Genomic DNA, 57018 nt, shown 5'->3' with positions numbered 1-57018 from the left:
TCCGCCGCAAGGGCGGATGGTCGAGCATGCGGCCGATCGTGGCGCCGGCGACGACCGAGAGCGGGTTGAAGGAAATGTTGCCGAACAATTTGCGCCAGACCGCATCGCGGATCGCATCGCTTGCCTGCGCCTCGAATCCCGCGCGGCTCAGCACGGCGACGACTTTTGTCAGCCGTTCGCTGATGCCGCCCGACGGCTCGCCCAAGACTAATGTCTTGCGGCCGTTCCATGTCACATGGGCCGCATCGACGCGCTCGGCTCCCACATAAACGACGCCGCCCAGGATCTGAGCCGGCGGCACCGTCTTGACGAGCCGTTCGTCGGGGTCGACCGACCGGACGGTGCGGCAATCATGCGCGCCACCGTATCCTTGAAAAAACCACCACGGAATGCCGTTGAGCAGCGGCACGACGATCGTGTCCGGTCCGATCAACGGCAACACCGAGGGAAGGCCGCCGGGCCAATCGTGCGCCTTGAAGCCGACGAGCACCAGATCCTGCGGCCCAAGGCTTGCCGGCGCGTCGGTGACGGCCATGCGCACCGTTTCGTCATTGCCGGCGCCGCCGAGCGTCAAGCCGTCGCGCTGCAATAGTGCGGCGCTGGCGCTACGCGCGACGATGCTGGGATTGAACCCGGCGCGGGCGAGATGCCACGCGACGACGGCGCCGACCGAGCCGGCGCCGACAACGGCAATTTTGCGTATCTCCATCAGCCGAACCTCAATCTTTGCCCGATGCCCAACGCCTCGCCCTTCTTCAGCATGGCATGGCCGAGCGCGATATCCGACAGCGACAGGCCGCGATGCCAGAACAAAATCGTCTCGTCATCGCTCTCACGCCCCGGTTTCAACCCCGCGACGACCTGGCCGATCTCGGCATGATAGCGTCCCTCGTGCAAGATCCCGGCATCGAAATGCGGGCGCAGCGCGCCGAAACGTCCAGCCCGCGCCTGGCCGAAATCGTCCATGAGGAACTTATCGGCAAGATCGGCCAGCGACAATTCGACCGCGCTCATCGTGCCGTAGGGCATCACAAGCGCGCCTTTCTTGATCCATTCGGTTTTCAGCAGAGGCTCCGGCTTGGTCAGGCGCGAGGCCTCCACCACAATGTCGGCGCCGCGCACGCAACTCTCCCAGTCGTCGGTGACGACGATGCGCTTGCCGAGGTCCTTTTCGAGCCGTGCCGCGAAAGCATCGCGGCTTTCGGGGCGACGCGAATGGACGCGGATCTCTTCGAAGTGGAAGAGCTTATCCAGCAGCCGCACGTTCCAATAGGCGGTGCCGCGCGCGCCGATATGGCCGAGCACCTTGGAATTCTTCCGCGCCAGATATTTGGCACCGATCGCCGTGACCGCGCCGGTGCGCATATCGGTAATGGCAGACGCGTCGATGATGGCGCGCGGCACACCCTTGAAGCGGTCGAACAGCATGAGGATCGCGAGTTCGGACGGCAGGTTGTATTTGTAATTGTCGTAAAAGTCCGAGACGACCTTGACGCCGGCCGCGTCGACCTCGCCGCCGAGCGAGCCGCGCAGCACGTTGAAATGGCCATGCACGACGCCGGGTTCGAGATGCATGCGCGGCTCGATGACCGCTTCGCCCCGCCCTTGCGTGGCGAGCTGATCCTCGATCGCCGCCAACACTTCGTCGTCGGTGATCCTCAGCGCCTCGACGTCGAAGCGGTTCATATAGGTCAGATAGAGTGGCGGCATGACGGCATATTCGTCCATGGCAAAGTCCTTCAATGGGCAGGGAAGATGATGCGAGCTTAGCCAGGGCGTTGCGGCGCGGAAGCCTAATTTATGGATGGCGCAGAGGGGCCTCGCCACCTATTCCCGCCTTTTCCGTGCTTTCGGGTGGCGCGCGACATCGCAAAGCACCACATTAGGCTTGAAAACGAATCGCGACCACGGCAATGTTCGCTTTGCGTTCTATCATGAGTTGATCCCTGGGGTATCCGGAAAGACCGCCATGAGCACCGATTATCACTACCGGCTTTTCGACACCGCTTTCGGTCCCTGCGGTCTGGCCTGGGGCGAAGATGGCATCGTCTCCTTGCGCATTCCTGGCGAGGATGCCGCGACGATCGAGCGCAGGCTGCGGCAATTGACCGGCAAGCATGCGCCGAGCACGCCGCCCAAGGTCATTCTGCATGCGATTGTGAAAATCCAGGCCTATCTCGACGGCCGCGACGTGTCGTTCGACGACGTGAAACTCGATGTCAGCGCCTGCGAACCGCTGCATCAAAAAGTCTATGCCGCCGCCCGGGCGCTCCCCTACGGCCGCACCATGACCTATGGCGAAATGGCGAAATCCATCGGCCAGCCCGAGGGCGCGCGCGATGTCGGCTATGCCCTGTCGCGCAATCCGATCGCGATCATCATTCCCTGCCACCGCATTCTGGCAGCCGGCAATCAGATCGGCGGGTTTTCCGCCTATGGCGGCACCAAAACCAAGGAACGGCTGCTCATTCTGGAAGGCGCGTCCTTTGCCGCGCCGCCGGCGAAAGAGAAGAAACCGGCGGGCGATCAGTTACAATTGCTGTTCTAACCCTGGGACCGCGAGCGTCCCGCTCGCCGGAAAAGGCGTGCCGATTTTGCAAAAGTGAGCGCTGACGTTCATCCAGGCCTTCAGCACGGCGCTTGCGCGCCGTTTGCGGGCGGGACGTTTGCGGTCCCTGGGGCCGGCAATCTTAAGAAGCGCATTGGCCCCGCCACCGCCCTTGGGTCGATGCAAAGCAAATCATTTGATTGCATTAACTTGTAATTGCACAAATCCCCATGTCCTCGACTCATTGCCGCCGTTGACCTCGCCTGAATGTGCAAACAACTTTTTCCACATGTTGGATTGGCGAAGAGCCAGAGCATCTTGCTTGGCCTGCTCTTTTGTCGGAATTGAAAGCAGGTTTGTTCGGAACGGCTCTCGCTCCTGACAATATTTGATAATGTCATCATACCGGAAGTTAAATGGCACGCCGGCAAGAACCCAGCCACTAGCGAGGAGGAAAAATGATGAGCCCGATTGAGCGTAGGGAAAATATGGCAGTTGAGCTAGATCGCCCATTGATCCAGGTAAAAATAAAGGTCCGCCCTCATGCTCGTGAGTGGCATAACAAAACGTGAATTTGTTCCCTGGCCATAGAATCGGTCCGAGTTCGAGATCCTTCTCATTTTCCGGTTTGCGCAATTCGGCGATGGCGGCCGTTTCGCCGATCGAGACGTAATGATTGACGCGCATTGCCAGCGAAGCAGGATCTTCGGCAAAGCTGGCCGTTGCAAAGCAGAGGCAGAGGAGAAGTGGTGCTAGAAGACTTTTCATGATGTTGCGATTGTTCCGCGCCGTAGGTCGCGAGCAGCTTATGGCGCGCTACGCTCGAAGGGAAGGGAACTGAATCTGTGCCGCCCTTGGACCGCGAGCGTCCCGCTCGCCGGGAAAGGGAAGCTGATTTTAGAGAGATGGGCGTCAACGTTGATCCAGGCCTTTAGCACGGCGATTGCGCGCCATTTGCGGGCGGGACGCCCGCGGTCCCAGGCAGCGCATTGACCGCGCCGCTCCCCTCGGCTTATGTGACGACCGCATGACCGACCGCCGCAAACTCCTCTTTCTCGTCAGCGAAGACTGGTTTTTCATTTCGCATTTTCTTGTCACCGCGCAAGCCGCAATCCATGCCGGCTTCGATGTGAGGGTGGCGCTGCGTGTGAAGGACGAGGCGCGCGTCAAAACCATTGAAGACGCAGGCGTCAAGCTCATTCGCATCAACCATGTGCGCGGTTTCGGCTCACCACTCGCCATGCTCGGCGATATCGGCAATTACGCCCGCGTCATTCGCGGCGTGGCACCGGACGTGCTGCATCTCGTGTCCCTGCGCATTGTGCTGTTCGGCGCAGTGGCCGGCATTCTCGCGGGGGCGCGCAAGCGGCTGCACGCGGTGACGGGCCTTGGTGTGATGGGCGCGAGCACCAGCGCGAAAGCGAAGATCGCGCGCCGGGTCATCGGCTTTTTGCTGCGCTACCCGCTCAACGGCCGGAACGTGCGCCTCGTGTTCGAAAATGCCGACGATCCGATCAGCCTGGGGCTCAACCCCAACGATCCGCGCCATGTGACCGTCGGCGGTGCCGGCGTCGATCCGGATGCCTGGGCGGTTGCGCCCTTGCCGCCGGGGCGGCCGCTCAAGCTCGCGCTGGTCGCGCGTATGGTGGAATCGAAAGGCGTGATCGAGGCGGTCGAGGCGGTCCAAGCCGCGCGGCGGCAGGGCGCCGACGTGACGCTCGATCTTTATGGCGATCCCGATCCGGAAAATCCGCGCAGCATTACCGAAGCGACCTTGCGGCAATGGTCGCAACATGACGGCATCGCGTGGCATGGCCGCACGTTGGATATTGCCCGGGTCTGGCGCGACCATCACATCGCACTGGTGCCGTCGCGCGGCGGCGAGGGGCTGCCGCGTTCGCTGCTGGAGGCTGCGGCGTCGGGACGCGCCATTCTCACGACCTCCACGCCGGGCTGCGATACATATGTGCGCGACGGCATCGAGGGATTGATCGTACCGCCAGCCGATGTGCCGGCGCTGACAAAGGCCATTTTGCGCTTTTGCGCCGATCCGACGCTGGTCACCGCCTGCGCGCAGGCGGCGCGGGCGCGCTTGAATGACGGCTTCACCACGGCGGCGGTGACGGCGAAGTTCGTCGCCGTCTATCAAGAGCTCGCGCGCAGCCGATGATCGCAGACGCCCGCGACTTCATTCTCACCCACACGCGCCCATTGTGTATGCCGCACGCGCCCGAGATCACGTTGCATCTTGCGGACGAGGCGACCGAACTGTGGCTGAAGACCGAAGAAGAACTCGGCGAAATGGGTCTGCCACCGCCGTTTTGGGCCTTCGCTTGGGCAGGCGGCCAGGCGTTGGCGCGCTACATTCTCGATTCGCCGCAAGTGGTTGCCGGCAAGCGCGTGCTCGATTTTGCCTCGGGCTCAGGCCTTGTCGGCATTGCTTGTGCGCTCAGCGGCGCGGCGAAAGTCGAGGCGAGCGAGATCGATTCCTTCGCGCTCGCTGCCATTCCGCTCAATGCGGAACTGAATGGCGTGACGCTTTTTCCACGCACCGGCGACATCATCGGCGAAAGCGGCGATTGGGATGTGGTGCTCGCGGGCGATGTATCCTACGAGCGGGACATGGCGAAGCGCGTGACGGATTGGCTGTTCGCCTTGCGGGCGCAAGGCAAGACCGTTCTGATCGGCGATCCGGGCCGCGCCTATCTCGATCGCGAACGGCTCACTGCCGTCGCCGAATATCAGGTGCCGGTGACGCGGGCGCTCGAAGACAGCGAAATCAAGCGCTCGTGTGTTTGGCAGTTTAAGTGAACGTGGGCGGCGAGTTCAGGCCGATGCTGCGGGCCTTCATCGACTTTGCCCGCGCCGAGCACCTGGCCGCTTTATCGACGCGCGCTCGCCGCTAAGCCTCGCAGCGCGGCGCCAGTGAGCTTGCACCCAGCCCAATCGTCCTTCATCTCGGCGCCGAGCTGTTTGTAAAAATCGATCGCCGGCGTGTTCCATGTCAGCACCGACCAATCGAGACGCACAAGGTCTTCGGCGACGCAGCGCGCGGCGAGATGCGCGAGCAGGGCACGGCCAAGGCCGAGGCCGCGGTGCGATTGCCCGACATAGAGATCTTCGAGATAGATGCCGTGCTGCCCGCCGAAGGTCGTGTAATTGTAATACCAGATCGCGATCCCCGCAGGTGCGCCGTTCCATTCGGCAAGATCGCAAAACACCTTCGGCTGCAGGCAGAACAACGCGTCAGCGAGCTTTTCTTCGCTCACCGTGAACGTGTCCAGGAGCTTCTCGTATTCCGCCAAATCATGCAGGAAACGCCAGATGTGCGGCGCGTCCGCGCGCGCCGCGGGGCGAATGTGCAGCGACATGAAAGCGCTTTACACGCGCATCGGCATGAGCACGTAAAGGGCCGCTGCGCCGTCGCGGTCCTGCACCAGGGTCGGCGAACCCGCATCGGCGAGCTTCAAAAGCGCCGTATCGCTATCAAGCTGCGCCGCAATGTCGAGCAGGTAGCGCGCGTTGAAGCCGATATCGATCGGCGCGGCGTCGTAATCGACTTCCAATTCTTCCGTCGCCGAACCGCTGTCCGGATTGGTGACGGACAAGGTCAGGCGGCCATCGGCGAGCGAGAGTTTCACCGCGCGGCCGCGCTCCGAGGAGATGGTGGACACACGGTCGACCGCCTGCGCGAATGTGTCGCGCTCGACGACCAAGCGCTTATCGTTGTTGGCCGGAATGACGCGGCCGTAATCCGGGAACGTGCCGTCGATCAGCTTGGAGGTCAGCACGACGCCGGCGAAGGTGAACCGCGCCTTGGTGGTGGACATTTCCACCGTGATGTCGTCGCCGCTGCTTTCGATCAATTTCAGCACTTCGGCCACGCATTTGCGCGGAATGATCACGCCGGCCATGCCGACCGAACCGGCTGGGGCCGGAATTTCCACGCGCGCCAGGCGGTGGCCGTCGGTCGCGACCGCGCGCAACATGGCGTGGCCGCCGACATCCGTCGTATGCATGTAAATGCCGTTGAGGTAATAACGCGTCTCTTCGGTGGAAATGGCGAACTGGGTCTTTTCGATCAGCTTTTTCAGATCGCCCGCCGCCAGGACGAATTTGTGGCTGAGGTCATCCGCCGACAGGTCGGGAAAATCGCTTTCGGGCAGGCTTTGCAATTGGAAGCGCGAGCGGCCCGAACGGAGGGTCAATTGGCCGGATTCGCCGGTCGTCTCCAACGAAACCTGCGCGCCGTCCGGCAATTTGCGCACGATGTCATAGAGCACATGAGCCGGCAAAGTGGTGCCGCCGGGCTGGGTCACATCGGCGCCGAGGGTTTCGGTCACTTCCAGATCGAGGTCGGTGGCCTTGAGCGTCAGCGACTGACCCTTGGCCTGCAACAGCACGTTGGACAGGATCGGGATCGTGTTGCGCCGCTCGACGACGCGGTGGACATGGCCGAGCGATTTGAGCAGGGCCGCGCGTTCGAGGGTCACGAGCATAGGCAAATCCAATTCAACTCAAGGAGATAGATACTTGGGGGCGGAGACTTTTGCCTGTCTTGCGCAAAATCGCAAGAGGAAGCATGTGGATCGGCAGGCATCTGCCGCAATTTCCCCAATTTTTGGGTGCTCAACCCTTTACGGCCCCTTAATGGGCCGTGGCCTAAAATAAGTGCTATTATTTTGGGCAGAATTTGTAACGGGCGGGCATGTTTGATTTTCTGAAGGATGGCGTCTCGGCGGACGACCGGATCGCCGGCGCGCCCAAGCGCAAACGCAGCCCCGACGACGATCCGCCAAAACGGCCGAAAAAGCCGAAAAAAACGGTGCGGATGGCCCGGACGAAGCGCTCGCTCGCCCGGCGGCTGGCCTATTGGTGCGTCGTGCTCGGCGTCTGGGGCATCATCGGCCTCGCCGGGCTCATCACCTATTATGCCGGCCAATTGCCGCCCATCGACCAGCTCGAAGTGCCCAAGCGCCCGCCCAATATCGCCATCGTGGCGGAGGACGGCAGCCTGCTCGCCAATCGCGGCGATACGGGCGGCGCCGCGATCCATATCGCCGATTTGCCGCCCTATCTGCCCAAAGCCTTCGTCGCGATCGAAGACCGGCGCTTTTACCACCATTTCGGTATCGACCCGCTCGGCATCGCCCGAGCCGTTCTCTCGGACGTCATCCTGCGCCGCCACGTGCAAGGGGGCTCGACCCTGACCCAGCAGCTCGCCAAGAACCTGTTCCTGACCCAGGAGCGCACCTTGTCGCGCAAGATCCAGGAGGCGATCCTCGCCGTCTGGTTGGAGCATAAATACACCAAGGATCAGATCCTCGAGCTCTATCTCAACCGTGTCTATTTCGGTTCCGGCGCTTACGGCGTCGAGGCGGCGGCGGAGAAATATTACGGCAAGCATGCGAGCCAGGTGACACTCTCGGAAGCCGCCGTGCTCGCCGGCCTGATGAAATCGCCCTCGAAACTCGCCCCCAACCACAACCAGGATGCGGCCAATGCGCGCGCCAGGGACGTGATCTATGCCATGGAAAAAGAGGGCTTCATCACCGACGCCATGGCGAAGCTTGCCACCGCCCATCCGGCGCAGGTGGCGAAGGAAAACAATTCTTCCTCGATGAATTATGTCGCCGATTACGTGATGGACGTGCTCGACGACACGGTTGGCGCGATCGACCAGGACATCGTCGTCACCACGACGATCGATCCGAATTTGCAGAATGTCGGTGAAAAGGCGCTGACCGACGTGCTCGACAAGAAGGGCGGCAAATTCAACGTGAGCCAAGGGGCGCTCGTCGCCATGAATCCGAGCGGCGCGATCAAGACGATGATCGGCGGGCGCAATTATGCCGACAGCCAATTCAACCGCGCCGTTTCGGCCAAGCGTCAGCCCGGCTCCTCCTTCAAGCCGTTCGTCTATCTGGCCGCGATCGAGCGCGGCCTGACGCCGGATACGGTGCGCGAGGATGCGCCGCTGAACGTGAAGGGCTGGCAGCCGGAAAATTACACCAAACGCTATGCCGGTCCTGTCACGCTCACCCGGGCGCTGTCGCAATCACTCAACACGGTGGCCGTGCGGCTCGGGCTCGAAGTCGGCGCCAAGGCGATCGCGGCGACGGCGCACAAGCTCGGCATCACCTCCGACCTCGACCTCAATGCGTCGCTCGCGCTGGGCACGTCGGAGGTCTCGCCGCTCGAAATGGTGACGGCCTATGCACCTTTCGCCAATGGCGGCATTGCGGTGCAGCCGCATATCATCCGACAAGTTCGCACGGCGGGCGGTCAGGTTCTCTATACGCGCAAAGGCTCGAGCTTCGGCCGCGTGATCGACCAGGACGCGCTGTCCATGATGAACCGCATGCTGACCGAGACGCTGATTTCCGGCACGGCGCGCGGCGCGCAATTGCCGGGCTGGCAGGCCGCCGGCAAGACCGGCACGAGCCAGGATTACCGCGATGCGTGGTTCATCGGCTATACGAGCCACATGATCACCGGCGTCTGGCTCGGCAACGACGATTCCTCGCCGACCGAGCGCACCTCCGGCGGTTCCTTGCCGGTCGAGATCTGGAGCCGCTACATGCGCGCGGCGCATCAGGGCGTGCCCGTGGCCAGCCTGCCCGGCGGCATCTGGCAAAGCCCGGCGCCGCCGCCCGAAGAGCAACCGGATGCGGTCGTCTCCGATATGCCGCAGCCCGATCAGGTGCCGGTCCGGCAGGCCGATGTGCCACCGGACCTCGTTCCGCCGGCGTCGATCCCGAATGCCGGCCGCGATCAACCGCCGCCGCGGCGGGGGGGCGGCCTGTTTGAGCAATTGTTCAATCAGTGAGGGCGCGAGCCATCTCGCCTTATGATAGGAGCCCTGCCGCGATATTGATCGTCAAACCCAGAATCGCCATGTTGAAGAAGAAGGCGACGACACAGTGCACCAGCGCGACGCGGCGGATCGTGCGGCTGGTGATGTTGATGTCGGCGGTGGCCGAGGCGACGCCGATCACGAAAGCGAAATAAAGAAAGTCCATATAATCCGGCACGTCATCGAGGCCGGGAATGCCAAGGCCGCGCTTCTTCGGGTCGGTATTCTTCTCCTTGCGCCATTCGTCGAAATATTCATGTGCGTAATGCAGTGCGAAGATCACATGAACGAACGCCCAGGAACTCAAAATCGTGCTGCAGGCGAGACCAAGGTGCATATATTTCACGAGGCCTGTCGCATCCTTGACGGCGCCCAATTGCACGATGATGGCGGCGATGCTGGCAGTTGCTGCGACGATCGCAGACGCGAGGATGACGCCCTTGCCCTCGTCCTGCAGGGCCGCGTTGCGGCGGATCGTCTCGGGACGGGCATGCGCCATCATGCTGCCGATGCTGATCAGAAACAAAATCGTCGCGAGATTCCATGCCAGCAAGACGCGCGTCGCCAGGTGCCAATGGCTTGGAAACAGGAAGCCGGCAACAAGGCCGATCAGCAGACAGACGAACAGCCGCGGCCGGGCGCGGACATAGCGGACGAGGACGAAGTGCCTGCGATGCTGCGCCAAAACTCCGCTGTCCATGGTTAGGGCCTGTTAACACAATTGGATGGGGTCTGGACGTGAGCGAATTTGACCGAGTGGCAGGAGCCATGAGGAAGCAAGGCGTCCGCCTTGCGACGATTGGCGACGCACCAATCGGTCAAATTCGCCACGCCCCCTTCGGGGGTGAGGTGAAAAATGGTCATCTGCCGCGTCGCAATGCTTGCCGGTGCGGACGTACCGGCTACGCAATGCTCCTTGCTTATGACCATTTTTGACCTCATCCAGACCCTATCCAATTGTGTTAACAGGCCCTACTTCCGTCGTTGTGCGGTGAAGCGCGCGGCCTCGATCAAAATATCCGTCTGCCCGCGCCATTGCGGCAATTGCAACGCGCTTTCCGCCTCTGCAGCAAGGCGGTCGCGCTCGCGCTTGGCCGCCTCCAAGCCCAAGCTCGCCACCAACGTCGCCTTGTTGCGGTCGGCGTCCTTGCCCGCCTGCTTGCCGAGCGTGGCCGTGTCGCTCTCGGCATCGAGAATATCGTCGGCGATCTGGAAGGCGGCGCCGAGCGCCGAGCCGTAGCGCGCCAGAGCCTGCCGCGTTCCCACATCGGCCTTGCCGATCAGGCCGCCGGCCTCGACCGCGAAGCGCAGCAGCGCCCCCGTCTTCATGGCCTGGAGCTGGCCGATTTCAGACTCGCTGAGCGGTGCTGTGGCTTGTTCCGCGGCCAGATCGAGCGCCTGTCCGCCGGCCATGCCGCCGAGGCCGGACGCGCGGGCGAGCCCCGCGACCAGCCTCGCACGCACGGCCGGATCCGCATGGGTCGCGTCGTCCGCCATCACGTCGAAGGCATAGGTGAGCAGCGCGTCGCCGGCGAGAATGGCGGTCGCCTCGTCAAAGGCGCGATGCACCGTCGGGCGGCCGCGGCGCAAATCGTCGTCGTCCATGGCCGGCAGATCGTCGTGGACGAGCGAATAGCAATGGACGAGTTCGAGCGCCGCCGCCGCACGCCGCACGCCCTCGCCCTCGGACCCGAGCATCCTTGCCGTCTCGATCAGCAGAAACGGCCGCAAGCGCTTGCCGCCGCCGAGCACCGCATAGCGCATCGCTTCGATGAGGCGGGAAGGCCTAGCGATTTCCCCCGGCAGGGGGGCGGCACTCAGCAAAGCATCGAGCGTCGCCTCCATCGCGGCGGCAACGGCGGCAAGGCGCTCGGAAAATGCGGTGGAGGGTGGGGTCATCGGCGAGGACTCTGAATGATTTAGGACGAGATGCCCTAGCCGCCCGGGAAGGTCAAGCTTTGCCAAATTAGGACCTGTCGACACTCATAGATAGGGTCTGGATGAGGTCAAAAATGGTCATATGCAAGGAGCATTGCGCGGCCGGTACGTCCGTACCGGCAAGCATTGCGACGCGGCAGATGATCATTTTTCACCTCACCCCGAAGGGGCGTGGCGAATTTGCCCGATTGATGCGTCGCCAATCGCCGCAAGGCGGACGCCTTGCTTCCTCATGGCTCCTGCCACTCGGTCAAATTCGCTCACGTCCAGACCCTATCTATGAGTGTCGACAGGTCCTAAGCTTGCCCTTAGATTGAATGCTTGGCCCGCCGGGTCCCGCGTCGCCACCACGATCCTGCTCATGGCCAAGTTCCTTCGATTTTTGCGCCTTTTGTTCCGTCTCCTGGTGCTTGCCGGCTTCGCCTACGGCATTGCCGTGGGGGTGATGTTGTTCGTGTGGCGCGAGGTGCCGCCGGTTTCCGTGCTCATGCTTGGCCGCTGGGCCCTGTTGGAGCCGGTGGACCGGGTTTGGGTGCCGCTCGACCGCATCTCCGGCCATCTGCCCGCTGCGGTGCTGATGTCGGAGGACGGCCAGTTCTGCTATCATCACGGCGTCGATTGGGATGCGCTGAACGAGGTGATCACCCAGGCCGGCGAGAGGGGGCCGAAGCGCGGCGCCTCGACCGTGCCGATGCAGACGGCGCGCAATCTCTTTCTCGGCACGTGGCGCTCCGCGATCCGCAAGGGCATCGAGATCCCCGAGGCTTTGGCGCTCGACGCCTTGTGGCCGAAGCGGCGGATCATCGAAGTCTATCTCAACATTGCCGAATGGGGCGACGGCATTTACGGCGCCGAGGCGGCGGCGCAGCATTATTTCGGCAAGAGCGCTAAATCGCTGACCTTGCGCGAAGCGGCGCTGATGGCGACCGCCCTGCCCAACCCGAAATTGCGCAACCCCGCCCATCCGACGCCGCATCAACGGGCGCTGGCCTCGATCATCGTCCGCCGCGCGGCGGTTGCCGATCAATGGCTCGATTGCATCAGGTAGCCGGTTCGAGCCAAACTTTCAGGAATTCCTTGATCCAACGCCCGACGATGGCGTCGTATTGATACCAGCCGGCGAAATGGGCTGCGGGCGGTTGCGCGCCCAAATTTGCGAGCCGTTCGGCGCCGCGCGTGGTCCAGCGGCAGATCATCGCATAGGTGACTTCCGGATGAAATTGCAGCGCATAGGCATTTCGGCCGCAGCGATAGGCCTGAATCGGGAATTCGTCGCCTTCGGCCAGCAAGGTGGCGCCACGCGGCAGGTCGAAGCCTTCGCTATGCCACTGATACACATAGGCAGGAAAGGGCGCACCCTCTTGCGCCGTCACGTGATGGGCGGCGGCATGCGGCGCGATGGGATAATAGCCGGCCTCGATCCGGCCGTCAGTATGCTTATATACCCGTGCCCCGAGATGCCGCGTCAGCATCTGCGCGCCGAGGCAAAGCCCTAAGAACGGTTTGTCCTCGCGCAAGGGCTTGGCGAGCCAATCGATCTCGTTGCGGATATAGCCGTCTTCGTCATTGGCGCTCATCGGCCCGCCAAACACCACCGCACCCGCGTGGTCCGCCATATCCGTCGGCAGCGTGTCGCCGAATCGGGGCCGGCGGATGTCGAGATCGAAACCCATCCGGCGCAGCAGGAAACCGACGCGGCCAGCCGTCGAATGTTCCTGATGCAGGACGATCAAAATTCGCCCGCCTGTTGCCATTATGGGCGGCCCCCAAGGGCAACGCCGCCACACCGCGGTTGCGCGTGATCGGGCTTTGGCTGTGTCGCAATCGTGATTTTCATCAATTTGCAGTCGGAATTGGAGAGCATGCAAATGATCCAGAAGCAAGAATTGTTCCATACTTGTTTAAGCGAGGCCGCTTAAGAAAGAAAGAGAACGCGGCGCGCTTAGCTCCGCGTTCTCTTCGTATCGGTCCTGCCGCTGGATCAGATCGGGAGGCCTATTTCTTGTGCCAATTCACCAGCACCACGCCGCAAATCGCCATGGCGCCGCCAATGATGCCGAGCAGGGTCGGCACTTCGCCGAGCCACGCAAAGCCCAACAAGGTCGCGGCCGGCGGCACGCAATACATGAAGTTCGCGGCGCGGGCGGCGGGCAGGCGCGATAAGGCGACGGCCCAGGTGGCATATCCGATCAGGCTCGGGAAGATGCCGAGATAAATGACGGCGAAGAGGCTTGCCGCCGGCGCAGTCTGCGCCTGCCCGATGGCGCCCGGCAGAAATGGGATGAGCGCGAGCGCGCCGATCACCATGTTCCAGGCCGCGACGGTCAGCGGCTTGTGCCGGCGGAACAGCGGCTTTTGCGCGATAGCGGCGACGGCGGTGCACAGTGCCGCGCCGGCGATCAATAAGGCGCCGGCATCGATGCGCAGCCCCTGCCCTTCGCCAAGTGCGATCGCGCCGATGCCCGCGAGCGAGATGAGCGTGCCGAGCCAGGCTTTGCGGCTGAAGGATTCGCCCAGGAAAATACCGGCGAGCGCGGCGATGACGACGGGGTTGATGTTGATGATGAAGCTCGCCGCCCCCGCCGAAACCGTCTGTTCACCGGTGTTCAGCAGGATCGTATAGAGCGCGACGAAGAGGATGCCGCCGGCGGCAAAGCGCCAAATTTCCTGCTGGTTCGGCCATGCCGGCCGCAGCACGATCAGCATCGCCGCCGCCGGGACGGCCGCGACCGCGAAGCGGAGGGCACCGAGTTCCGCCGGACCGAAGGCTGTGAGTCCGGCGCGGATGGCGGGAAAGGCCGAGGCCCAGCTCAGAACGGTCGTCGCGACCGCCGCAAGAGTGATTGTATCCAGGCCGCGCGGTGCGCTGCGGCTCATCTCGATGGTGCTCATGATCGGTGCCCTTTGGCAAAAGTCGGCGCATGAGACGCCGGCATGAGCTGATTGACAATCGAACAATTCGGCATTCATCTGTGCGTATGGATCACAGCTTGACCGCCCTGCCGCCGCTCGAAACCCTGCGCGCCTTCGAGGCGGCCGCGTGCGCCGGCAGCTTTTCCGGCGCGGCGGAGGTGTTGCACCTCACTCATGGCGCGGTCAGCCGTCAGGTGATGAAGCTGGAACATTGGCTCGGCCAAAGGCTGTTCGAGCGCCAGGCCCGCGGGGTGACGCTGACGCCGGAAGGTCAAAGGCTGCTGCTACGCACCCGCGAGGCGTTCGCGATGATCGCCGATACCAGCGACCGCTGGCAGGATCCGCGCGGCGCGGCGGTGGTCCGGATCAGCTCGCCGCCCTCGATCTGCGGCCTCTGGCTGCTGCCGCGGCTGACGCAACTCGAAGACGGCGCGCCGAAGCTGCGCGTCCTCCTGATGGTCGATCATCGGCAATTGGATTTGGGCAATGAAGGCATCGATCTCGCTATCCGCTGCGGGCGCGGGACGGTGCCGGACCGGCAATCCGTGCGGCTGTTCGAGGAGCATTGTTTCCCGATCGCCGCGCCGCATTTGGCCGCCGCAATAGGCACGGGCGATCCGGCCCGGTTGCTGAATTGGCCGCTCATCCACGATTCCGACGCCTCCGGCTGGCGCTCTTGGTTTGCCGCGCAGGGGCTCGATTACAAACCGCGCCCGCAGGACCGGCGGTTCGAGGATTACAATCTCGTGCTCGACGCGGCGGCTTGCGGGCTCGGATTGGCGCTCGCCCGCCCGCCATTGGCCGCGGCGCAGGTTGCGGCGGGGCGCGTGGTGCAAGTCGATCCGCGCACGGCTCTCAATCCAGTGTCATACTGGCTCGACCGGCCGGTCGGCGCCATGCGCGACGCGGCCGTGCAGCTTGCCAGGCGCATCGGCAGCGAAGCCGGCCTCGCTCCCGAAAGTCTCAGCACTTTTATGGCGTGAGGACCGCCGTATCAGCTTCACGTCACCGGCAACGACCGTGGCGCCGCGTCCAAGATCGATTTCGATCCGTTGCCGATCTGATAGACGGCGAGCGCGCGCTCCACCTGCCCGTTGGTGCGGAAGCGGAAGAAGCCGTCCACATTGGTGAAGCCCTTGGAATCGGTCAGCACAGCATCCGTATAGGGATTGGCGCTTTGGACGCGCGGCAAAGCGGCGGCGAGCGAGGTCGCGTCATAGGCAAGCGACGCCAGACGGTGCGGCTCACTATTATATTTGGCGCGGTAGCGTTGGGCGAAATTGCGGAAGCCGGCATCGTCCGGCGCGGCAAACCAGGCGCCCTGCAGGGCCGGCAGCGCCATCGTGCGCGGATCTTCCCAGGCGTCGGTGCCAAGCAGTTGGATCTTGCGCCCGTCGAGCCCATTGGCCGTCAAGGCTGTCGCCATCGCGCCCATACCGTTGGCATCGTCGGCGATGAAAATCCCGTCGATCTGCTGCGCCACCGTGGCGACGCGCTTGACCGCGTCACCCGGCTTGCCGGCCGGATAGCGCTCCACCGATTGCACGCGCACGCCGATGTCGCCGGCATGGGATTGGAATGCGGCAAAGGCCGCCAGACTTGCCGGCGACGCCCCCGCATCGGGCGCGAGGACAGCGAAGGATTTCTTGCCGCGGCTCGCGGCAAAATCGAGGACGCGGTTCACCTTGCCATCGATCGGGAAGGACAGGAGATAAGTGCCCGGCGCGGCGACTGTCGGATCGGTCGAAAACGCGATGACCGATTTGCCTGCCCCGTGCGCGACGCTCGAGACCTCACGCACATTGGCGGCGAACAGCGGGCCGATGAACAATTGCGCGCCGTCGTTCAGCGCCTCTTGCGCGGCCTGGCGGGCGCCGTCCGGGCTGGAGCGATCGTCCTTCACCAGGATGGTCAATTCGGAACTGCCCGAATCGCTCAACGCCAGTTCGGCGGCATTGCGCATGGAAACGCCGATCTGGCTGGCACCGGATTGCGAGGTCAGCGGCAGGATCAGCGCCACGTGGATGGGTCCGTTGCCGATATTGCCGCCTGAGGGCGCGTTCTGCGCGGGTGTTGCCGGCGCGGGCGGTTCGCTTTCGCCGAATGGCACTCCCAATTGGCCGCAGGCGCTGAGCGATGTCGTCACGAGGGCGAGGCCGCCCAGGCGCAAAAATTCCTTACGGGTGAGGATAGTCACTGAAACCCTCCGGTCCACAATCCGCGTTAACCACCTATTCACGCTGATCCTGACCCGAAAACCTTCACGAATGTTGAATCTGCGCCTGGCGGCGGAAAGGAGTCGGAACGCGCCTGACACATATCTTTGCCGATGCTCCGGCGATAAGATAGATGTAAGTTGACATGTTCTATAAAAAGAACATTAATACCTTTATAACGAACTTCAGGCCTGTGCCAATGACCGAGACCTATCCCGCCCATCCTGTGCCGAGCGCCAAAACCGGCGGCAGCTTCACCGCCTTCGGCCTGCGCGCGGAAGCCGAGCCGCTGGCCAAGGGCCTGCATGTGGTTGCGACGCCGATCGGCAATTTGGGCGATATCTCCTTCCGCGCGCTTGCGACTTTGGCGGCGGCCGAAGCGGTCATCGCCGAAGATACCCGCGTCACCAAGACCTTGCTCGCCCATTATGGCATCGCGACGCCGCTCGTCGCCTATCACGAACACAATGCGGCGACGATGCGTCCGCACCTCATCGCCCGGCTCAAGAGCGGCGCGACATTGGCGCTCGTCTCAGACGCGGGTACGCCGCTCGTCTCCGATCCCGGCTTCAAACTGGTGGCCGACGCGCTCGAGGAAGGGATCGCCGTGACCTCCGTGCCCGGCGCCTCCGCGGTGCTCGCGGCGCTGGTGGTCGCCGGCCTGCCGACCGATCGCTTCTTTTTCGAAGGCTTCCTGCCCGGAAAAAGCGCGGCGCGGCGGGCGCGGATCGCGCAATTGCAGCCGATTCCCGGCACTTTGGTATTTTTCGAATCGCCGCGCCGGCTGGCCGAAACCTTGGCCGATCTCGCGGCGGTGCTCGGCAATCGCGACGCGGCGATTGCGCGCGAACTGACCAAGCATTTCGAGCAGGTGCGGCGCGGCCCGCTGCAGCATCTCGCCGAGGCGCTGGCCGACGAGCCGCCGCCGAAGGGCGAGATCGTGCTGCTCGTCGGCCCGCCCGGCGCGGAACTGGCCTCGGCCGACACGCTGGACGAGCGGCTGCAGGACGCGCTCAAAGTGCATTCGGTGAAGGATGCCGCTTCGGTGGTTGCGGGCGAAACCGGCCTGCCGCGGCGCCAGGTCTATGCCCGCGCCATCGAGCTTGCCGCCCGGTCCGATTGACATGCGTGGCGCCGAGGATCGCACGGCCAAGAAAAGGCGGGCGCGCCATTTTGGCCTGGAGGCGGAATGGTTCGCGGCTTTGTGGCTGCGCGGCAAATTCTACCGCATTCTGGCGCGCAATGTCGTCGTTCCCGGCGGCGAGATCGATCTTGTCGCCAAGCGCGGCGCAACGGTGATCTTCGTCGAGGTCAAGGCGCGGCCGCAGCTCGAAGACGCACAAAGCGCGATCACGCCCACCAAACAAAGAGCGATGCGCCACGCCATCCGCCTCTGGCTGAGCCGCAATCCTTGGGCCTCGTCCTGCACCTTGCGGGCGGATGCGATCTATCTCGCCAAAGGCCGGCTGCCGCAGCATGTCGAGCACATATTCGAATTGCCTGATATTTGAACTTCGGCCGTGTGACTGGCCAGACGGCACTAAGCTCCCATATGATACCGCACCGAAGCTTGAGGATGACAAATGCCGTTAAAAGTCGCCGTCCAGATGGACCCGATTGAGAAAATCAATATTGCCGGGGATTCGACTTTCGCGCTGATGCTGGAGGCGCAAGCGCGCGGCCACCAATTGTTCTATTATACGCCCGACACATTGTCGCAGCGCGGCACCGATGTCAGCGCCCGCGTGCAGCCGGTAAAGGTGCGCGACATCAAGGGCGATCATTTCACGCTCGGCGAGGCAAAGCTGGCGAATCTTGCCGACATGGATGTGGTGCTGCTGCGGCAGGATCCGCCCTTCGACATGCATTACATCACGACGACCCATCTGCTCGAGCAGATTCATCCCAAAACGCTGGTGGTGAACGATCCGGCCTCGGTCCGCAACGCGCCGGAAAAGATCCTGGTGCTGAATTATCCGCAGCTCATGCCGCCGACGCTCGTCTCGCGCGACCGCGCGACGATCGAAGCGTTCCGCGAGGAGCATGGCGACGTGGTCATGAAGCCGCTGTACGGCAATGGCGGCGCGGCCGTGTTCAAGGTGGCGCGGCGAGATGTGAATTTCGGCTCGCTGTTCGATCTTTTCTCCGTCACCTTCCGCGAGCCGTGGATGATCCAGCGGTTTCTGCCCGAGGTGAAGCACGGCGACAAGCGCATCATTCTGGTCGATGGCGTCGCGCTGGGCGCGGTGAACCGCCTGCCCCAGGGCGACGACATTCGCTCCAATATGGTGCGCGGGGGCGCTGCCGCCTCGACGGACTTGAGCCCGCGCGAACAGGAAATTTGCGCGGCCATCGGGCCGGACTTGAAAAAGCGCGGCCTGATTTTCGTCGGCATCGATGTCATCGACGGCCTGCTGACCGAGATCAACGTCACCTCGCCGACCGGCATCCGCGCCATCAAGCGCCTCGGCGGTCCCGATCTCGCGGTGAGCATCTGGGAGGCGATCGAAGCGAGACGCGCCTGAGGTCGGTCCATTAACCGACGGCGCAGAGGGCGCTTGCCTCCTTATTCCTGTCCACTTTGTCATGCGCTATAAAGGCGCATGAGATTTTTGCTGCCGCTTCTTGGCGTCTTGAGCCTCGCCATACTCTTCCTGTGCTGGCCGCCGATGGCGCCGGTCCGGGCGGAGGGCGACAACGGCGGTGCGCGTAATTTCTGGTTTCAGGAACAGCAGCGCCAGAGCCAACAGCCCAAACCCCGCGTGCCGCAATCGAAACTCACCCGCCCGGCGGTGACGCAACCGCGATACGCGCCCGACACGCCGGCGCAACCGAAAGTCGAGCCGACGTTCTTCGTCGATGTGTTCGGCGACTCGCTCGCCTATTTCGCGCAGCAGGGACTGCAGGACTCGCTGAGCGACCGGCCGGAAGTCGCGGTACAAAACAAGGCGCGCGAATCCTCGGGCCTCGTGCGCGATGATTTTTACGACTGGCCGAAATCGATCCGCGATCTGCTCGCCGGATCCGACAAGATCACCTATGCGGTGATCATGATCGGCCTCAACGACCATCAGCCGCTCAAGGATGCGAGCGGCACCTATGATCCGCTGACGCCGCAATGGCGCGAGATCTATGTGAAACGTGCCGAAGACATTGCGCAGCAGTTTCACGACAAGAAAATTCCGCTGATCTGGGTTGGCCTGCCGATCATGAGCAGCGACAAATTATCAGCCGATGCGGTGGCGATGAACGAAATCTTCAAGGGCGCGGCGGAAAAGAATGGCGCGGCCTATGTCGATATCTGGAACGCCTTTGCCGATGATTCTGGCCATTACAGCGCCAATGGGCCGGATGTGAACGGCCAGCCGGCGAAATTGCGCACCAACGACGGGATCCATTTCACCAAGGCCGGGGCGTTGAAGCTCGCGAGCTTCATCGATCACGATATCCGCAACGCCGTCGACGAGGCGCGCAAGGCAGCTCAGCCCGATCTGGTGAGCGCGCCGGGCTTGCCGCAAAGCTCGACGCAGCAGCCGGTGGAGACGGTTTCGCAGCCCGCTCCCGCTCCGCTCGACAGCCAGCCGGCCGCCCCTGTGGGCACCGAAGTCAAACCTCTGTCGCCGGAAGAGATCTTGAAGACGCTGCCGCTGCCGCCCGCCGCCGATGTGGTGCTGCCGCAAAAGCCGGCAGCCGGTCCGGTGCTCGCGCTCACCGCCGCGCCGCTCGCCCTGGATGGGACGCTGGCCCAGCACCAGCGCGCATCCGCGCCCAATGGCGCCAACCGGTTGACCACCCGCGTGCTGGTGGACGGCCGGCCGCTCGACCCGAAGCCCGGCCGCGCCGACGATTTCGCTTGGCCACAGCCGTAAAGCTACAGGTGCGGGAAGCCCGGCTTATTCCAGTGGCGTCTCGACGAATTCCGGCAATTGCTCCACCCGACCCGCATAGGCCGCGAGCCCGGCATAGGAGGTGACCCGCACCAGATCCGGCACGATATATTGTACGAAGCGCCACGCCACCGCGACGGTAACGTCCGCTTGGCACATGTGCGGTGTCACGAGCCACGGATTGGCGTGGGATGCCGCCTTTTCCAGGAGCTCCATCGCGGCGTGCAACTGCCCGGTCACGCGGGCGACCCAGGGTTCGTAGTGGAACTCTTTCGGCCGCTTGCGCTCGTATTCGATCTGGATCGACTTTTCGCAAGCCGCGAGGCCAAGCCCGATCAAGGCAAGCGCCCGCCGCCGGGCGGCAAGGTCTTTTGGCATCAGGCTGCGCTCCGGGTCGGCGAGCGCCTCGAGATAATCGAGAATCAGCGCGGATTCCATGAGCGTGGTGCCGTCGTCGCACACGAGCGTCGGCGCCTTGATCACCGGATTGATGGCGCGGAACTCGTCCATCTGGCGAAACACCGATATTTGCTGGTGCTCATGTGCAATGCCCATCAGCCGCAGGGAAATCGCGACCCGCCGCACATAAGGCGAATCCATCATGCCAATGAGTTGCATCCCACTCTCCCGAAACTTTTGATAGCCCGATTTGTTTCCCTTTTACGGTGTCCGTCAAGGCGGGCGCGCGCGGAGGACCCCTGCAAACCATGCGGCGTCCCTTTACCGTTTACAGATTGACTTATTGGGCCAAATCCGCCATATGCTGCGCTGCAACGTCAGCCATTCCTTCCAAGACGTGCGTGAGCGGAGCTTTTTTGAGCCTCGTCCGTCTCCCGGCTGACACTTTCGGCTGCCTATGTCACGCGGGGCCGTCTTCACCTCAAGCCGGATCGACCGGACAGTGCCCCTATCCCGGCGCTGCATGCCCCGTTTGTCTCGCATACGTTTGAAAGATCATCACTTGTCGCATTTCCAAGACCTCGGTCTCGTCGCCCCCCTTCTCAAGGCGCTGAGTGCCGAAGGCTATACCAACCCCACCCCGATTCAGGCCCAGGCGATCCCCTTCGTCCTGGCCGGCCATGACCTGCTCGGCATCGCCCAGACCGGCACCGGCAAGACGGCCGCATTCGCCCTGCCGATCCTGAATCATCTCGCCAAGACCCCGAAGCAGCGCGCGCCGCGCACGGCCCGGGTGCTGGTGCTCTCGCCAACCCGCGAACTTGCGAGCCAGATCCTCGACTCGTTCCGCGCCTATGGCCGCAACCTGAAGCTCGACTCAACGGTGATTTTCGGCGGCGTGCCGATCAGCCGGCAGGTGCGCGCCGCGCAAAACGGCCATGACATCGTCGTCGCCACGCCGGGCCGCCTGGTCGATCTCGTCAGCCAGCGGGCACTGTCCTTGAGCAATGTCGAAATCCTGGTTCTCGACGAAGCTGACCAGATGCTCGACATGGGCTTTATTCGCGACATCAAGAGGCTTGTCGCACTATTGCCGAAGCAGCGGCAGAACCTGTTCTTCTCGGCGACCATGCCGAAGGAGATCGCCGAACTCGCCAACGAACTCCTGCGCAATCCGCAGCAGGTTGCGGTGACGCCCGTCGCGACGACCGCCGAGCGCGTCGACCAGCAGGTGATTTTCTGCGACCAGCCGAAAAAGCAGGCGCTGCTGCATAAGCTCTTGGAAGACAAATCCATCGCCCGGGCGCTAGTCTTTGCCCGCACCAAACATGGTGCCGACAAGATCGTCCGCCATCTCGGCGCCGCCGGTTTCATCGCCGACGCCATTCACGGCAACAAGTCGCAAGGCCAGCGCGAGCGCGCGCTCGCGGCTTTCCGCAACGGCAAATCGCGCCTTCTGGTCGCGACCGATATTGCGGCACGCGGCATCGATGTCGACGGCGTGACTCACGTGATCAATTACGACCTGCCCAACGTGCCGGAGAGCTATGTGCACCGGATCGGCCGCACCGCGCGCGCCGGCGCCGCGGGCATCGCGATCTCATTCTGCGGCCACGACGAGCGTGCCTATTTGCGCGATATCGAGCGCACGACCCGGCAGCGCGTGCCGGCGGTCGACAATCCGCTCGGTTCAGAGGCCGGCGCATCGCTCGGCCAGGAAACCGAGCAGGCTCCCCGTCCGCAAGGCCAGCGCCCGTTCGGCGGGCACAAGGCCGGCGGCAAGCCGGGCCAGCAGCAGCGGCGGCGCTTCCACGGCGGCAAGCCGCGCAACGCCGGCGAGCGCCGCGCGTCAAACGGACAATAAGCCGTTCTCCCTTCTCCCCGCTCACAAACCGGGTTTACCCGGTTTGTGCATTCTTGATGCTGAACTCGGCAACAGCCGAGTTCAGTTCGGGGAGAAGGAATCACCGTGCCTTAAGCTGCACCTTCACGCCGAATCTTTGCGCGATGAACAGGCCGCCGTGCACCAATCCGCCTTGATCGATGCCATGGCCGATGCCGAGCGATAGATGCCATTCGCACGGGATATCGGCCTTGCCCAGCGCGTCGGCGGAGAGAAACAGATTGTCGACGGTCAGCACCTCGTCCATGTCGCCATGCACTAGCAGCACTGGCGGCGGCGCGCCCTTGCTGTTGCGCGCCTTTGCCTCGCTCAGGTGCTCGGGGCCAACGAGCTGGCCGGAATAGCCGACGATCGCGGCGGGGGCGATGTTCCGGCGCAGGCCGGTGTGCAGCGCCATCATCGTGCCCTGGCTGAAGCCGACGAGGCACAGATCGGCGTCGGTGAGATTCTGCTTTGCAAGTTCGGCATTGAGAAACGCGTCCAGCGTCGGCCGGGCCTGCGTGACACCGCGCCAGCGCTCGTCCGCGTCGCGGAAGGTGAGCGCGAACCATTGCCGCCCGCCGCCGCCCATGCCGCAGGGCTCGGGCGCATGCGGCGCGACGAAGGCGGCATCCGGCAAAAGCCCCTGCCATTGCCGGCCGATATCGATGAGATCGTCGCCACTGGCGCCGTAGCCGTGCAGAAAAACCACGAGCTGTTTGGCCTTGCCCGATCTTGCGGGCAGCCTTGGGCCGGAGAGTGTGGGTGCCATGGGAAAAACTCCTTAACCGCGAAGATGCAGCGCCAGCCCGAGCGCGATGGAGAACATCACCAAGGCAATGATGAGATCTAATATGCGCCAGGCAAGCGGCGATTGAAACAAAGGCGTCAGCAGCCGCGCTCCATAGGCCAGGCCGAAGAACCACAGGAATGACGCACTCATCGCGCCAAGCGCGAAAGCGACGTGCTCATGAATCGGGAAGCGCGCCGAAATCGACCCGAGCAGCACGACCGTGTCGAGATAGACATGCGGATTGGCGAAGGTCAGCAGCAGCGTCATCAGGATGGTGGCGCCGAGCGGGCCGGACTCACCGCCCGCCGCCCGCAGCGATTCGGTGTGCCGGGCGCGCTGCAGCGCCTTGAACCCGTAGAAGGCGAGAAAGGCGATGCCGAACAGCGTGACATAGAACAGCACGTCCGGATTTTTCTCGACCAAAGTGCCAAGGCCGCCGACGCCGGCGGCGATCAGCACGGCATCCGAGAGCGAGCAAAGCAGCGCGACCGGAAACACATGCTGGCGCAGCAATCCTTGGCGCAGCACGAAGGCATTTTGCGCGCCGATAGCGACAATGAAGCTCGCCCCGAGCAGAAAGCCGGTGGACGCGGCGGAAAACGAGAAATTCATGGGAAAAGGCGGGCGGGACGAAGCATGGCCAGCCGAATAGCATTGATCGGGGGATTCGAACAGCTTGAAAGGAGCGCGAGCTTCCCAATACCCGCCTCGCTTTTTTCCGCCCATCGGCTATATAGGGACGCGAAATTTCTTGGAGTTTGCTTGTGAACCGTCCCTTTCGCGTTCTTCCCATTCTGGCGCTCGTTGCGCTCGTCGGTCTGTCCGGCTGCGGCCGCAAGGGGCCGCTCGCACCCCCGCCGCCGCCCGACGCGGAGCAGAAGGTCGACGCCAACGGCAAGCCGGTGAAACAGAAGCAGAGCCGCAAAAAAGTGCCAATCGTGCCGCCGAAAATCGATACGCCCGCCGACTGGCTGCTTTAAGGTCTAACAATGCATCATTTTTCTTACGTGAACGGCGTGCTCCACGCCGAGGATGTCGATGTGCGGGACATCGCCCGCGCCGTCGGCACGCCTTTCTATTGCTATTCCACCGCGACACTCGAGCGCCATTACCGCGTCTTCGCCGAGGCTTTCGCCGGCACCGATGCGCTGATCTGCTATGCGATGAAGGCCAATTCCAACCAGGCCGTGCTCGCCACCTATGCCCGCCTCGGCGCCGGCGTCGATGTGGTGTCGGAGGGCGAATTGCGCCGCGCCCGCGCGGCCGGCATTCCGGGCTCCCGCATCACGTTTTCGGGCGTCGGCAAGACGGCGCACGAAATCGCTTACGCGCTCGACGAGCGCATCCGCTGCTTCAATGTGGAATCCGAGCCCGAATTGCACGAACTGTCGCGCATCGCGAGCGAGAAGGGCGTGACCGCGCATATTGCCTTGCGCGTCAATCCGGATGTCGATGCCAAGACCCATGCCAAGATCTCGACCGGCAAGTCGGAGAACAAATTCGGCGTGCCGATCTCGACCGCACGCGCGGTCTATGCCGAGGCCGCGAAACTGCCCGGCATCAAGGTCAGCGGAATCGACATGCATATCGGCTCGCAGATCACCAATCTCGAGCCGTTCGACGCGGCCTTCGCACTGCTCGCCGATTTCGTCCGGCAATTGCGCGCCGACGGCCATACGATCGAGCATATCGATCTTGGCGGCGGCCTCGGCATTCCGTATCGGGCGGATCACGATCCCGACACCTATCACCCCGCTATTTACGCGCATATCGTCAAGCGCCATACCCATAATCTGGGTTGCTCGCTGGTGTTCGAGCCGGGCCGCTTGCTCGTCGGCAATGCCGGCATTCTGGTGACGCAGGTGATTTACGTGAAGCACGGCGACGGGCGCAATTTCGTCGTCGCCGACGCCGCGATGAACGATCTCATCCGCCCGACTCTGTACGAAGCGCATCACGAAATCCTGCCCGTTCTGCAGGCGCCGCAAAACGGCGCGACCCTGCATGCCGACGTGGTCGGCCCCGTGTGCGAGACCGGCGATTATCTTGCGCTCGACCGCGACCTGCCGCGGGTGAAGGCTGGCGATCTTCTCGCAATCATGTCGGCGGGCGCCTATGGCGCGGTGCAATCGGGCACCTATAATTCGCGCCTGCTCGTGCCGGAAGTTCTGGTCAAGGGCAGAAATTTTGCGGTTGTGCGGCCGCGCCCGACCTACGACGATCTGATCGGGCTCGATCGCCTGCCACCCTGGCTGAGCCAAGTAAGCCCGTGACCGATTACATCAAGAAAATCCTCGAGGCGCGTGTCTATGACGTTGCGGTGCAATCGCCGCTCGACAAGATGGTGCGGCTGAGCCAAAGGCTCGATTGCTCCGTCCTGCTGAAGCGCGAGGATTTGCAGCCGATCTTTTCGTTCAAGATTCGCGGCGCGTACAATCGCATCGCGCGCCTTTCGCTTGACGCGCGCAAGCGCGGCGTGATCTGCGCGTCGGCCGGCAATCACGCGCAGGGCGTTGCTTTGTCGGCGCATCGCTTGGGCATCGTCGCGACGATCGTGATGCCAGTCACGACGCCGCCCATCAAGATCGATGCGGTGCGCTATTGGGGCGGCAAGGTCGTACTGCACGGCGATACGTTCGACGAGGCCTATGCGCACGCGCGCGCGCTGGAATCGCAAGAAGACCTGACCTTCGTGCATCCTTATGACGATCCGGATGTGATTGCGGGACAGGGCACGGTGGGCATGGAAATCCTGCACCAGCATCCCGAGCCGATTGAGGCCGTCTTCGTACCGATCGGCGGCGGCGGTCTCGCTGCTGGCGTTTCAGCCTACATCAAATACCTGCGGCCCGAGACGAAGGTGATCGGCGTCGAGCCGGTCGATGCCGCCTCGATGACCGCGGCGCTGCACGCGCAGGAGCGCGTCATTCTCAACCGCGTCGGCCTGTTCGCCGATGGCGTTGCGGTGCGCCAGGCAGGCGCCGAGACGTATCGCCTCTGCAAAGATCTGCTCGACGGCACGATCACCGCCGACACCGACGAAATGTGCGCGGCGATCAAAGACATTTTCGAAGACATGCGCGTGATCGCGGAGCCTGCCGGAGCTTTGGCGCTCGCTGGCCTCAAGACCTATGCCGCGCAAAACCCCACGCGCGCAGGCGCTTTGATCGCGATCAATTCCGGCGCCAACATGAATTTCGACCGGCTGCGCCACGTGGCCGAGCGCGCCGAAGTCGGCGAGGAGCGCGAGATTCTGCTCGGCGTCACGATCCCGGAAGAGATCGGCTCCTACCGCCGCTTCATCCAGGTGCTCGGCAATCAGACAGTGACGGAATTCAATTACCGTTACGCCACGGGCCAGGAAGCCAATGTATTCGTCGGCATTCGCCTGCGCGATGCGCGCACCGAGAAGGCGCAGATTTTAGCGCAGCTCACGGCGCTCCGCTACAAAGTGGTCGACATGAGCGCGAACGAGTCGGCCAAGTTGCACGTGCGCTACATGGTCGGCGGCCGCGCGCCCGATCTGCAGGACGAAGTGCTCTTGCGTTTCGAGTTTCCCGAACGCCCCGGCGCGCTGATGAAATTCCTCGACGGCGTCGGCGGCGATTGGAGCATCACGCTCTTCCACTACCGCAACCACGGCGCGGACTACGGCCGCGTGCTCGCCGGTCTGCAAGTGCCGCTGGCCGAGCGGGAACGGTTCTTCGAAAAGCTTGCGCTGCTTGGCTATCCGTATGAGGATGAGACGGATAACCCTGCCTATCAGATGTTTTTGAGCAGGTGACGGGCGTCCCTTCTCCCATAGGGAGAAGGTGGCACGCGAAGCGTGACGGATGAGGGGTCACAAGCTTTAGTATGAAGCAAAATTCTTGCAAATTCTCCGATTTGCAAGAAACTCAGGTTGCATGACCTCCAAACACATCGAGATTGCTCGTAAACTCCGCGCCGAGCAAACGTCCACGGAGGAACTGCTGTGGCTCTGTCTACGCGCGCGTCGACTGGGCGGGTTAAAATTCCGGCGGCAATTTCCTATCGCCGGATTTGTTGCCGACTTTTGCTGTCCCGCACTACGGCTCACAATTGAACTTGATGGAAAGCATCACGCTGAAGAGATCGAGAAAGATCTTAAACGGCGAAGGGTGATCGAATCTCACGGTTATCTCGAATTGCGATTTACAAATGATGACATCAAGGAGCGGCTGGACTGGGTGACGCAGGAGATCCTTCGCGCGGCGGATACCGCGAGAAATCGAGATGCTGTATAGTTAGTGGCTAGGGACAAAACGTGCGCCCCCTCATCCGTCACGCTTCGCGTGCCACCTTCTCCCTCTGGGAGAAGGGACGCGCGGCAAGAGATGAGCACCCGGCCGGAGCAAGCCTACGAACTGACATGTTGAAAACCTTTGTCGCCGCCATCGAGGATCAGCCTGGGGCTGAATGGCTTTCCCGCTTTCAGGCGGGACGGCACGAAGCTGCGCATTGGTATACGGGCGGCCACGCGGCGCTGATCACGCCAAAAGAATGCCGCGATGCCTTGCGCGCCCATATGCCGGAACTTCTGCCGCGCTACGATCATGCCTGCGATCTCGTTGGCGATGACGATCTCGCCCATTGCATCATCAGCCATTACCGGCCGGCGCCGATGCGGCACGGCTGCAGCCAGGCGGTGTGGCTCGGGCGCGAGGGGCCGGCGCTGATCCGCAATTTCGATTATCCGCTGCCGGTGATTTCCGACCGGATCGAGATGACGCGCTGGTTCGGCAACGCGGTGATCTGCAAGGCGCAGCGGCCATGGGGCGGCTGTCTCGACGGTATGAACGCGCATGGGCTCGTCGGCAGCATCACCATGGGCGGCAACCTCACCCGCGGCCTCGGCTTTTCGGTTCTGCTCATGCTGCGCTACGTGCTGGAGACGTGCCGCAATGTGGAGGAGGCGACGAAAGCCCTAATCCGCATTCCCATCGCCCAGGCGCAGAACGTGACCTTGCTCGATCGCTCGGGCCTCTATTGCACCCTGTTCCTCGGCCCGCGCCGCGACCCCGCGATCACGCTCGACCGCGTCTGCACGAACCATCAGGAGGGGCCGGGGCGCGGCTCGTCCGCGCTGCGCAAGGATCGTTTGCTGCACGCCCTGGCCGCCCCGGCGCAAACGCTCGACGGTTTCTGCCAGGTGTTTTTGCAGCCGCCGCTCCACGCGCGCAAATCAAGCTTCACCACCGCCTACACGGCGGTCTATCGCCCTGGCGAAGGCCGGGTCGATTTCATCTGGCCGGAAAAGCGCTGGAGCCAGAGTTTCGCCGCGTTCACGCCGGGTGAATACCGGCACGATTACGGCGAGCTCGCAAAATAAAACCCCGGCAGCGTCTCCGCTCCGGGGTTTTGTCACTCATCTCGCAGCCAATCTCACTGCACCAGTTTCGGCCCCGTTCCGCGCGGCGGCTCGCCTTCTTGCATGATGCCGAGGCGGCGGGCGACTTCGGCGTAGGCCTCCACCAATCCGCCCATGTCGCGGCGGAAGCGGTCCTTGTCGAGCTTGTCGTTCGACTTGATGTCCCACAGCCGGCAGGAATCGGGCGAGATCTCGTCCGCCACGATGATGCGCATCATGTCGCCCTCGAATAGGCGGCCGCATTCCATCTTGAAATCGACGAGACGGATGCCGACGCCGAGGAACAGGCCGGAGAGGAAGTCGTTGACGCGGATGGCGAGCGCCATGATGTCGTCGATCTCCTGCGGGCTGGCCCAGCCGAAGGCGGTGATATGCTCTTCCGACACCATCGGGTCGTTGAGCGCATCGTTCTTGTAATAGAATTCGATGATCGAGCGGGGCAGTTGCGAGCCTTCCTCGATGCCGAGGCGGGTGGCGAGCGACCCGGCTGCGACGTTACGTACCACCACTTCGAGCGGGATGATCTCGACCTCGCGAATCAATTGCTCGCGCATGTTGATCCTGCGGATGAAATGGGTCGGTACGCCGATGGAATTCAACTGGTTGAAGATGAATTCCGAGATGCGGTTGTTCAAAACTCCTTTGCCGTCAATGACTTCATGCTTCTTGGCGTTGAACGCGGTGGCGTCGTCCTTGAAGTGCTGGATGAGGGTGCCTGGTTCGGGGCCCTCATAGAGGACTTTGGCCTTGCCTTCATAGATGCGGCGGCGGCGGGTCATTGTCGAATACCGTGGTTTGAGGAAGTCCATGGGGATGGCAAATCTCTGTTTCTGTTGGCGTTTCTGCCCGTGAAAGGTCAGGAGCCTTGAAAAGGCGCATTCCCGTGTTGTGCAACGGCGGGACCTTGGGGGCGCGACTGCGTCAAGGCCCCACACGTTGCGCCCGACCCTAGCGGATTGCGCCGCGCTGCACAATGCAAAGCGCGGATTTCTCCGCATTTTTGGGGAAGGCCGGTCGGAATTTTGCCCGGTTTGCCAGGAAATTTAGGGCTGCTCCGGTTCAGAATCCACAGCGCAAACGTATCTTTGCTGCTATGATGGGCTGGCTCGCAGGGTTTAGGAGGGAAAGCGGTTATGACCACGTTCGATCAGCGTGAAAAAGCCTTCGAAGACAAGTTCGTTCACGATGACCATATGCTTTTCATGGCCAAGGCGCGCAGTCTGAGAGCCTTGGGTCTTTGGGCCGCCAAGAAGCTCGGCAAGGACCCCGAAGAGGCGGTGACCTATGCCGAGGCTCTCGTGCAGCTCGACATCGATAAGCCTGGCCAGAATGCGGTTTTTTCGCGGATCCGGCAGGATTTCGACGCGGCAAGATTGACCGACACGGACGCATCGATCCATAAGCAAATGGAAGATCTCCTGGCGCAAAGCGTTGAAAACTTGCGCAAAAACGGATGATGCCGGCCGGCTTGCCGAAGGTTTGACGCCCGACTGGGCAGGTTTGCGGCGCGCTGCCTACAAATTGCCACGACTTTAAGACATAGAGCCCGGTCGGCTTTTCACGCCGGCCGGGCATTTTTACATCAAAGATGCCTCTTGAACGAGAGCTGGACGCCTTTGGCGCGTCGGCCTTGACCTGTTCCCGATGGGAACGGCGGCACAGCTCGGACCTCTGAAGGTCCAAGATTTGAAAGGTTGATTTGATGAAATTCCGGCTCGTTCTTGCCGGGCTTCTGGCGATCGGTACCGGCGATTTGGCTGCCGCCGCCACCAAGGAAGTCAAGGCGAAACATCTGCGTCATACCGCCAAGGCGAAACCGGCGGTCAAGAAGGGAAAACCGGAACAGCAACCCGCGCCGGGCGAGGCAACCGGCGAGGCCGCAAATACCGACGCCCGCCAGGCGACGACCAGCGACACGCAGGCCCCGGCTCCGGCCGGCTCCGGCCGGCATGACGGGGAACGCTTGACAGAGCCCGTTCAAGACACATCCGCCGCACCGGCCGATGGCGCGCAGCAGGCGGCTGCGGATCAGCCCGACGAGCAAGCCGCCCCCGCCCCGGCCGTCAAAGCCAAGCAGCATCGCCTTGACCGACATCATCGCATCGCCAACGATGGGCAAGACACGAGCGTCGCGACCGAGGCATCCGCTGCCGATCTGGACAACGCGGATCTCAAGAAAGTCGTGCATGAGACCGACGCCAATCTCGATGCCGTGATCGCGCGCTATGCCGCCCGCTACGAAGTGCCGGAGAGCCTGGTGCGCCGGGTGGTGCGGCGCGAAAGCCAGTTTCACCCGAATTTGCGTCATGGGCCCTATTGGGGCCTGATGCAGATCCGCCCCGATACGGCGCGCGGCATGGGCTATCGCGGCAACCCGACTGGCCTGCTCAATGCGTCGACCAATCTGAACTACGCCGTGCCCTATCTCGCCAATGCGTGGCGGCTATCCAACGGCAGCGAAGCCCGCGCCGTCCAGCTTTATGCCGGCGGCTATTATTACGTCGCCAAGCGCCGCGGCATGCTCGATCAGATGATCAAGAGTGCGTCGGCGCCGAGCGAGTGAGATTTGTCTTATCCGATCGAGCCACCCTCGTCGGACACGCTGCGCACGCCAGCCTCCGCCCATGATTGGGCGGACGACAGCGCTTCCGCCTTCACCACCAATTCGTTCACCGCAAAGCGGATGCCCTGCGCCGTGAAGGCATCATAGAGGCGTTTGATCGCCTCGCGCTGGCAATAGGAAGCCCGCAGCGGCAGGCAGGTGAATTTGAACCGCACCAGCAGCGCATTTTCCAAGACGTCGGCGACGCCCTGCAATTTCAGCGGCCCGAGAAACTCGCGGCCAAGCTCGGGATCTTCCTGCAGGAGCAGGCCGACGCGCTTGGCCGCCTTGCGCACTTTTTCGATATCGCTGTCGCGGGCGAGGCGCAGGTTGAATTTGATCGTGGTCCAGTCGCGGCTGAAATTGGTGACCGTGCTCAATTGGCCATAGGGCACCGTATGCACCTGGCCGTTCTGATGCCGCAAGCGCATGGAGCGCAGCGAGATCCGCTCGACGGTTCCCTTCTGTTTGCCGGTATCGATATATTCGCCGACACGGAACGCATCGTCGAAAATGTAGAAGAGGCCCGAAACGATATCGCGCACCAAGGCCTGCGAGCCGAAACTGATCGCAAGGCCGAAGATGCCGGCGCCCGCCAGAATAGGGCCGATATTGACGCCGTAGTCGGAGAGGCCGGCCAGCACCGCGAGGCCGAAGAAAAGCGTCAGCAGGATACGCGACATCAGCGGCAAAAGCGTTGCGAGGCGCGAGCCGGTGGCGATTTCGTTGTCGGTGTCATTGAGGCCGGGGATGGCAACGACTCGTTCGGGTCCAAATGTGATGCGCGACCACATGCGCAAGAAGACGAACAAAAAATATCCCGCGAGCGCAATGACGAGTGCCATCACGATCGCGCGGCGTGCGCTCGGCCATTGTTCGGCCGTCGTCAGATGCATCACATCGACGAGCCACAGACGATCGATGAGCGTAATGCCGATCGCCACATAGACCGCAAACAGACAATGCTGCACGGCATTCAGCACGATCTGCGAAACCGGCGTGTCCATCCGTGCGATGGCGCCTTGATTGGGCTCCGCCGCAAGCCGATCCGGCGGAATGGCCCGCGCGGCGAATACGCCCAAGCGGTGCAGCACGAGGCAGATCCAGATCAGCGCGATCGTGTCGCTCACGGCGTCATAGGTGGAAAAATCGAGCTCGACGAGTGAGAAGGTCCACAACAGCCAATAGGCGATGCCCGCCAAGATGCCGCCGGCCAGAAGCCACCGGCGGCCAGCCCCGACATGGGCGGTCAGATTGGCGAGCGCCCATATCCCGAGGCCGGAGGCGATGCCGGAATCGAGAAAGGCGAGGCCGCGCGCCGGGTCGAGCGGCAAGTCATTGTCGAGCAGCACCGGCACGATCGTTACAAAGGTCAGGATGAGGGCGAAGGCCAGAGCCGCAGGACGCAGCACGCGGCGCGCATCGCCGATGTTCAGCGCCGCGCCCGGATACGCGGGCAGCAGGAATATTTCGAGACCGAAGATGGCGGCACGCAAACGGACGACGAGCCACAGGACGGCAATGCAGAAATGCTCGAAGGCCCCCTCCTCGCGAAAGAGGACGGCGGCGGCGAGCGTCGCGATCAGCGCCGCGCCGCCAAGATCGATGCCGGCGTTCAACAGCATGTAGCCGAGCGTTTGCGGTTGCGCCTTTCCGCCGATCGGCCGCCACCGCACCCAAAGGCCGGGCGCAATCATCAAGATCGTGCATAAGGCCAGCAGGCCGAAGAGTTCAGCGCTATTCGCCTGCGCGGACCACATTTTCGCGAAAGTCTGGGCGATATCTGCGGGGCTGCGGGGCGCCGCCATGATGATCGTCCAGAGCGTGCGGAAGAAGGCTTCCAGGCCTTGCACGAAATGCGCGAAACCGGCGCCGGTCGGGTCGTCAAGCACGGTTGGACTCCGAAGACCTAGGGTCGAAACTCAATCATGGATGGTGTCTGGACGCGGCCAAATTGACCGAATGCCAGGAGATGGGCTGACGCGGGACGTCCGTCCCGCTAGGACCATCGACGCCGCAGTCGGTCAATTTGGCCGCGCCTCCGGTGAGGTGAAAAATGGTCATCTGCCACGTCGCAATGCTTGCCGGTACGGACGTACCGGCCGCGCAATGCTCCTCGCATTTGACCATTTTTGACCTCATCCAGACACCTTCCATGATTGAGTTTCGACCCTAGAGCCCTTCTCCCCGGTCACAAACCCGATATATCCGGTTTTGAATGGAGCGAGAAGGGTTCCGCGGCCGCCTTGCGAGCTCATCGGATATGAACGTGCTTCCTTCGCGGTCAGGTGATCACGGTCGGCGCATCGCGTTTCGTATAGGCTTTGATTTGCGCCAGTTCGTCCGCAAGCGCGATGAGATCGCTGAGCGCGCCCTGCGTTTCCAAATCGTGCTTGGCCGCATCGCCCTCATACCGTTCGATATAGACGCGCAAGGTCGCGCCCGCCGTGCCAGTGCCGGAGAGGCGATAGACGATGCGCGAGCCATCCGTGAAGAGGATGCGGATGCCTTGATGCGCCGAGTCGGATCCGTCGACCGGATCGTGATAGGCAAAATCGTCCGCATCGGCGACGGTAAGCGCACCGAAGCTCTTGCCCTTCAAGGAGACGAGCGAATCGCGCAAATGCTGCACCAGCGCATTGGCGCCCTCAGACTCGACCTCTTCGTAATCGTGGCGCGAATAATAATTGCGCCCGTAGGTCGCCCAATGTTCGCGTACGATATCGGCGACGCTCTGCTTGCGTACGGCGAGAATGTTCAGCCACAGCAGCACCGCCCACAGGCCGTCCTTCTCGCGTACGTGATTGGAGCCGGTGCCGGCGCTCTCCTCGCCGCAAATGGTGGCAAGGCCTGCATCGAGCAGGTTGCCGAAGAACTTCCACCCCGTCGGCGTCTCGTAACTGTTGATGCCCATCTTCGCGGCCACGCGGTCGGCCGCGGCGGATGTCGGCATCGAACGAGCGATGCCGGCAATGCCGTTGGCATACCCGGGCGCGAGATGTGCATTGGCGGCAAGCAGGGCTACCGAGTCGGACGGCGTGACGAACAGGCCGCGCCCGATGATGAGGTTGCGGTCGCCGTCACCGTCGGAGGCGGCGCAGAAGTCGGGGGCATTGGCACCCATGGCGAGATCGTAAATGTGCTTGGCATGCACAAGATTCGGGTCGGGATGGTGGCCGCCGAAATCGGGCAGCGGCGTGCCGTTCAGCACCGTGCCGGCTTCCGCGCCGAGCGCCCCTTCGAGAATCTGGTGGGCGTAAGGGCCGGTCACCGCCGACATGGCGTCGAATTTCATCTTGAAGCCGGAGGCGAAGAGCGCGCGGATCTTGTCGAAATCGAACAGCTTCTCCATCAGGGCCTGGTAGTCCTTCACCGCATCGATCACTTCGATCGTGCAGTCGAGCACCTTGCTCGTGCCGATCGTCTCGAGATCGACGTCCGGCGCATCGGCGATGCGGAACTCATTGATCGTCTTGGTGCGGGCATAGATCGCGTCGGTGATTTTTTCCGGCGCCGGACCGCCGTTGCCTGCATTGTATTTGATGCCGAAGTCGCCATGCGGGCCGCCGGGATTATGGCTGGCGGACAGCACGATGCCGCCGAAGGCGCCATTCTGCCGGATGAGATTGGAAACGGCGGGGGTTGAGACGACGCCGCCCTTGCCGACGAGAATACGGCCGAATCCGTTCGCGGCGGCAATCTTGATGACCTTCTGGATCGTCTCGCGGTTGTAGTACCGGCCGTCGCCGCCAATCACCAGGGTTTTGCCCTGAAAGCCTTCGAGCGCGTCGAAAATCGATTGCACGAAATTCTCGACGTAATGCTCGGCCTGAAACACCGGGACCTTCTTGCGCAAGCCGGACGTTCCCGGCTTTTGGCCCTCTATCGGCTTCGTGGCGATGGTACGGATCATCAAGGCCTCCCAAAGTTGATTGACAGCACTTTGGCGAATTTTGGCACATGCGCAAGAGGCGGCACGCGCGGCTTTCGGCTGCACCTGGGCCTGGGGTAAAGGCATTGCGTGTCGCGACAAAAGGCCATTGAAAATGCCACAAACCGTGCCCATCTTGGTGCTACGCTTGGCGGCAGTCCGAGTAACCCGGAGCAATGGACGCCCCCAAAAAAAATCTGGGAACAAACTAATAGAAATAATTATCAATATATTTCAAATAGTTAACCCCTCTCCCCGCCAGAGCTTGGGTCAATCCCAACAAATCTGCGGCGCCAATCGCAAATCTGTTGACTTAAGGCCCTGTTGTGACAATGTTCGCGCGGGTTTGGTCCCTATTTGTCTCAAGGTGCCAAATCCGACTGATTTACAGAAGGAAATTCGACCATTCGCCGTCCTATGAAAGCCCCGCCGAGTCCAGTGAAGGATGGACCGCGCATCAACCGTGAAATTCGTGCCCGTGAAGTGATGCTGATCGACGCCGAAGGGCAAAACCGCGGTGTGACCGAGATTTTTACCGCCCAGCAGATCGCCGAAGAGGCCGGACTCGACCTTGTCGAAATCGTGCCCAACGCCACGCCGCCGGTGTGCAAGATCCTGGATTACGGCAAGTTCCGCTTCCTCGAGCAGAAGAAGGCGGCCGAGGCGCGCAAGAAGCAGAAAATCGTCGAGATCAAGGAAATCAAGCTGCGGCCGGGCATCGACGACCACGATTACGAGGTGAAGATGAGGGCCGTGAAGCGCTTCTTCGAGGAAGGCGACAAGGTCAAGATCACCTTGCGTTTCCGCGGCCGCGAAATGGCCCACCAGGACCTCGGCTACAAGCTCCTGAACCGTGTTCGTGACGAAACCCAGACCTTCGCCAAGGTCGAGGCCGAGCCGTCGATGGAAGGCCGGCAGATGATCATGGTGCTGGCGCCGAAGTAAGGAGCTGCCGGCTTTCAGGTTGTGACCGCGCATTTTTCGGTAAATCGGCTCTAGCCAAGGCCGGACTTTCCGTGTATGAGCCCGACTTCCAATTTCTGCCGACGCTCCCGGCGCGGCACCCGGATGCTTGGCCTTCGAGCCAAATCCGCTTCAGGAGAGTAAAATGGCAGTTCCGAAGAAAAAGACCTCGCCGTCGCGGCGCGGCATGCGTCGCTCGGCCGATGCGCTGAAGTCCTCCGCCTATGTGGAAGACAAGAACTCGGGCGAATTGCGCCGCCCGCACCACATCGACCTCAAGACCGGCATGTATCGCGGCCGCCAGGTCCTGACCCAGAAGTCGGCTGAGGATTAATCCTCGGTTCTGGTGCGATTGATGTGAAAAGGCCGGTTTGTCCGGCCTTTTTCTATTGAGCGGGCTGTTCATGTTCGATCTCGATTTGATCCGCGGGCTGGAGGAGCGTTGTTTCAACGCCTGGCCCACTTTGCGCACCCTACATATGGGCGGCTGGGTCCTGCGCCTCGCCGACGGCCATACCCGCCGGGCCAATTCGGCCAGCCCGTTGCACGACTCGACCCTCTCGGCCGACGAGATCATCGCCAGCGTCGTGCGCCTGTTCCGCGAGGCGGAGCTGACGCCGATCTTCCGCACCACACCGCTGGCGCCGGAAGGCTTCGACGAGAAGCTCGCTGCCGAAGGCTGGCGCGAGGACGATCTAGCCTGGGGCATGCTGTGCGACGACATTTCCGCCGGCGGCCCGTCGTCCGATGTCGCGATCGAGCCCAAGCCGTCCGAGGCATGGCTGCGTGATGCGATGGTGGCCTATGGCCATGGCGAGGCGGGGGAGCGGGCACTGCGCCGCACATTGGCCCAGCTCGCGATGCCCGGAGCTTTCGCCACCGTGCATGCGGACGGCAAGCCGCTAGCCTGGGGCCTCGGCGTCTATGAGCGCGGCTATGTGGGGCTCTACGATCTTGTCGTTGCGCCCGAGGCCCGGGGCAAGGGCGTTGGGCGGCGGCTGGTATCGAGCCTCATCACCTGGGGCCGCGATCAAGGCGCACATGCGGCCTATCTGCAAGTGCGTGACAGCAATCATGCCGCCCGCCATCTCTACCGTAGTTTCGGCTTCCGCGACGTCTATCGCTACAGCAACCGGGCGCTCGATTAAGCCCGCTTGTAGCTCGCAACCATCGCCCCGCCGACGATGAGCGCGCAGGCGAGCGCCAGCGCCCAGCTCGCGTTGGCAAATCCTGTCACGACCAGGATGAGGGTCGAGAGCACCGGCGCGGCATAGGACGCGACGCCGAGCAGCTTGATGTCGCCGCGCTTCACCCCATGGTCCCAGACATAGAACGCCAGCCCCACAGGGCCAAGGCCGAGGGCGAGCACGGCCAGCCATTGGCCTGCATTCGCCGGCCAGGTGGTGGTTTCGAACAGCATGTGGCTGATTGCCGCGAACAAGGCGGTCGCAAGACAGAAGCCGGCGACCGCGCTGGTCGGAACCTCTTTGACGCGGCGCGAGAGTACCGAATAGGTCGACCACACGAAGGCGCAGGCGAGCGCCAGGCCGTAGCCGGTGAAACTATGCGGATCGAGCGCGAAACTGCCGCTGGACTTACCGTAGAACAGCACGATCACGCCGGCAAAGCCGAGGATGCCGCCGATGACTTGCCGCAACACCAGATGCTCGCCCGGCAGCAGCGACGAGAACAGCACGATCAGCAGCGGCCAGAGATAGGCAATCAGCCCCGCTTCCGCCGGCGGCGCGAGGCGTAGCGCAGCGAAATAGAGAGCATGATAACCGAAGAGCCCGCCGACGCCGAGCAGCCACACCGGCCAAGGCTGACGGAAGGCGGAGAGTTCGCCGCGCGCGACCGCATAGATCAGGCCGCATGTACCGCCGATAGCGAAGGTCATGGCGGCGAGTTGAAACGGCGGCACCGTGCCGGACGCTGCCGTCATCAGGGCGAGGCAGGACCAGAGCACAATGGCGATGAAGCCGATGAACGTGGCGGAAGAGATCATAGAAGAGTGCGTCAAGCGTTGTCTCTAATCGGCGAGCTGAGACCAAGAGCCGTTATCATATTTATATAAATGACGACTCAGCGGATAGGGGGCTGGTGACATGCGCGCGATGCGGCGTAGCGCGTCAACTTGATCGGATTGATCCGCGGAGCCGAACACAACATCTGCTCGGGTCGGCGCGGCGACCACAATGGCGTCGCCTCCGCGCTGCTGCTGAAGTTTCCACCAAAATGAATCGACAGCCAAGACGCTGGAATTGAACGTCTCATCATCAAGGAGGACGCGGGTTAGACCGCCTCCCATGGATTCAAACCGGGCACGGCGCGCACGTTCTCGCATATTTGCCAAAGCGATTCGAAAGAGCTCCTCATCGCCGAATATGAGGGCCATGGGCTCATTGCCATCCAATGGCGATAGCGTCGTCGGGCGGTCCAACATCAAGATAATCACAAGGTCGCCAGGGAGCTTGCGTGAGACGAACCGGGTCGGATGCCACCAGAGTGGCGCAGGACCTTCAGGCGGGTTGTTGTCGACGTTGGCAAGCATTTCGTCGAGATAGGATTGATTCCTCACGATTGCGACGGTGGACCGGCCAACCTCTTCGGCGCTCAACAGGTGCACCTCGCTTGCTTGCTCATAACCCGAAGCCGCCAGGGTGAGGAAACTATCCAGATCTTCTTGTCGCGCGGCTGGTTCGGCGTTCAGGAGCTCAAGCAGATTGGTCAATTCCAGCGTCACCGAAGCGCCGTCCGGCCAGCGAACCTCGATCTTGTCCCCCGCCACATCCTTAATATCGCTCGTCGCAAAGCGCTTTTTCAAAGCGGAAAAGAGATAATCGTGCACCATCTGCATGGACACGTGGGGCGCCGTGAGTATCGGATCGGCATCCTGCGCTTGCGCGTTTATCGCGCTGCAGGTGAAGCCGCATAGAAAGAAAAATGAAGCGAATATCGTTCTCACGACGCGTCCGCGAAATAGGCCCGAATAGGGGCTTTAGATGCAGGAAAGGGCCTTGCGGCCCTTTCTGAACTCATCCCAATATTGCGTTACGACATATATTGCCCGCCGTTGGCCGACAGCGTCGAGCCGGTGATGAAGCCGGCCGCGTCGGAGGCGAGGAACACCACCGCACGGGCGATTTCTTCCGGCTCGCCGAGACGGCGCACCGGGATCTGCGGGATGATCGCTTTTTCCAGCACGTCCTTCGGCACCGCCTGCACCATTTCGGTGTTGATGTAGCCGGGGCAGATCACGTTGACCGTCACGCCCTTGGCGGCGTTTTCCTGCGCCAGTGCTTTGGTGAAGCCGATGTCGCCGGCCTTGGCGGCGGAATAATTGGTCTGGCCCATCTGGCCCTTTTGGCCGTTGATGGAGGAAATATTGACGATGCGGCCGAAGCTGCGCTCGCGCATGCCCTCGATCACCGGGCGGCACATGTTGAACAACGAGTTGAGATTGGTGTTGATCACCGCATACCATTGCTCGGGGGTCATCTTGTGCAGCATGCCGTCGCGCGTGATGCCGGCATTGTTCACGAGCACTTCCACCGGACCGAGATCGGCGACGACCTGGGCGATGCCGGTGACGCAGGCATCATAGCTCGACACGTCCCATTTATAGACATTGACGCCGGTTTCGGCCTTGAACTTGGCAGCGGCCTCGTCGTTGCCCGCATAGGTCGCCGCGACCTTGTAGCCTTCGGCCTTCAGGGCCTTCGAAATCGCCGCGCCAATGCCGCGCGTGCCACCGGTGACAATCGCTACTCGAGACATATGTTTCCTCCTCATGAATTATATGCGGTCGACAATTGGGCTTGGGCGGTCGGCCGAAGTTGCCGACTGCCCAGCGTCTTAAAGTCCAACTGGCGGGAATGCTTAACGCTCGACGGTCATCGCAACGCCCATGCCGCCGCCGATGCACAGCGTGGCCAAGCCCTTCTTGGCATCGCGGCGCAGCATCTCATGCAGCAGCGTCACGAAAACGCGGGCGCCCGACGCACCGATCGGGTGGCCGATGGCGATGGCGCCGCCGTTGACGTTCACGATCGCCGGATCCCAGCCCATATCCTTGTTCACTGCGAGCGCTTGCGCCGCAAAGGCTTCGTTGGCCTCGACGAGATCGAGATCGCCGACCTTCCATCCGGCCTTTTCCAGCGCCTTGCGCGAAGCGGGGATCGGGCCGGTGCCCATGATCGCCGGATCGACGCCCGCGGTCGCCCAGGAGGCGATGCGGGCGATCGGCGTGAGCCCGCGCTTGCTGGCTTCCGCGGCGGTCATCAGCACGACCGCGGCCGCGCCGTCATTGAGACCCGAGGCATTGGCGGCCGTCACGGTGCCTTCCTTCGAGAAGGCGGGGCGCAGTTTCGCCATCGCGTCCAGGGTCGCGCCATGGCGGATATATTCGTCGGCATCGACGATGATGTCGCCCTTGCGGCTCGACACGGTGACGGCGATGATCTCGTCCTTGAACTTGCCGGCCTTCTGCGCCGCTTCGGCCTTATTCTGCGAGCCGACAGCGAACCTGTCCTGGTCGTCGCGGCTGAGCTGCCACTTGGTGGCGATATTTTCCGCCGTGACGCCCATATGATAGCCCTGGAAGGCATCGATCAGGCCGTCCTTCAGCATGGTGTCGACCAGTTTCAGGTCGCCCATCTTGGTGCCCGCGCGCATGTGAGCGGCATGGGGCGACAACGACATGGATTCCATGCCGCCGGCAACGATCACATTCGCGTCGCCATTGGCGATCTGCTGCAGGCCGAGGCCCACGGCGCGCAGGCCGCTGCCGCAGACTTGATTGATGGCAAAAGCGGTCTTGTCCTGCGGCACGCCGGCCATTATCGCCGCCTGGCGGGCGGTGTTCTGGCCGAGGCCGGCGGTGAGCACATGGCCCAGAATGACCTCATCAACATCGGCCGCATCGACCTTGGCGCGCTCCAGCACGCCCTTCACGACAATCGCACCCAGTTCCTGGGCGGGGGTATTGGCGAAAGCGCCGTTGAAAGATCCGACCGCCGTGCGGCCAGCGCTTACCACTACAATATCAGTCGACATGTAAGCCTCCTTGGCAGATTCCCTTTTTGCGACCGCAAACGGTGCGCGTCACGTCGTTGGTATCGCACTTTCACGATGTGTGTGCGGAGGGTCAAGACGACAAACCGAAAAATCGCTGCGGCATTTAGGACGATTTCACGATATGGCGCGGCGGGACGGGATGAGGACGGGGAAAATCTCCGCGGCGTCGGGGCAGGGCTGCGGGAAACACCTCTTAAAGGGTAGATTTAACAGCGAAAAATAGCGGAATAAGTTAAAAAAACCTTTGCGGCGACGCACAAAAAGCCTATCGTTTGAGCATTCTAGGGTGGGTGTTGAACATCATGAGCAGTGAGAAGTCACCAATCGTCATCAAGAAATACGCCAACCGGCGTCTCTACAACACGGGCACCAGCACCTATGTGACCCTTGAGGATCTGTCGCTGATGGTGAAAGCGGGCGAGGATTTCCTCGTTTATGACGCCAAGACCAACGAAGACATCACGCGCTCGGTTCTCACCCAGATCATTTTCGAGCAGGAGAGCAAGGACGGGCAAAGCCTGCTGCCGATCACCTTCCTGCGGCAATTGATCCGCTTCTATGGCGACCAGATGCAGGCTCTGGTGCCGAGCTATCTGCAATTTTCGATCGAGCGCCTGGTGAGCGAACAGCAGAAGTTCCGCGATCAGGTGACCTCGACCTTCGGGACGCCGATGTTCGGCCCGATCGAGGAACAGGCCCGCAAGAATATGGCGATGTTCAACCAGGCGCTCGCCATGTTCAATCCGTTCAACCCGGCGGCCAAGGGCGCAAGCACACCGACGACCACGCCGGCGGCGAACGGACCCGACGCGGCCAAGCCGGGCGACGAACTCGACGAGCTGAAGAAGCAGATGAGCGCGATGCAGAAGCGGCTGGATTCCCTGTCCGGGTCCGGCGGCAAGCGCTGAGGAGACCGAGGGCCGCTCGTCCTTACAGTCTCGACAACGAACGCTTTATCTTCGACGGTTCAGATTGTCGCCAGGCCGTTAAGCCACGGCAGCAGCGGGAATGTATTCGGGCGGTTCGGCGAGCTCGCTGACGCCCATCCATGTCCCGATCTGATAGGCTGCGCCCCAAGCCCGGACCAATTGTGCGGCATCGTCATTATCAATGCCGGCGACGGCCGGCACGAAGCCGAGGGCCGCGATCTCCTGGATCAAGCTGCGCAGGACAAAACGCGCATCGGCGTCACGACCGATGGTCTGCGCAAAGGCGGCGTCGATCACGATGAGGTCCGGCGCAAGCTGCATCAGCCGTTCGGGCGCGGCGAAGGCGGCGCCGAAATGCATGAGGGCGCATTTCAGCCCAAGATGCTTGAGCCCGGTGATCACCCGACGCAATCCCGCCGTGTTGCTGGCGAGCGCAAATTCATCGATGGCGATCATCAGCCGCGCGGCGACATCCGGATAACGTGCCACGAGTTCGACGAGATTGGCCACGAAGCCGCGATGCCGCAAGGTCGCGCCGTTGAGCGGCACACATAGATGCATCGCCGGATGACGGCCGAGATGGTCGACCGCGAGATCGAGCAGACGCTGATCCAACGCGCGCAGCCACGTGTCGCGATCGATCTGCGGCAACGGCGGCATGGGAAGGCGTCCATGCATTCCGGTTCGGCCGATCGAGGCAAGTCGAAAGTTTGCCGTGCCCGCGCCGCTCTCGGCAATCGGCTGCAGAAACAAATGCAGATGATGGTTCTGCAGCGCGTGGGCGATGGCCGCCGCTTTCGTTTGCTCGACGATCTCGTTGTAATGGCGCGTCAGCATATCGCCGTAGGGGATGAACCTCTTGGTGCGGCTCGCCCGTGCGATGGCGAGCGCCGCTTCCGCCTCGTGCTGCAGCGTGTCGATGCAATCCTTCGTCATGCTGCCGCCGATGCGAAAATTCACCGGCACGTCGCCGAAGGATGTTTCGAACATCGTCTCGCGTGCGAGGCGCAGCAATTGATGGGCGCGAACCAGCATCTGATCGTAATCGCCGCCGCGCAGGGCGAGGGCGAACGTCCCCTTGGCGTAGAGCCCCAGAATGTCGCCCATCCGCATTTGGCCGCGTATTTGAGCAGCAACCGCGCCAAGCACCTCGTCGATGATCGTCTCGTCGTAATTGCGATCGAGCACCGCAAGATTCTCGATCTCGATCAGCAACAGCGCGCAGCGGCGTTTGAGCCCGTTCTGCGGCGCAACGATATCATGTAATTGGGTCAGCAACGTCTCGCGCTCGAGCACACAGGTGTGCTTATGGAAGCGTGGCCGCATCAAGCGCAATTTCGGTGTGGCGTAATCGGCGGAGGCAATGCGCATCAAGCCTTGCGCATACAACGGGCGACCGTCCGGGCCGGCGAACCAACGCCCGACCTCCTCGATATGGCGGCCGTCCTTGAGCTCGCATTGAATCTGATAGGCAACGCCGGCTCCTTCGTCGACGCAGTCCGAATGGCGGATCACGTCGCGCCGACGTCGTGCCGATTGCGGCGCGAGCAGATCGTCGAATGCGCGAGCCGTAGCCGGTATGGATGCGCCGAGGAGTTCCGCGGCTGTCGCGCCCCAAAACATCGCATCGCTAGTCAGATCCCAACGATAAAGACTCTGGCGCATGTTGTGCAGCAGGGCTTGCGGGTCGCAGGGAGCCGAAGGAACAACTGGTGCAGCGGGCGAGTACAAGCGCCTAACCTCGAATGTGTCAATCAACGCCATGGGGCTTCAAGATTCGATTTTCCGCCGTAAGCGTTAACAACTGGTTTAAATCACACGATGCGGTCGCAGCGCGGCCGCGATTGGCCGACGCGCTCCATCGCGACGTCAATGAAATTGGGCCTTTCACGCCAAGCTTTTTTGCTGATCAAATGCGCTCGCTGTGCCCAACAATCTGGGCTTCATGCTGATGCCGCCGCGAAACTATAAGCGCGCTCCACTTTCGCGATCCGCACTTCAAACCCCGCGTAAAAATCGCGGCGGCCGCGCCGTTGCGCTTCAAGATGTTCGAGATTGGCCTTCCAGGCGCGAATCGCTTCTTCGCTCTGCCAGTAGGAGACGGTGATGCCGACGCCCAACGAATCGCGTACCGATTCGTGCCCGAGATAACCCGGCTGCTGCTTTGCAAGTTCGACCATGCGCTCGGCCAGGACAGCATAATCCTCGCCATCATCCGCATTGCGCAGACTGGTGAAGATCACCGCGTAATAGGGCGGCGTAGGCGTTTTTTCGAGATGGAGAGTCATGGGCGATTCGCGCAAGAGGAACGCCCATGCATAACGAAAGATCGACGCACTGCAAGTGACGACGAGCAGATCCATCACGGCATGAATGAACCGCGGCTTGCAGCGCCGCGGTTCATGCGCAAACCTCAGCGCGGCAGCGTCGTCGTGCCCATCAGGAATTTGTCGACCGAATGGGCCGCCTGACGGCCTTCGCGGATCGCCCAGACGACGAGCGATTGGCCGCGCCGCATGTCGCCGCAGGCGAAGACCTTGTCGACGCTCGACGCATAGGATTTCACATCCGCTGCCACATTGCCGCGCGGATCGAATTGCACGCCGAGATTCTGCAGCAGCCCTTCTTGCACCGGCGAGACGAAGCCCATGGCGAGCAACACCAACTCCGCCGGCAGCTCGAATTCGGTGCCGGGAATCGGCTGCATCTTCGCATCGACGCGCTGGCAATGCAGCGCCTTCACCGCGCCGTTCTCGCCGACGAACTTGGCAGTGGTCACGGCAAAGTCGCGCTCGGCGCCTTCCTCGTGGCTCGACGACGTGCGCAATTTCAGCGGCCAATCCGGCCAGGTCATCTGCTTGTTTTCTTTTTCCGGCGGCTTCGGCATGATTTCGAGCTGCGTCACGGAGAGCGCGCCTTGGCGGCGCGAAGTGCCGATGCAGTCGGAGCCCGTGTCGCCACCGCCGATCACCACCACGTGCTTGCCGCCGGCCAGGATCGGTTCGTTGGCCGTGATCTGCTCGTTGCTGACGCGGCGGTTTTGCTGCGGCAGAAAATCCATGGCGAAATGCACACCGCTCAAGTCGCGGCCTGGAATCGGCAGATCGCGCGGCTTTTCCGCGCCGCCGGCCAGAACCACCGCGTCATGCTGGGCTGTGATGTCCTCGACGCTCACATGCACGCCGACATTGGCATTGTAATGGAAGACGACACCTTCGGCCTCCATCTGTTTAACGCGCCGATCGATCAGGCGCTTTTCCATTTTGAAGTCCGGAATGCCATAGCGCAGCAGGCCGCCGGCTTTCGCGTTCTTCTCGTATAGATGCACCTCATGACCGGCCCGCGCGAGTTGCTGCGCCGCCGCAAGGCCGGCTGGGCCGGAGCCGATGACGGCCACTTTCTTGCCGCTCTTCTGCTTCGGCGGCAGCGGCACGATCCAGCCTTCGTCCCAGCCGCGATCGACGATCGAACATTCGATCGTCTTGATCGTCACGGGCGTGTCCTGCAGGTTGAGCGTGCACGAAGCTTCGCATGGCGCGGGGCACACGCGGCCGGTGAATTCGGGGAAATTGTTGGTGGAGTGCAGGTTGTCGCAGGCCGTTTCCCAATCGCCCTTGTAGACGAGGTCGTTCCAGTCCGGGATCTGATTGTTCACCGGGCAGCCGTTGTGGCAATAGGGAATGCCGCAATTCATGCAGCGCGCGGCCTGGTCGCGCGTCGCTTCTTCCGACAACGGAATCAGAAATTCCTTGTAGTGGCGGATACGATCGCTCGCCGGCGCATAACGCCGGTCGCGGCGGTCGATTTCGAGGAAGCCTGTTACCTTGCCCATCTTATTCCCCCGCCACGGCCAATTGCCGGTCATCGTTTGCTGCTGCCAATTCCGCGAGTGCCCGGCGATATTCGACCGGCATCACTTTGCGGAATTTCGGCAAATACTCGTTCCAATGATTGAGGATCGTCTTCGCGCGCTCCGAACCCGTGTAATGAGCATGGTTTGTGATGAGCTGATGCAGGCGCTCCGCATCGTGCCGGCTCATGTCGCCACCCACATCCACGCGGCCATGGCCCTCAAGATCGCCGCCATGGTGATGGATGCGCAGGTTGAGCTCTTCCTCGGCCTCGACCGGTTCGAGATCGACCATCGACAGGTTGCAGCGCTTGGCGAAGGTATTGTCCTCGTCGAGCACATAAGCGATGCCGCCCGACATGCCGGCCGCGAAATTGCGCCCGGTCTGACCGATCACCACCACGATACCGCCAGTCATGTATTCGCAGCCGTGATCGCCCGTGCCTTCGACGACGGCGATCGCGCCCGAATTGCGCACCGCGAAGCGCTCGCCCGCAACGCCGCGGAAGTAGGCTTCGCCGGCGATCGCACCATACATCACCGTATTGCCGACGATGATGGAGGCTTCCGGTGTAATCTGGGTCGCATCCTTCGACGGATAGACGACGATGCGGCCGCCCGACAGGCCTTTGCCGACATAGTCGTTGGCCTCGCCTTCGAGCTCCAACGTCACGCCACGCGCGAGCCAGGCGCCGAAGCTCTGGCCGGCGGTGCCGGTCAGCTTCACATGCACGGTGTCATCGGGCAGGCCCTTGTGACCATATTTGCGCGCAACCTCGCCCGACAGCATCGCGCCGGTCGTGCGGTCGACATTGCGCACCGGCGTCTCGATGCGGACCTTGGCGCCGGTTTCCAGTGCCGGAGCGCTGGCTGCGATCAACTTCCGGTCGAGCACCGCATCGAGATTGTGATTCTGGCTTTCCGAATGGAAGATGCCAACGCCTTCCGCCGCTTCCGGCTTGTGGAAGAGCTTCGAGAAGTCGAGGCCCTTCGCCTTCCAATGGTCGATCACTTTGGCCTTGTCGAGCATCTGCATCTGGCCGACCATCTCGTCGAACTTGCGATAGCCGAGCGATGCCATGATCTCGCGCACTTCTTCGGCGACGAAGAAGAAGAAGTTGATCACGTGTTCGGGCTGGCCGAGGAAACGCTTGCGCAGCACCGGGTCCTGCGTCGCAACGCCGACCGGGCAGGTGTTGAGATGGCACTTGCGCATCATGATGCAGCCCGCCGCGATCAACGGCGCGGTGGCGAAGCCGAATTCGTCGGCGCCGAGCAGCGCACCGATCACGACGTCGCGCCCGGTACGAATGCCGCCATCGACCTGCACCGCGATGCGTGTGCGCAGGCGGTTGAGCACCAGGGTCTGATGGGTTTCGGCAAGGCCGATTTCCCATGGGCTACCGGCGTGCTTGATCGAGGTGAGGGGCGAGGCACCGGTGCCGCCCTCATAGCCCGAAATCGTCACGTGGTCGGCGCGCCCCTTCGACACGCCGGCGGCAACCGTGCCGACGCCGACTTCTGAGACGAGCTTCACCGAGACATCCGCACGCGGATTGACGTTCTTGAGATCATAAATGAGCTGCGCCAGATCCTCGATCGAATAGATGTCGTGGTGCGGCGGCGGCGAGATGAGGCCGACGCCCTGGGTCGAGTGGCGGACCTTGGCGATCACCGCATCGACCTTATGACCGGGCAATTGGCCGCCTTCGCCGGGCTTGGCGCCCTGCGCCATCTTGATCTGCATCATGTCGGAATTGACGAGATATTCCGTCGTCACGCCGAACCGGCCAGACGCGACCTGCTTGATCGCCGAGCGCATCGAATCGCCGTTCGCCATCGGCGTATAGCGGTCGGATTCTTCGCCGCCCTCGCCGGTGTTCGACTTGCCGCCGATGCGGTTCATCGCAATCGCCAGCGTGGTGTGCGCCTCGCGCGAGATCGAGCCATAGGACATGGCGCCGGTGGCAAAGCGCTTCACGATGCTCGCGGCCGGCTCCACCTCGTTGAGCGGCACGGGGCGACGGCCTTCTTCCTCTGCGCTTCTGACGCGGAACAGGCCGCGGATGGTGAGCAGGCGCTCGTCCTGCTCGTTGAGCTGCTTCGCATAGGCGCGGTACTTGTCCAAGGCATTGCCGCGCACGGCGTGCTGCAGCAGCGACACGGACTGCGCCGACCAGGCATGCGCTTCGCCGCGGATGCGGTAGGCATAATCGCCGCCGACGTCGAGCGACGAGCGCAGCACCGGCGAGTCGCCGAATGCTTCGGTGTGGCGCCGCACGGTTTCCTCGGCGATCTCAATGAGGCCGGCGCCTTCGATCGTCGTCGCCGTGCCGAAGAAATACGTGTCGATGAAGGACCTCTGCAATCCGATCGCGTCGAAGATCTGCGCGCCGCAATAGGATTGGTAGGTCGAAATGCCCATCTTGGACATGACCTTCAAAATGCCCTTGTCGACCGACTTTATGAAGCGCTTGACGACTTCATAGGCGTCGACTTCCTCAGGCAATTCGTCCTTCATCGCGGTCAGCGTCTCGAAGGCGAGATAGGGATTGATCGCCTCGGCGCCATAGCCGGCGAGGCAGGCGAAATGATGCACCTCGCGCGCTTCGCCGGTCTCGATGACGAGGCCGACCGAGGTGCGCAGACCCTTGCGGATCAGATGGTGATGCACCGCGGCGGTCGCGAGCAGCGCCGGGATCGGAATGCGGTCCGGCCCGACGAGACGATCCGACAGGATGATGATGTTGTAGCGACCATGCACGGCCGCTTCCGCGCGGTCGCACAGGCGCAGGAGCGCATCCTCCATACCGGCGGCGCCGCGCGTCGCCGGATAGGTGATGTCGAGGGTCTTGGTGTCGAAGGAATCCTCGAAATGGCCGATGCAGCGGATCTTCTCCAGATCCTCGTTGGTCAGGATCGGCTGGCGCACTTCGAGCCGCTTACGGCGCGCATTGCCTTCAAGATCGAACAGATTCGGGCGCGGGCCGATGAAGGAGACGAGGCTCATCACCAGCTCCTCGCGGATCGGGTCGATCGGCGGGTTCGTCACCTGCGCGAAATTCTGCTTGAAGTAATTGTACAGCAGCTTCGACTTGTCCGACATCGCGGCGATCGGCGTATCGGTACCCATCGAGCCGACCGCTTCCTGGCCCGTCACCGCCATGGGCGCGAGCAGCATCGCAACGTCTTCCTGGGTGTAGCCGAAGGTCTGCTGACGGTCGAGCAGCGAAACGTCGGTGCGCGCGGCACGCGGCTCCACGGGCTTCAAATCCTCCAGCACGATCTGGGTCTGCTTCACCCATTCGCGATAGGGATTGGACGTCGAGAGTTCCTGCTTGATCTCCTGGTCGGAGACGATGCAGCCCTTTTCCAGATCGACGAGCAGCATCTTGCCGGGCTGCAGGCGCCACTTCGCCACGATCTTGTCTTGCGGGATCGGCAGCACGCCCATTTCGGACGCCATCACCACGAGGCCATCGTCGGTCACGAGATAGCGGGCGGGCCGGAGACCGTTGCGGTCGAGCGTCGCGCCGATCTGTCGGCCGTCGGTGAAGGCAACGGCGGCCGGGCCGTCCCACGGCTCCATCATCGAGGCGTGATATTCGTAGAAGGCGCGGCGCTCTTCGTCCATCAGCGGATTGCCGGCCCACGCTTCGGGGATCAGCATCATCATCGCGTGGCTCAGCGAATAGCCGCCCTGCACGAGAAATTCGAGCGCGTTGTCGAAGCAAGCTGTGTCCGACTGGCCCTCATAGGAGATCGGCCAGAGCTTCGAGATATTGTTCTCGAAGAGCTTGGAATCGACCGACGCCTGGCGCGCCGCCATCCAGTTGACGTTGCCCCGGAGCGTGTTGATTTCGCCATTGTGCGCCACCATCCGATAGGGATGGGCGAGGCGCCAGGAGGGGAACGTGTTGGTGGCGAAACGCTGGTGGACGAGCGCGAGGGCGGAGACGAACCGCGGATCGGTGAGATCGCGGTAATAGGCGCCAAGCTGGCTCACCAGCACCATGCCCTTATAGACAATGGTGCGGGCCGACATGGAGACCGGATAATATTCGGCCATCTCGCGCGGCGACACCGCGGCATAGACCGCGTTGGAGGCGGCCTTGCGCGCGACATAGAGCCGGCGCTCGAAATCGTCCTCACTGGTCACGTCGACGCCCCAGCCGGCGAAAACCTGGCGATGCACCGGCTCGACCACCTTCACGGCATCGCCAAGATCCGTGTTGTCGACCGGCACGTCGCGCCAGCCAAGCAGGGTGAGGCCCTCCTCCTCCAGCATCTTGGCTACGATTGCCTCGACCTGAACACGGCTCTCCGCATCGCGCGGCATGAAGAACTGGCCGATGCCGTAATGGCCGGCCTCGGGCAGGGTGAAGCCGAGCTTGGCGCATTCCTCGGCAAAGAATTGGTGCGGAATTTGGGTGAGGATGCCGCAGCCGTCGCCCAGCTTCGGGTCGGCCCCGACCGCGCCGCGGTGGTCGAGATTGAGCAGAATCTTCAGGCCCATGTCGACGATGTCATGGGTCTTGCGGTTGTGCATGTCAGCGACGAAGCCGACGCCGCAGGAATCATGCTCGTTGCGCGGGTGGTAGAGCCCCTGTTCGAGGGGGAAAAGCGGATCGACGACGACGGACTGGTGATTCATGGTGCGGGCTCCGGAAACGGGGGAAGACGTCAGGGTTGCGGCGGCGGCTTTTCGCGTTTTTCGCGCCTCCGTCTCCAAGCCCATGGTCCTCGACAATCCCGTGCCGTCCGTCAGTGCCATTGTCTCTCTCCAGACCGGTCGGATCGTAAGGCCGACCGCCTCGTTTTGTTTTTCTAAATGGTCAGCAACGCTGTCCTATTAAGAGCGCGCCACCATGACAGATTTAGATACCGCACACAAGCGCCATCTAATCCAATCTGGGTAGTTTGTTATGTTTCTTTCGCCCGCTGCGCAACATATGAAAAGCCCTTGAAGCAAATGTGTAGCAAGTATTGCGCCAAGCGGCCTGCCGCAGCGCCGCACTTGCCGTTCGCGTTCGAACAAGCGACAGTCACGGCAGCAACGAATCTGATTTTTAGAGGCCGACAGGGCATGGACTTTGCGAGTGACAATGCGGCAGGGGCGAGCCGCAAGATTTTGGACGCCCTGATCGAGGCAAATTCCGGTACGGCGGCCGCTTACGGGGCGGATTCCTATACAAAGAGAGCGGAAGACCTGCTGAAGGATATCTTTGCGCGGGATGTGAAGGTCTTTTTGGTGTCGACTGGCACGGCGGCCAATGCGCTGGCATTGTCGGCGCTGACCCCGCCCTGGGGCACGGTGTTCTGCCACGAAGATGGGCATATTTTCACCGACGAGTGCGGCGCGCCCGAATTGTTCACCGGCGGCGCGAAGCTCGCGGCCATCGGCGGCGCTGACGGCAAGATCACGCCGGAGGCCCTCGAGGCGGCGATCGCCCACCACCCGCGCGGGTTCGCCCATGTCACCCAGCCGGCCGCCCTGTCCCTATCGCAGGCGACTGAATGCGGCACGATCTACAACGTGGCCGAGGTTCAAGCGCTGACGGCGGTTGCGAGAGCGCATGGACTACGAGTCCATATGGATGGCGCGCGCTTCGCCAATGCCCTGATGACGCTTGGGTGCAGCCCCGCCGATATTACCTGGAAGGCCGGTGTCGACGTTCTGTGCTTCGGCGCCACAAAAAATGGCGCGCTCGCCTGCGAGGCCGTCATCTTTTTCGATCCGGCTTTGGCCGATGCTTTCCTTTTTCGCCGCAAACGCGCAGGCCACACCCTGTCCAAGGGGCGTTATCTCGGGGCGCAGATGGCGGCCTATCTGGCCGACGACCATTGGCTGCATCTGGCCACCAAGGCCAATGCCGCGGCCAAACGTTTGGCGGAGGGGCTGGAGGCGGCGGGCATCGGCCTGGTCTGGCCGCGGCAAGCCAATGAAGTGTTTGCGCAGCTGCCGGCACCCGTGCATGCCGCGCTGCAAGCGGCGGGGGCGATATACCATCCCTGGACGGCACGCTGCCTGACGCCGCCGCCGCAAGGGCAGGCGGCCGTGCGCCTCGTCACCTCTTTTGCGACGTCACTCGCCGAGATCGACCGGTTTCTCGCGGTCGTGCGGGAAAATCTCCCGTCTTCAAAATAAACGCCGCGCCTTCGGCTCAACAGTGCCACATTTGTTCATGAAAGGTAAATGCGGGATCTGAGACGATCCCGCCCGATGGGGCATTTTGTGAGTTCGGAGGTGGGCATGGCCCAGTCCTTGGCAAGGGTCTCTTTGAGTATATTGGCGCTGGCCGGCGGCCTCGCCACTTTGAGCGCGGGGTCCGCGAGAGCGCAATTCTATCGGTACGACGACGGCTACGGACCGCCCGTCTATCGCGGCTATAACGATGACCGTTATGACGACCAACGGAGTTCGAGCCTGCGGCCGCGGCAAGTGCTGCAGCTTTTGGAAGACCAAGGCTACCGGCCGGCCGGCCCGATATTCCGCAACGGCGATGTCTTCGTCGTCAACGTGATCAATCCGGAAGGTGTACAGCAGCGCGTGATCGTCGATGCCTACCAGGGCGATATTCTGCAAACCCATGGCATTGCCCGGCCGGTGCCGCCGAGCGACATTCCCAATGCGACGGATGCCAGCCGCAACCCCGAGTTCGACGAGCAAGCGCCTGAGCTTCCCGTAACCCCGACGCCGCGCGTCACCAAAGCCGTGCCGCCGTCCGCGTCCTTGCCGGCGCGCGAGCCGGTAAAGCCGCGCGTTTCGGAGAAAGAGGAAGTGGCGAAATCGGTCCTGTCGCCGATTGCGCCGTTGAAACCGCCGGCCAAACCGATCGCGACACCGAAACCCGTCGCTCCGAAGGAACCAGTCGCCAACGAGGCCAAGACAAAGCCGGCCGTGCCGCCGGTGGCCGCTGTTCCGCCCGCCGCTGCCCCCGCGTCGGTGACGCCTTTGGCCCCGGCACCCGTTGCTCCAACCGCCGAGGCGCCGAAGCCGGCTCCGGAACCCGCGCCGATTGCGGCGGCAAATCCGCCGGCCGCAGCACCTGCACCGACGCCAACCGCCGAGCAAGCCCCTCCCGCCAAGCCAGAGCCGCCGAAAAAAGCGCCCGGGCCCTTGAACGACGTGCCGGTCGCACCGCTCGAATAGTGCCCCGGCAGAAAATGATTTACTTGTCAACTATGGTCGCCGCCGCCCATCCGGGCGGCGGCGTTATTATATCGGCGGCACCCGCCGTTGCTGCCCGCGAGGGGCTTTCGGTCGCGCAAGCAAATTTGATTAGATTCAACGGTTTGTCGGGCAAGGGTTTGGGAAGGGGGGAAATGGCGCCTGAACAACCCTCTTCGGTCCGGGACCGAGCGCGATGAATTGAAATGCGAAGGCTTTGTCACAAGGCAAAAAAGACTAGGATAAATCTGCCATGATTCCAGCCAATTATGGCAGTCAAGTGAGAGCGGGAAGAATCTTTTTTTGGCCCGTTTTTGGGGCGTGCATGACGATTACGTGACTCTTTGCGTTGCGTGGCCCGATGCCGCTGTGTATTGTCATTTTGTCGGCGGGGCCTTTCCCGTAGGCTTTCCAGAATTGATAAACAATACCAACCTCGTTTGCGGGGGAGAATGTGCTTTGCACCAAGTTCCTATTTACGTAAGCGTTTATATCGAGAGTATTGAGAGTCAGTACCGTAGTTTCTTTACTAAGAAGGCCTGACAAAACCGACAAAGACGCCATGTGGCCGGGGCTTAGACTGAGGGCGTATTGTCCGCAGAGGGGTAGCTGTGACTATGAATACAGAGGCAGGATATGCGGGTGATGTGACGGCGGTCGAGGCTTTCGACCTGCTGAAGCAGCACGCCGATGCGCAATTGGTCGATGTTCGCACTCGGGCCGAGTGGAGTTTTGTGGGTCTGCCCGATTTGAGCTCGGTCAATCGCGACCCGATCTGCATCGAATGGCAGCAATATCCTTCCATGGTCGTCGCGACGAATTTCGCCGACGTGCTCGATAACGAATTGCGCGCCCGCGGCATCCCGTCCGACGCCCCGATTCTGTTTCTGTGCCGTTCCGGCGCGCGCAGCCTCGCCGCGGCGCGCGCATTGACGACCAAGAATTATTCGCAATGTTTCAATATTTCCGGCGGCTTTGAGGGGCCGCCCGACACCTCCCGCCATCGCGGGATGGTCGATGGCTGGAAGGCGCACGCGTTGCCTTGGATTCAATCTTAAGAACACGATCCGGCAACGTTTCTCCCCTAAATCCTCAAGCTCAGAAAAGCCCACAGCCATGTTCAAGTCGCAAGCTGCTGCTGCACATACGCCCGTTCTGTCACTCGAATCCGCGGATGAGGATTCCGCTCCGAACGAGAAAGAAATTTGGCATCGTGCCGGTCGCCGCTTGAAGGCCGAACTCGGCGAAGAAACCTTCAACGCCTGGTTTGGCCGTGTGGAGCTCGACGCGATCTGTGCCGGTACGGCAGAGCTCTCGGTGCCGACGCGTTTCCTGAAGAGCTGGATCGAATCTCACTACACCGACAAGTTGGTTGCAGCGCTCGCGGCCGAACATCGCGAGATCAAGACTCTGCATGTGAATCTGCGCTCGGCCGTGTCGCGGCCGGCAGCGCCGCCGCGCCTGGTGCGCGGCGCGGAAATGGCTGCGGCAGTGCCGCACAAAGCGCTCGAGGTAGCGGCGGACGCAGCGGAGCGCGCTCTGCATCGCGCTGCGTCGAGTGCACCGCGCGCGCCTTCGGCCAAAGTCACGGCGGCGACGGAAGTCGATGGTCTGAGCGGCTCGCCGCTCGATCGCCGGCTCTCCTTCGGGAGTTTCCTGATCGGCCGTTCCAATCAATTGGCGCATGCAGCCGCGCAGAATGTCGCGAACGGCAAGCCAGGCGATCCGGCGCTATATAATCCGCTCTACATTCACGCGAGCGTCGGCCTCGGCAAAACCCATCTCTTGCAAGCGGTCGCCCATGCGGCGAGCGAACAGCGCCGGCGCGTGATCTATCTGACCGCTGAAAAATTCATGTACGGTTTCGTCTCGGCGCTCAAAGCGCAAACGGCCATCGCCTTCAAGGAAAAGCTGCGCGCGATCGACGTGCTGATCATCGACGACGTGCAATTCTTGCAGGGCAAGCAGATCCAACAGGAATTCTGCCACACGCTGAATGCGCTGATGGATGCGGGGCGTCAGATCGTTATCGCCGCGGATCGTCCGCCGTCCGATCTCGAAGCGCTCGAAGAGCGGGTGCGCTCGCGCCTTGCCTGCGGCCTGTGCGTCGAGATGGGCGCGCTCGACGAAGCCTTGCGCGTGAAGATTCTCGAAACGCGGATCCAAGCCGCCAAGGCGACGCAGCCAGGCTTCGACGTGCCGAACGCGGTCGTGTCATATGTGGCGCACGCCATCACCACCAATGGCCGCGATCTCGACGGTGCGGTCAATCGCCTGCTGGCGCATACGACGCTTTCCGGCGCGCCGCTGAGCGTCGAGACGGCGGAGAACGCGATCCGCGATCTCATTCGCACGCGCGAGCCCAAGCGCGTGAAGATCGAAGACATTCAGAAGCTCGTCGCCAATCACTACAATGTGAGTCGCGCCGATATTCTCTCGTCGCGTCGCACCGCCACCGTCGTGCGGCCGCGCCAGATCGCGATGTTCCTGTCGAAGGTCTTGACCCTGCGCTCCTTGCCCGAAATCGGCCGCCGCTTCGGCGGACGCGATCACACGACCGTCCTGCACGCGGTGCGCAAGATCGAAGGGCTTACCGGTGCGGACAAGAGCCTTTCCGATGAGATCGAGCTTTTGAAGCGCATGCTGCTCGAGTAGGCTTCGATTTTGATTTCGCCACCGGCGCTGGTTTTGCCGGCGTCGAGGCTGTCTGCTGCGTGCGCAATTCCTTGCAGGAAATCATCGTGACATAATGGGTGCACGCACTGCCCGCGGCCCGATGCGGATCCGCGCACACATGCCGGATCGGACAGGAAAACGCGTTTTTCCGCGCCGCTTCGGCACCGGACGCCAAGCCCACGCTCAGCAACGCAATCAATAGGCAATTAAGGACGTTCAATCGCTTGCGCATAACGCGCTGAGAGATAGAGCGTCCAACGATCCGTTCAAGGCTGCTCATGCCGGCTTGAAACTCTGCGCATCGGCCATCGCCCAGATGTCCGCATAGGTTTTGTTGGCGCTGCCAGCCAGGAGTTCGCCGGACTGCAAGAACGTGTAGATATCCGCGAAGCTCTTCACCTCGGACAGCGACGTGCGCATCATAATCTGGCTCGGCTTGATCTCGTTCGGATGCGCGAGTCCGGCGGCGCCGATGAGTTCGCTCAAGGCCTGCAAAGTGGAATCGTGGAAGCGATGCACGCGTGCGGCCTTGTCCGGCACATCCAGCGCTGCCCCGCGCCGCGGATCCTGCGTCGCGACGCCGGTCGGGCAGCGGTCGGTATGGCAGGAGAGCGATTGCACGCAGCCGAGTGCGAACATGAAGCCGCGCGCCGCATTGCACCAATCAGCGCCGAGCGAGAGCACGCGGGCAATATCGAAGGCTGTGACGATGCGGCCGCTCGCGCCAATCCGGATCCGATCGCGCAAGCCCGCGCCGACGAGGCAATTGTTTGCGAACACGAGCCCGTCGCGCAACGGCGTGCCGACGTGATCGGTGAATTCGAGCGGCGCCGCACCGGTGCCGCCCTCCTTGCCGTCGATGACGATGAAGTCGGCAAGGATTCCGGTTTCCACCATCGCTTTGACGATCGCCGCGAATTCCCAGCGGTTGCCGATACAGAGTTTGAAGCCGACCGGCTTGCCCCCCGAGAGTTCGCGCAATTGCTGAATGAACTGCAC

General features: G+C 62.4%; 51 protein-coding genes (2 of these 51 cut by a window edge). 26 read left to right on the top strand and 25 right to left on the bottom strand.

What is annotated here, in order from left to right; translation table 11 throughout:
- Together V9T28_RS21750 and V9T28_RS21745 are read right to left on the bottom strand one after the other, a co-directional pair.
- Positions 1–709: the 5' portion of a ketopantoate reductase family protein gene (locus tag V9T28_RS21750; protein WP_116401205.1), read on the bottom strand. Its footprint begins 296 nt before the window's first position; 709 of the gene's 1005 nt are visible here — the first part of the coding sequence; its start codon is at positions 707–709; the stop codon falls past the left edge of the window.
- Entirely contained in the window at positions 709–1710 is a 1002-nt protein-coding gene (locus V9T28_RS21745; RefSeq protein ID WP_116401377.1) for an ornithine cyclodeaminase family protein, read from the bottom strand. Before V9T28_RS21745 ends, V9T28_RS21750 begins: the two co-directional genes overlap by 1 nt.
- 259 nt (positions 1711–1969) lie before the next feature.
- Between V9T28_RS21745 and V9T28_RS21740 the strand changes: the two genes are divergently transcribed.
- On the top strand, positions 1970–2548 hold the full coding sequence (locus V9T28_RS21740; protein ID WP_116401376.1) for a methylated-DNA--[protein]-cysteine S-methyltransferase: 579 nt from the start codon (positions 1970–1972) through the stop codon (positions 2546–2548).
- A 192-nt stretch (positions 2549–2740) separates the two neighbouring features.
- Here V9T28_RS21740 and V9T28_RS21735 read toward each other — a convergent pair whose 3' ends face one another.
- A complete protein-coding gene (locus tag V9T28_RS21735; RefSeq protein WP_116401204.1) occupies positions 2741–3316 on the bottom strand; it encodes a hypothetical protein in 576 nt (191 codons plus the stop codon).
- A 259-nt stretch (positions 3317–3575) separates the two neighbouring features.
- Between V9T28_RS21735 and V9T28_RS21730 the strand changes: the two genes are divergently transcribed.
- Both V9T28_RS21730 and V9T28_RS21725 read left to right on the top strand, forming a co-directional pair.
- On the top strand, positions 3576–4718 hold the full coding sequence (locus V9T28_RS21730; RefSeq protein WP_116401203.1) for a glycosyltransferase family 4 protein: 1143 nt from the start codon (positions 3576–3578) through the stop codon (positions 4716–4718).
- Positions 4715–5359, top strand: a complete 645-nt coding sequence (locus tag V9T28_RS21725; protein ID WP_116401202.1) for a class I SAM-dependent methyltransferase — start codon at positions 4715–4717, stop codon at positions 5357–5359. The genes V9T28_RS21730 and V9T28_RS21725 overlap by 4 nt, the downstream gene beginning before the upstream one ends.
- A 71-nt stretch (positions 5360–5430) precedes the next feature.
- On the opposite strand, the gene V9T28_RS21720 is transcribed toward V9T28_RS21725, so the two are convergent.
- Both V9T28_RS21720 and dnaN read right to left on the bottom strand, forming a co-directional pair.
- Positions 5431–5919, bottom strand: a complete 489-nt coding sequence (locus V9T28_RS21720) for a GNAT family N-acetyltransferase (RefSeq protein ID WP_116401201.1) — start codon at positions 5917–5919, stop codon at positions 5431–5433.
- A gap of 9 nt (positions 5920–5928) precedes the next feature.
- Positions 5929–7047, bottom strand: coding sequence for a DNA polymerase III subunit beta (gene dnaN / locus V9T28_RS21715; protein ID WP_116401200.1), 1119 nt, complete (start codon positions 7045–7047; stop codon positions 5929–5931).
- A 209-nt stretch (positions 7048–7256) separates the two neighbouring features.
- Here dnaN and V9T28_RS21710 point away from each other — a divergent pair, with 209 nt between their 5' ends.
- Complete coding sequence (locus tag V9T28_RS21710) at positions 7257–9377, top strand: transglycosylase domain-containing protein (RefSeq protein WP_116401199.1); 2121 nt, start codon at positions 7257–7259, stop codon at positions 9375–9377.
- A gap of 19 nt (positions 9378–9396) precedes the next feature.
- On the opposite strand, the gene V9T28_RS21705 is transcribed toward V9T28_RS21710, so the two are convergent.
- Complete coding sequence (locus V9T28_RS21705; protein WP_116401198.1) at positions 9397–10104, bottom strand: DUF1345 domain-containing protein; 708 nt, start codon at positions 10102–10104, stop codon at positions 9397–9399.
- Between the two features lie 272 nt (positions 10105–10376).
- Complete coding sequence (locus tag V9T28_RS21700; RefSeq protein WP_116401197.1) at positions 10377–11303, bottom strand: polyprenyl synthetase family protein; 927 nt, start codon at positions 11301–11303, stop codon at positions 10377–10379.
- 400 nt (positions 11304–11703) lie between these two features.
- Between V9T28_RS21700 and mtgA the strand changes: the two genes are divergently transcribed.
- Positions 11704–12390 (top strand): monofunctional biosynthetic peptidoglycan transglycosylase, encoded by a 687-nt coding sequence (gene mtgA / locus V9T28_RS21695; RefSeq protein ID WP_116401375.1) that lies wholly within the window; start codon positions 11704–11706, stop codon positions 12388–12390.
- On the opposite strand, the gene V9T28_RS21690 is transcribed toward mtgA, so the two are convergent.
- Entirely contained in the window at positions 12383–13075 is a 693-nt protein-coding gene (locus V9T28_RS21690; protein ID WP_339071794.1) for a glutamine amidotransferase, read from the bottom strand. The genes mtgA and V9T28_RS21690 overlap by 8 nt on opposite strands.
- Before the next feature lie 262 nt (positions 13076–13337).
- Entirely contained in the window at positions 13338–14234 is an 897-nt protein-coding gene (locus V9T28_RS21685; protein WP_116401374.1) for a DMT family transporter, read from the bottom strand.
- Between the two features lie 86 nt (positions 14235–14320).
- On the opposite strand from V9T28_RS21685, the gene V9T28_RS21680 reads away from it, so the two are divergent.
- The gene (locus tag V9T28_RS21680) at positions 14321–15238 is read left to right on the top strand and encodes a LysR substrate-binding domain-containing protein (RefSeq protein WP_116401195.1); all 918 of its coding nucleotides are present in this window, start codon (positions 14321–14323) and stop codon (positions 15236–15238) included.
- A gap of 17 nt (positions 15239–15255) precedes the next feature.
- On the opposite strand, the gene V9T28_RS21675 is transcribed toward V9T28_RS21680, so the two are convergent.
- On the bottom strand, positions 15256–16452 hold the full coding sequence (locus V9T28_RS21675; protein ID WP_245424118.1) for a penicillin-binding protein activator: 1197 nt from the start codon (positions 16450–16452) through the stop codon (positions 15256–15258).
- Between the two features lie 218 nt (positions 16453–16670).
- Here V9T28_RS21675 and rsmI point away from each other — a divergent pair, with 218 nt between their 5' ends.
- From rsmI to V9T28_RS21655, 4 genes are all read left to right on the top strand, one after another.
- Positions 16671–17594, top strand: a complete 924-nt coding sequence (gene rsmI / locus V9T28_RS21670; protein WP_116401193.1) for a 16S rRNA (cytidine(1402)-2'-O)-methyltransferase — start codon at positions 16671–16673, stop codon at positions 17592–17594.
- The gene (locus V9T28_RS21665; RefSeq protein ID WP_245424117.1) at positions 17557–17982 is read left to right on the top strand and encodes a YraN family protein; all 426 of its coding nucleotides are present in this window, start codon (positions 17557–17559) and stop codon (positions 17980–17982) included. Before rsmI ends, V9T28_RS21665 begins: the two co-directional genes overlap by 38 nt.
- A 72-nt stretch (positions 17983–18054) precedes the next feature.
- Positions 18055–18996: a glutathione synthase gene (gene gshB / locus V9T28_RS21660; protein WP_116401192.1), complete on the top strand. Its 942-nt coding sequence runs from the start codon at positions 18055–18057 to the stop codon at positions 18994–18996.
- 78 nt (positions 18997–19074) lie between these two features.
- Positions 19075–20340 (top strand): SGNH/GDSL hydrolase family protein, encoded by a 1266-nt coding sequence (locus tag V9T28_RS21655; RefSeq protein WP_116401191.1) that lies wholly within the window; start codon positions 19075–19077, stop codon positions 20338–20340.
- Between the two features lie 24 nt (positions 20341–20364).
- Here the strand turns inward: V9T28_RS21655 and V9T28_RS21650 are convergent, their stop codons facing one another.
- Complete coding sequence (locus V9T28_RS21650; protein ID WP_116401190.1) at positions 20365–20976, bottom strand: glutathione S-transferase family protein; 612 nt, start codon at positions 20974–20976, stop codon at positions 20365–20367.
- Positions 20977–21319: 343 nt separating this feature from the next.
- On the opposite strand from V9T28_RS21650, the gene V9T28_RS21645 reads away from it, so the two are divergent.
- Positions 21320–22621, top strand: coding sequence for a DEAD/DEAH box helicase (locus tag V9T28_RS21645; RefSeq protein WP_116401189.1), 1302 nt, complete (start codon positions 21320–21322; stop codon positions 22619–22621).
- 100 nt (positions 22622–22721) lie between these two features.
- Here V9T28_RS21645 and V9T28_RS21640 read toward each other — a convergent pair whose 3' ends face one another.
- Together V9T28_RS21640 and V9T28_RS21635 are read right to left on the bottom strand one after the other, a co-directional pair.
- A complete protein-coding gene (locus V9T28_RS21640; RefSeq protein WP_116401188.1) occupies positions 22722–23411 on the bottom strand; it encodes an alpha/beta hydrolase in 690 nt (229 codons plus the stop codon).
- Between the two features lie 12 nt (positions 23412–23423).
- Positions 23424–24044, bottom strand: a complete 621-nt coding sequence (locus V9T28_RS21635) for a LysE/ArgO family amino acid transporter (protein WP_116401372.1) — start codon at positions 24042–24044, stop codon at positions 23424–23426.
- Between the two features lie 152 nt (positions 24045–24196).
- Here V9T28_RS21635 and lptM point away from each other — a divergent pair, with 152 nt between their 5' ends.
- The 5 genes from lptM (at position 24197) to V9T28_RS21610 (ending at position 28782) form a co-directional block, all read left to right on the top strand.
- The gene (gene lptM, locus V9T28_RS21630) at positions 24197–24412 is read left to right on the top strand and encodes an LPS translocon maturation chaperone LptM (protein ID WP_158554809.1); all 216 of its coding nucleotides are present in this window, start codon (positions 24197–24199) and stop codon (positions 24410–24412) included.
- Between the two features lie 9 nt (positions 24413–24421).
- Positions 24422–25705: a diaminopimelate decarboxylase gene (gene lysA / locus V9T28_RS21625; RefSeq protein WP_116401186.1), complete on the top strand. Its 1284-nt coding sequence runs from the start codon at positions 24422–24424 to the stop codon at positions 25703–25705.
- Positions 25702–27216 carry a threonine ammonia-lyase, biosynthetic gene (ilvA, locus tag V9T28_RS21620; protein ID WP_245424116.1) on the top strand — a complete coding sequence of 505 codons (1515 nt, stop codon included), beginning with the start codon at positions 25702–25704 and terminating at the stop codon, positions 27214–27216. The genes lysA and ilvA overlap by 4 nt, the downstream gene beginning before the upstream one ends.
- Before the next feature lie 121 nt (positions 27217–27337).
- A complete protein-coding gene (locus tag V9T28_RS21615) occupies positions 27338–27697 on the top strand; it encodes an endonuclease domain-containing protein (RefSeq protein WP_116401184.1) in 360 nt (119 codons plus the stop codon).
- A gap of 125 nt (positions 27698–27822) precedes the next feature.
- Positions 27823–28782, top strand: a complete 960-nt coding sequence (locus V9T28_RS21610) for a C45 family autoproteolytic acyltransferase/hydolase (protein ID WP_116401183.1) — start codon at positions 27823–27825, stop codon at positions 28780–28782.
- Positions 28783–28835: 53 nt separating this feature from the next.
- On the opposite strand, the gene purC is transcribed toward V9T28_RS21610, so the two are convergent.
- Complete coding sequence (gene purC / locus V9T28_RS21605) at positions 28836–29630, bottom strand: phosphoribosylaminoimidazolesuccinocarboxamide synthase (protein ID WP_116401182.1); 795 nt, start codon at positions 29628–29630, stop codon at positions 28836–28838.
- A gap of 324 nt (positions 29631–29954) precedes the next feature.
- Between purC and V9T28_RS21600 the strand changes: the two genes are divergently transcribed.
- Together V9T28_RS21600 and V9T28_RS21595 are read left to right on the top strand one after the other, a co-directional pair.
- Complete coding sequence (locus V9T28_RS21600) at positions 29955–30278, top strand: DUF1476 domain-containing protein (protein WP_116401181.1); 324 nt, start codon at positions 29955–29957, stop codon at positions 30276–30278.
- A gap of 245 nt (positions 30279–30523) precedes the next feature.
- A complete protein-coding gene (locus tag V9T28_RS21595) occupies positions 30524–31384 on the top strand; it encodes a lytic transglycosylase domain-containing protein (protein WP_116401180.1) in 861 nt (286 codons plus the stop codon).
- Positions 31385–31392: 8 nt separating this feature from the next.
- Here the strand turns inward: V9T28_RS21595 and V9T28_RS21590 are convergent, their stop codons facing one another.
- Both V9T28_RS21590 and V9T28_RS21585 read right to left on the bottom strand, forming a co-directional pair.
- A complete protein-coding gene (locus V9T28_RS21590; RefSeq protein ID WP_116401179.1) occupies positions 31393–33315 on the bottom strand; it encodes a mechanosensitive ion channel family protein in 1923 nt (640 codons plus the stop codon).
- Positions 33316–33707: 392 nt separating this feature from the next.
- Entirely contained in the window at positions 33708–35336 is a 1629-nt protein-coding gene (locus V9T28_RS21585) for an alpha-D-glucose phosphate-specific phosphoglucomutase (protein ID WP_116401371.1), read from the bottom strand.
- Positions 35337–35771: 435 nt separating this feature from the next.
- Here V9T28_RS21585 and infC point away from each other — a divergent pair, with 435 nt between their 5' ends.
- The 3 genes from infC to V9T28_RS21570 all read left to right on the top strand — a co-directional run bounded on the left by infC (position 35772) and on the right by V9T28_RS21570 (position 37465).
- Positions 35772–36299 (top strand): translation initiation factor IF-3, encoded by a 528-nt coding sequence (gene infC / locus V9T28_RS21580; RefSeq protein WP_116401177.1) that lies wholly within the window; start codon positions 35772–35774, stop codon positions 36297–36299.
- 163 nt (positions 36300–36462) lie between these two features.
- Positions 36463–36651, top strand: a complete 189-nt coding sequence (rpmF, locus tag V9T28_RS21575) for a 50S ribosomal protein L32 (RefSeq protein ID WP_116401176.1) — start codon at positions 36463–36465, stop codon at positions 36649–36651.
- A gap of 70 nt (positions 36652–36721) precedes the next feature.
- Positions 36722–37465 carry a GNAT family N-acetyltransferase gene (locus V9T28_RS21570; RefSeq protein WP_147306447.1) on the top strand — a complete coding sequence of 248 codons (744 nt, stop codon included), beginning with the start codon at positions 36722–36724 and terminating at the stop codon, positions 37463–37465.
- Here V9T28_RS21570 and yddG read toward each other — a convergent pair.
- From yddG to V9T28_RS21550, 4 genes are all read right to left on the bottom strand, one after another.
- On the bottom strand, positions 37462–38322 hold the full coding sequence (gene yddG / locus V9T28_RS21565; RefSeq protein WP_116401174.1) for an aromatic amino acid exporter YddG: 861 nt from the start codon (positions 38320–38322) through the stop codon (positions 37462–37464). The two genes, V9T28_RS21570 and yddG, sit on opposite strands and share 4 nt — an antisense overlap.
- Before the next feature lie 24 nt (positions 38323–38346).
- Positions 38347–39282, bottom strand: coding sequence for a hypothetical protein (locus V9T28_RS21560; RefSeq protein ID WP_147306446.1), 936 nt, complete (start codon positions 39280–39282; stop codon positions 38347–38349).
- 86 nt (positions 39283–39368) lie between these two features.
- Entirely contained in the window at positions 39369–40094 is a 726-nt protein-coding gene (locus V9T28_RS21555) for a beta-ketoacyl-ACP reductase (RefSeq protein ID WP_116401172.1), read from the bottom strand.
- Between the two features lie 102 nt (positions 40095–40196).
- A complete protein-coding gene (locus V9T28_RS21550) occupies positions 40197–41372 on the bottom strand; it encodes an acetyl-CoA C-acetyltransferase (protein WP_116401171.1) in 1176 nt (391 codons plus the stop codon).
- Between the two features lie 323 nt (positions 41373–41695).
- Between V9T28_RS21550 and phaR the strand changes: the two genes are divergently transcribed.
- Positions 41696–42301: a polyhydroxyalkanoate synthesis repressor PhaR gene (gene phaR / locus V9T28_RS21545; RefSeq protein ID WP_116401170.1), complete on the top strand. Its 606-nt coding sequence runs from the start codon at positions 41696–41698 to the stop codon at positions 42299–42301.
- A 78-nt stretch (positions 42302–42379) separates the two neighbouring features.
- Here phaR and V9T28_RS21540 read toward each other — a convergent pair whose 3' ends face one another.
- The 4 genes from V9T28_RS21540 to gltB all read right to left on the bottom strand — a co-directional run bounded on the left by V9T28_RS21540 (position 42380) and on the right by gltB (position 50826).
- Entirely contained in the window at positions 42380–43987 is a 1608-nt protein-coding gene (locus V9T28_RS21540) for an EAL domain-containing protein (protein WP_158554808.1), read from the bottom strand.
- A 278-nt stretch (positions 43988–44265) separates the two neighbouring features.
- Complete coding sequence (locus V9T28_RS21535) at positions 44266–44610, bottom strand: antibiotic biosynthesis monooxygenase family protein (protein WP_116401370.1); 345 nt, start codon at positions 44608–44610, stop codon at positions 44266–44268.
- Between the two features lie 125 nt (positions 44611–44735).
- The gene (locus V9T28_RS21530) at positions 44736–46154 is read right to left on the bottom strand and encodes a glutamate synthase subunit beta (RefSeq protein ID WP_116401168.1); all 1419 of its coding nucleotides are present in this window, start codon (positions 46152–46154) and stop codon (positions 44736–44738) included.
- A 1-nt stretch (position 46155) separates the two neighbouring features.
- The gene (gltB, locus tag V9T28_RS21525) at positions 46156–50826 is read right to left on the bottom strand and encodes a glutamate synthase large subunit (protein WP_116401167.1); all 4671 of its coding nucleotides are present in this window, start codon (positions 50824–50826) and stop codon (positions 46156–46158) included.
- 432 nt (positions 50827–51258) lie between these two features.
- Between gltB and V9T28_RS21520 the strand changes: the two genes are divergently transcribed.
- The 4 genes from V9T28_RS21520 (at position 51259) to dnaA (ending at position 55998) form a co-directional block, all read left to right on the top strand.
- A complete protein-coding gene (locus V9T28_RS21520; RefSeq protein WP_116401369.1) occupies positions 51259–52320 on the top strand; it encodes a threonine aldolase family protein in 1062 nt (353 codons plus the stop codon).
- A 105-nt stretch (positions 52321–52425) separates the two neighbouring features.
- Positions 52426–53325 (top strand): hypothetical protein, encoded by a 900-nt coding sequence (locus V9T28_RS21515; protein WP_147306445.1) that lies wholly within the window; start codon positions 52426–52428, stop codon positions 53323–53325.
- 635 nt (positions 53326–53960) lie between these two features.
- Positions 53961–54401 (top strand): rhodanese-like domain-containing protein, encoded by a 441-nt coding sequence (locus V9T28_RS21510; protein ID WP_116401163.1) that lies wholly within the window; start codon positions 53961–53963, stop codon positions 54399–54401.
- A 58-nt stretch (positions 54402–54459) separates the two neighbouring features.
- Positions 54460–55998 (top strand): chromosomal replication initiator protein DnaA, encoded by a 1539-nt coding sequence (gene dnaA / locus V9T28_RS21505; RefSeq protein WP_116401162.1) that lies wholly within the window; start codon positions 54460–54462, stop codon positions 55996–55998.
- 297 nt (positions 55999–56295) lie between these two features.
- Here the strand turns inward: dnaA and V9T28_RS21500 are convergent, their stop codons facing one another.
- Positions 56296–57018, bottom strand: the final stretch of a protein-coding gene (locus V9T28_RS21500; RefSeq protein ID WP_445242138.1) for an FMN-binding glutamate synthase family protein. The gene runs 864 nt beyond the window's last position; 723 of the gene's 1587 nt are visible here — the last part of the coding sequence; its start codon lies off the right edge, out of view; the stop codon is at positions 56296–56298.

Origin of the sequence: Methylovirgula sp. 4M-Z18, assembly GCF_037890675.1 — a bacterium.
In the GTDB taxonomy this organism is placed as follows: domain Bacteria; phylum Pseudomonadota; class Alphaproteobacteria; order Rhizobiales; family Beijerinckiaceae; genus 4M-Z18.
The sequence above is the reverse complement of the archived record's forward strand: the minus strand, read 5'-3'. Positions and strand labels throughout refer to the sequence as shown.

Bases quoted from the DNA above. Each gene is read 5' to 3' on its own strand.
- V9T28_RS21745 (WP_116401377.1), bottom strand. From the start codon at position 1,710: ATGCCGCCACTCTATCTGACCTATATGAACCGCTTCGACGTCGAGGCG.
- V9T28_RS21740 (WP_116401376.1), top strand. From the start codon at position 1,970: ATGAGCACCGATTATCACTACCGGCTTTTCGACACCGCTTTCGGTCCC.
- V9T28_RS21735 (WP_116401204.1), bottom strand. From the start codon at position 3,316: ATGAAAAGTCTTCTAGCACCACTTCTCCTCTGCCTCTGCTTTGCAACG.
- V9T28_RS21730 (WP_116401203.1), top strand. From the start codon at position 3,576: ATGACCGACCGCCGCAAACTCCTCTTTCTCGTCAGCGAAGACTGGTTT.
- V9T28_RS21725 (WP_116401202.1), top strand. From the start codon at position 4,715: ATGATCGCAGACGCCCGCGACTTCATTCTCACCCACACGCGCCCATTG.
- V9T28_RS21720 (WP_116401201.1), bottom strand. From the start codon at position 5,919: ATGTCGCTGCACATTCGCCCCGCGGCGCGCGCGGACGCGCCGCACATC.
- dnaN (WP_116401200.1), bottom strand. From the start codon at position 7,047: ATGCTCGTGACCCTCGAACGCGCGGCCCTGCTCAAATCGCTCGGCCAT.
- V9T28_RS21710 (WP_116401199.1), top strand. From the start codon at position 7,257: ATGTTTGATTTTCTGAAGGATGGCGTCTCGGCGGACGACCGGATCGCC.
- V9T28_RS21705 (WP_116401198.1), bottom strand. From the start codon at position 10,104: ATGGACAGCGGAGTTTTGGCGCAGCATCGCAGGCACTTCGTCCTCGTC.
- V9T28_RS21700 (WP_116401197.1), bottom strand. From the start codon at position 11,303: ATGACCCCACCCTCCACCGCATTTTCCGAGCGCCTTGCCGCCGTTGCC.
- mtgA (WP_116401375.1), top strand. From the start codon at position 11,704: ATGGCCAAGTTCCTTCGATTTTTGCGCCTTTTGTTCCGTCTCCTGGTG.
- V9T28_RS21685 (WP_116401374.1), bottom strand. From the start codon at position 14,234: ATGAGCACCATCGAGATGAGCCGCAGCGCACCGCGCGGCCTGGATACA.
- V9T28_RS21680 (WP_116401195.1), top strand. From the start codon at position 14,321: ATGGATCACAGCTTGACCGCCCTGCCGCCGCTCGAAACCCTGCGCGCC.
- rsmI (WP_116401193.1), top strand. From the start codon at position 16,671: ATGACCGAGACCTATCCCGCCCATCCTGTGCCGAGCGCCAAAACCGGC.
- V9T28_RS21665 (WP_245424117.1), top strand. From the start codon at position 17,557: ATGCCCGCGCCATCGAGCTTGCCGCCCGGTCCGATTGACATGCGTGGC.
- gshB (WP_116401192.1), top strand. From the start codon at position 18,055: ATGCCGTTAAAAGTCGCCGTCCAGATGGACCCGATTGAGAAAATCAAT.
- V9T28_RS21655 (WP_116401191.1), top strand. From the start codon at position 19,075: ATGAGATTTTTGCTGCCGCTTCTTGGCGTCTTGAGCCTCGCCATACTC.
- V9T28_RS21650 (WP_116401190.1), bottom strand. From the start codon at position 20,976: ATGCAACTCATTGGCATGATGGATTCGCCTTATGTGCGGCGGGTCGCG.
- V9T28_RS21640 (WP_116401188.1), bottom strand. From the start codon at position 23,411: ATGGCACCCACACTCTCCGGCCCAAGGCTGCCCGCAAGATCGGGCAAG.
- V9T28_RS21635 (WP_116401372.1), bottom strand. From the start codon at position 24,044: ATGAATTTCTCGTTTTCCGCCGCGTCCACCGGCTTTCTGCTCGGGGCG.
- lysA (WP_116401186.1), top strand. From the start codon at position 24,422: ATGCATCATTTTTCTTACGTGAACGGCGTGCTCCACGCCGAGGATGTC.
- V9T28_RS21615 (WP_116401184.1), top strand. From the start codon at position 27,338: ATGACCTCCAAACACATCGAGATTGCTCGTAAACTCCGCGCCGAGCAA.
- V9T28_RS21610 (WP_116401183.1), top strand. From the start codon at position 27,823: ATGTTGAAAACCTTTGTCGCCGCCATCGAGGATCAGCCTGGGGCTGAA.
- purC (WP_116401182.1), bottom strand. From the start codon at position 29,630: ATGGACTTCCTCAAACCACGGTATTCGACAATGACCCGCCGCCGCCGC.
- V9T28_RS21600 (WP_116401181.1), top strand. From the start codon at position 29,955: ATGACCACGTTCGATCAGCGTGAAAAAGCCTTCGAAGACAAGTTCGTT.
- V9T28_RS21595 (WP_116401180.1), top strand. From the start codon at position 30,524: ATGAAATTCCGGCTCGTTCTTGCCGGGCTTCTGGCGATCGGTACCGGC.
- V9T28_RS21585 (WP_116401371.1), bottom strand. From the start codon at position 35,336: ATGATCCGTACCATCGCCACGAAGCCGATAGAGGGCCAAAAGCCGGGA.
- infC (WP_116401177.1), top strand. From the start codon at position 35,772: ATGAAAGCCCCGCCGAGTCCAGTGAAGGATGGACCGCGCATCAACCGT.
- rpmF (WP_116401176.1), top strand. From the start codon at position 36,463: ATGGCAGTTCCGAAGAAAAAGACCTCGCCGTCGCGGCGCGGCATGCGT.
- V9T28_RS21570 (WP_147306447.1), top strand. From the start codon at position 36,722: ATGTTCGATCTCGATTTGATCCGCGGGCTGGAGGAGCGTTGTTTCAAC.
- yddG (WP_116401174.1), bottom strand. From the start codon at position 38,322: ATGATCTCTTCCGCCACGTTCATCGGCTTCATCGCCATTGTGCTCTGG.
- V9T28_RS21555 (WP_116401172.1), bottom strand. From the start codon at position 40,094: ATGTCTCGAGTAGCGATTGTCACCGGTGGCACGCGCGGCATTGGCGCG.
- V9T28_RS21550 (WP_116401171.1), bottom strand. From the start codon at position 41,372: ATGTCGACTGATATTGTAGTGGTAAGCGCTGGCCGCACGGCGGTCGGA.
- phaR (WP_116401170.1), top strand. From the start codon at position 41,696: ATGAGCAGTGAGAAGTCACCAATCGTCATCAAGAAATACGCCAACCGG.
- V9T28_RS21540 (WP_158554808.1), bottom strand. From the start codon at position 43,987: ATGCGCCAGAGTCTTTATCGTTGGGATCTGACTAGCGATGCGATGTTT.
- V9T28_RS21535 (WP_116401370.1), bottom strand. From the start codon at position 44,610: ATGACTCTCCATCTCGAAAAAACGCCTACGCCGCCCTATTACGCGGTG.
- V9T28_RS21530 (WP_116401168.1), bottom strand. From the start codon at position 46,154: ATGGGCAAGGTAACAGGCTTCCTCGAAATCGACCGCCGCGACCGGCGT.
- gltB (WP_116401167.1), bottom strand. From the start codon at position 50,826: ATGAATCACCAGTCCGTCGTCGTCGATCCGCTTTTCCCCCTCGAACAG.
- V9T28_RS21520 (WP_116401369.1), top strand. From the start codon at position 51,259: ATGGACTTTGCGAGTGACAATGCGGCAGGGGCGAGCCGCAAGATTTTG.
- V9T28_RS21515 (WP_147306445.1), top strand. From the start codon at position 52,426: ATGGCCCAGTCCTTGGCAAGGGTCTCTTTGAGTATATTGGCGCTGGCC.
- V9T28_RS21510 (WP_116401163.1), top strand. From the start codon at position 53,961: ATGAATACAGAGGCAGGATATGCGGGTGATGTGACGGCGGTCGAGGCT.
- dnaA (WP_116401162.1), top strand. From the start codon at position 54,460: ATGTTCAAGTCGCAAGCTGCTGCTGCACATACGCCCGTTCTGTCACTC.